Source organism: Thiohalomonas denitrificans (assembly GCF_016841685.1).
GTDB lineage: Bacteria > Pseudomonadota > Gammaproteobacteria > Thiohalomonadales > Thiohalomonadaceae > Thiohalomonas > Thiohalomonas denitrificans_A.
Window position 1 is genome coordinate 1 of sequence record NZ_JAENYR010000009.1, and the last position, 57,038, is coordinate 57,038.

57 protein-coding genes and 1 other RNA gene (1 of these 58 running past the window's edge) are annotated in these 57,038 nt (G+C 60.9%); 18 read left to right on the forward strand and 40 right to left on the reverse strand.

Going from position 1 to position 57,038, the window contains the following annotated elements; genetic code table 11:
• Nucleotides 1-355: 355 nt before the first annotated feature.
• From Q7L05_RS03040 to Q7L05_RS03055, 4 genes are all read right to left on the reverse strand, one after another.
• On the reverse strand, nt 356-1,327 hold the full coding sequence (locus Q7L05_RS03040; RefSeq protein ID WP_303901741.1) for a Nudix family hydrolase: 972 nt from the start codon (nt 1,325-1,327) through the stop codon (nt 356-358).
• Between the two features lie 140 nt (nt 1,328-1,467).
• Complete coding sequence (gene argJ, locus Q7L05_RS03045) at nt 1,468-2,682, reverse strand: bifunctional glutamate N-acetyltransferase/amino-acid acetyltransferase ArgJ (RefSeq protein ID WP_303901744.1); 1,215 nt, start codon at nt 2,680-2,682, stop codon at nt 1,468-1,470.
• A 111-nt stretch (nt 2,683-2,793) separates the two neighbouring features.
• Nucleotides 2,794-5,505 (reverse strand): preprotein translocase subunit SecA, encoded by a 2,712-nt coding sequence (secA, locus tag Q7L05_RS03050; protein ID WP_303901748.1) that lies wholly within the window; start codon nt 5,503-5,505, stop codon nt 2,794-2,796.
• 413 nt (nt 5,506-5,918) lie between these two features.
• Nucleotides 5,919-6,839 carry a M23 family metallopeptidase gene (locus Q7L05_RS03055; RefSeq protein WP_303901751.1) on the reverse strand — a complete coding sequence of 307 codons (921 nt, stop codon included), beginning with the start codon at nt 6,837-6,839 and terminating at the stop codon, nt 5,919-5,921.
• Between the two features lie 73 nt (nt 6,840-6,912).
• On the opposite strand from Q7L05_RS03055, the gene Q7L05_RS03060 reads away from it, so the two are divergent.
• Entirely contained in the window at nt 6,913-7,359 is a 447-nt protein-coding gene (locus Q7L05_RS03060) for a DUF721 domain-containing protein (protein ID WP_303901754.1), read from the forward strand.
• 51 nt (nt 7,360-7,410) lie between these two features.
• Here Q7L05_RS03060 and lpxC read toward each other — a convergent pair whose 3' ends face one another.
• The 19 genes from lpxC to rsmI all read right to left on the reverse strand — a co-directional run bounded on the left by lpxC (nt 7,411) and on the right by rsmI (nt 28,060).
• Nucleotides 7,411-8,322, reverse strand: coding sequence for a UDP-3-O-acyl-N-acetylglucosamine deacetylase (lpxC, locus tag Q7L05_RS03065; RefSeq protein ID WP_303901758.1), 912 nt, complete (start codon nt 8,320-8,322; stop codon nt 7,411-7,413).
• 98 nt (nt 8,323-8,420) lie between these two features.
• Nucleotides 8,421-9,563 carry a cell division protein FtsZ gene (gene ftsZ, locus Q7L05_RS03070; protein ID WP_303901761.1) on the reverse strand — a complete coding sequence of 381 codons (1,143 nt, stop codon included), beginning with the start codon at nt 9,561-9,563 and terminating at the stop codon, nt 8,421-8,423.
• Between the two features lie 58 nt (nt 9,564-9,621).
• Nucleotides 9,622-10,851: a cell division protein FtsA gene (gene ftsA, locus Q7L05_RS03075; RefSeq protein ID WP_303901764.1), complete on the reverse strand. Its 1,230-nt coding sequence runs from the start codon at nt 10,849-10,851 to the stop codon at nt 9,622-9,624.
• A gap of 17 nt (nt 10,852-10,868) precedes the next feature.
• On the reverse strand, nt 10,869-11,561 hold the full coding sequence (locus tag Q7L05_RS03080) for a cell division protein FtsQ/DivIB (protein WP_303901767.1): 693 nt from the start codon (nt 11,559-11,561) through the stop codon (nt 10,869-10,871).
• A 53-nt stretch (nt 11,562-11,614) separates the two neighbouring features.
• Nucleotides 11,615-12,547, reverse strand: coding sequence for a D-alanine--D-alanine ligase (locus tag Q7L05_RS03085; protein WP_303901772.1), 933 nt, complete (start codon nt 12,545-12,547; stop codon nt 11,615-11,617).
• On the reverse strand, nt 12,544-13,449 hold the full coding sequence (murB, locus tag Q7L05_RS03090; RefSeq protein WP_303901774.1) for a UDP-N-acetylmuramate dehydrogenase: 906 nt from the start codon (nt 13,447-13,449) through the stop codon (nt 12,544-12,546). The genes Q7L05_RS03085 and murB overlap by 4 nt, the downstream gene beginning before the upstream one ends.
• A complete protein-coding gene (murC, locus tag Q7L05_RS03095) occupies nt 13,446-14,840 on the reverse strand; it encodes a UDP-N-acetylmuramate--L-alanine ligase (RefSeq protein ID WP_303901939.1) in 1,395 nt (464 codons plus the stop codon). The genes murB and murC overlap by 4 nt, the downstream gene beginning before the upstream one ends.
• A 71-nt stretch (nt 14,841-14,911) precedes the next feature.
• Entirely contained in the window at nt 14,912-16,009 is a 1,098-nt protein-coding gene (gene murG / locus Q7L05_RS03100) for an undecaprenyldiphospho-muramoylpentapeptide beta-N-acetylglucosaminyltransferase (RefSeq protein ID WP_303901777.1), read from the reverse strand.
• On the reverse strand, nt 16,006-17,151 hold the full coding sequence (gene ftsW, locus Q7L05_RS03105) for a putative lipid II flippase FtsW (protein ID WP_317623083.1): 1,146 nt from the start codon (nt 17,149-17,151) through the stop codon (nt 16,006-16,008). The genes murG and ftsW overlap by 4 nt, the downstream gene beginning before the upstream one ends.
• A gap of 29 nt (nt 17,152-17,180) precedes the next feature.
• Nucleotides 17,181-18,566 (reverse strand): UDP-N-acetylmuramoyl-L-alanine--D-glutamate ligase, encoded by a 1,386-nt coding sequence (gene murD / locus Q7L05_RS03110; RefSeq protein WP_303901780.1) that lies wholly within the window; start codon nt 18,564-18,566, stop codon nt 17,181-17,183.
• Between the two features lie 14 nt (nt 18,567-18,580).
• Nucleotides 18,581-19,663, reverse strand: a complete 1,083-nt coding sequence (gene mraY / locus Q7L05_RS03115; protein WP_303901783.1) for a phospho-N-acetylmuramoyl-pentapeptide-transferase — start codon at nt 19,661-19,663, stop codon at nt 18,581-18,583.
• Nucleotides 19,663-21,036: a UDP-N-acetylmuramoyl-tripeptide--D-alanyl-D-alanine ligase gene (locus Q7L05_RS03120; protein WP_303901786.1), complete on the reverse strand. Its 1,374-nt coding sequence runs from the start codon at nt 21,034-21,036 to the stop codon at nt 19,663-19,665. The genes mraY and Q7L05_RS03120 overlap by 1 nt, the downstream gene beginning before the upstream one ends.
• Nucleotides 21,029-22,543 carry a UDP-N-acetylmuramoyl-L-alanyl-D-glutamate--2,6-diaminopimelate ligase gene (locus tag Q7L05_RS03125; protein ID WP_303901789.1) on the reverse strand — a complete coding sequence of 505 codons (1,515 nt, stop codon included), beginning with the start codon at nt 22,541-22,543 and terminating at the stop codon, nt 21,029-21,031. The genes Q7L05_RS03120 and Q7L05_RS03125 overlap by 8 nt, the downstream gene beginning before the upstream one ends.
• Entirely contained in the window at nt 22,540-24,252 is a 1,713-nt protein-coding gene (locus Q7L05_RS03130) for a peptidoglycan D,D-transpeptidase FtsI family protein (protein WP_303901794.1), read from the reverse strand. The genes Q7L05_RS03125 and Q7L05_RS03130 overlap by 4 nt, the downstream gene beginning before the upstream one ends.
• Nucleotides 24,249-24,515: a cell division protein FtsL gene (ftsL, locus tag Q7L05_RS03135; RefSeq protein ID WP_303901797.1), complete on the reverse strand. Its 267-nt coding sequence runs from the start codon at nt 24,513-24,515 to the stop codon at nt 24,249-24,251. Before ftsL ends, Q7L05_RS03130 begins: the two co-directional genes overlap by 4 nt.
• Nucleotides 24,512-25,453: a 16S rRNA (cytosine(1402)-N(4))-methyltransferase RsmH gene (gene rsmH / locus Q7L05_RS03140; protein WP_303901800.1), complete on the reverse strand. Its 942-nt coding sequence runs from the start codon at nt 25,451-25,453 to the stop codon at nt 24,512-24,514. Before rsmH ends, ftsL begins: the two co-directional genes overlap by 4 nt.
• A gap of 3 nt (nt 25,454-25,456) precedes the next feature.
• Complete coding sequence (gene mraZ / locus Q7L05_RS03145; protein ID WP_303901942.1) at nt 25,457-25,915, reverse strand: division/cell wall cluster transcriptional repressor MraZ; 459 nt, start codon at nt 25,913-25,915, stop codon at nt 25,457-25,459.
• Between the two features lie 632 nt (nt 25,916-26,547).
• An RNA gene (rnpB, locus tag Q7L05_RS03150) (RNase P RNA component class A) lies at nt 26,548-26,915 on the reverse strand.
• A 305-nt stretch (nt 26,916-27,220) separates the two neighbouring features.
• Complete coding sequence (gene rsmI / locus Q7L05_RS03155) at nt 27,221-28,060, reverse strand: 16S rRNA (cytidine(1402)-2'-O)-methyltransferase (protein ID WP_317623084.1); 840 nt, start codon at nt 28,058-28,060, stop codon at nt 27,221-27,223.
• Nucleotides 28,061-28,224: 164 nt separating this feature from the next.
• Here rsmI and Q7L05_RS03160 point away from each other — a divergent pair, with 164 nt between their 5' ends.
• The 5 genes from Q7L05_RS03160 to Q7L05_RS03180 are packed head-to-tail and all read left to right on the forward strand — an operon-like array spanning nt 28,225 to nt 32,992.
• The gene (locus tag Q7L05_RS03160) at nt 28,225-30,033 is read left to right on the forward strand and encodes a penicillin-binding protein activator (RefSeq protein WP_303901806.1); all 1,809 of its coding nucleotides are present in this window, start codon (nt 28,225-28,227) and stop codon (nt 30,031-30,033) included.
• The gene (locus tag Q7L05_RS03165; protein ID WP_303901809.1) at nt 30,020-30,391 is read left to right on the forward strand and encodes a YraN family protein; all 372 of its coding nucleotides are present in this window, start codon (nt 30,020-30,022) and stop codon (nt 30,389-30,391) included. Before Q7L05_RS03160 ends, Q7L05_RS03165 begins: the two co-directional genes overlap by 14 nt.
• Before the next feature lie 11 nt (nt 30,392-30,402).
• Entirely contained in the window at nt 30,403-30,996 is a 594-nt protein-coding gene (locus Q7L05_RS03170) for a phosphoheptose isomerase (RefSeq protein WP_303901811.1), read from the forward strand.
• Nucleotides 30,997-30,998: 2 nt separating this feature from the next.
• A complete protein-coding gene (locus tag Q7L05_RS03175; RefSeq protein WP_303901814.1) occupies nt 30,999-31,583 on the forward strand; it encodes a BON domain-containing protein in 585 nt (194 codons plus the stop codon).
• Nucleotides 31,584-31,594: 11 nt separating this feature from the next.
• Entirely contained in the window at nt 31,595-32,992 is a 1,398-nt protein-coding gene (locus tag Q7L05_RS03180) for an FAD-binding oxidoreductase (protein WP_303901817.1), read from the forward strand.
• A gap of 116 nt (nt 32,993-33,108) precedes the next feature.
• Here Q7L05_RS03180 and Q7L05_RS03185 read toward each other — a convergent pair whose 3' ends face one another.
• The 6 genes from Q7L05_RS03185 to Q7L05_RS03210 form a co-directional block, all read right to left on the reverse strand.
• On the reverse strand, nt 33,109-33,504 hold the full coding sequence (locus Q7L05_RS03185; RefSeq protein WP_303901820.1) for a ClpXP protease specificity-enhancing factor: 396 nt from the start codon (nt 33,502-33,504) through the stop codon (nt 33,109-33,111).
• Nucleotides 33,505-33,579: 75 nt separating this feature from the next.
• Nucleotides 33,580-34,206: a stringent starvation protein SspA gene (gene sspA / locus Q7L05_RS03190; RefSeq protein WP_303901823.1), complete on the reverse strand. Its 627-nt coding sequence runs from the start codon at nt 34,204-34,206 to the stop codon at nt 33,580-33,582.
• A 141-nt stretch (nt 34,207-34,347) separates the two neighbouring features.
• Nucleotides 34,348-35,082 carry a cytochrome c1 gene (locus Q7L05_RS03195; protein WP_303901826.1) on the reverse strand — a complete coding sequence of 245 codons (735 nt, stop codon included), beginning with the start codon at nt 35,080-35,082 and terminating at the stop codon, nt 34,348-34,350.
• On the reverse strand, nt 35,079-36,290 hold the full coding sequence (locus tag Q7L05_RS03200) for a cytochrome b (protein ID WP_317623085.1): 1,212 nt from the start codon (nt 36,288-36,290) through the stop codon (nt 35,079-35,081). The genes Q7L05_RS03195 and Q7L05_RS03200 overlap by 4 nt, the downstream gene beginning before the upstream one ends.
• Before the next feature lie 8 nt (nt 36,291-36,298).
• The gene (gene petA, locus Q7L05_RS03205; protein ID WP_303901833.1) at nt 36,299-36,892 is read right to left on the reverse strand and encodes a ubiquinol-cytochrome c reductase iron-sulfur subunit; all 594 of its coding nucleotides are present in this window, start codon (nt 36,890-36,892) and stop codon (nt 36,299-36,301) included.
• 203 nt (nt 36,893-37,095) lie between these two features.
• Nucleotides 37,096-37,845 (reverse strand): Nif3-like dinuclear metal center hexameric protein, encoded by a 750-nt coding sequence (locus Q7L05_RS03210; protein WP_303901836.1) that lies wholly within the window; start codon nt 37,843-37,845, stop codon nt 37,096-37,098.
• Nucleotides 37,846-37,966: 121 nt separating this feature from the next.
• Here Q7L05_RS03210 and Q7L05_RS03215 point away from each other — a divergent pair, with 121 nt between their 5' ends.
• Entirely contained in the window at nt 37,967-39,133 is a 1,167-nt protein-coding gene (locus Q7L05_RS03215) for a S1C family serine protease (protein WP_303901839.1), read from the forward strand.
• A 97-nt stretch (nt 39,134-39,230) separates the two neighbouring features.
• On the opposite strand, the gene hisC is transcribed toward Q7L05_RS03215, so the two are convergent.
• From hisC to Q7L05_RS03270, 11 genes are all read right to left on the reverse strand, one after another.
• A complete protein-coding gene (hisC, locus tag Q7L05_RS03220) occupies nt 39,231-40,310 on the reverse strand; it encodes a histidinol-phosphate transaminase (RefSeq protein WP_303901842.1) in 1,080 nt (359 codons plus the stop codon).
• 169 nt (nt 40,311-40,479) lie between these two features.
• Nucleotides 40,480-41,784, reverse strand: a complete 1,305-nt coding sequence (hisD, locus tag Q7L05_RS03225) for a histidinol dehydrogenase (protein WP_303901845.1) — start codon at nt 41,782-41,784, stop codon at nt 40,480-40,482.
• A gap of 376 nt (nt 41,785-42,160) precedes the next feature.
• The gene (gene hisG / locus Q7L05_RS03230; RefSeq protein WP_303901848.1) at nt 42,161-42,799 is read right to left on the reverse strand and encodes an ATP phosphoribosyltransferase; all 639 of its coding nucleotides are present in this window, start codon (nt 42,797-42,799) and stop codon (nt 42,161-42,163) included.
• The gene (gene murA / locus Q7L05_RS03235; protein WP_303901852.1) at nt 42,796-44,097 is read right to left on the reverse strand and encodes a UDP-N-acetylglucosamine 1-carboxyvinyltransferase; all 1,302 of its coding nucleotides are present in this window, start codon (nt 44,095-44,097) and stop codon (nt 42,796-42,798) included. Before murA ends, hisG begins: the two co-directional genes overlap by 4 nt.
• A 22-nt stretch (nt 44,098-44,119) precedes the next feature.
• Nucleotides 44,120-44,374, reverse strand: coding sequence for a BolA family protein (locus Q7L05_RS03240; protein ID WP_303901855.1), 255 nt, complete (start codon nt 44,372-44,374; stop codon nt 44,120-44,122).
• 177 nt (nt 44,375-44,551) lie between these two features.
• Nucleotides 44,552-44,896 carry an STAS domain-containing protein gene (locus Q7L05_RS03245; RefSeq protein WP_303901858.1) on the reverse strand — a complete coding sequence of 115 codons (345 nt, stop codon included), beginning with the start codon at nt 44,894-44,896 and terminating at the stop codon, nt 44,552-44,554.
• A complete protein-coding gene (locus Q7L05_RS03250; RefSeq protein WP_303901861.1) occupies nt 44,893-45,522 on the reverse strand; it encodes an MlaC/ttg2D family ABC transporter substrate-binding protein in 630 nt (209 codons plus the stop codon). The genes Q7L05_RS03245 and Q7L05_RS03250 overlap by 4 nt, the downstream gene beginning before the upstream one ends.
• The gene (gene mlaD / locus Q7L05_RS03255) at nt 45,519-45,995 is read right to left on the reverse strand and encodes an outer membrane lipid asymmetry maintenance protein MlaD (protein WP_303901864.1); all 477 of its coding nucleotides are present in this window, start codon (nt 45,993-45,995) and stop codon (nt 45,519-45,521) included. Before mlaD ends, Q7L05_RS03250 begins: the two co-directional genes overlap by 4 nt.
• Nucleotides 45,995-46,792, reverse strand: coding sequence for a lipid asymmetry maintenance ABC transporter permease subunit MlaE (mlaE, locus tag Q7L05_RS03260; protein ID WP_303901867.1), 798 nt, complete (start codon nt 46,790-46,792; stop codon nt 45,995-45,997). The genes mlaD and mlaE overlap by 1 nt, the downstream gene beginning before the upstream one ends.
• Nucleotides 46,783-47,613: an ABC transporter ATP-binding protein gene (locus tag Q7L05_RS03265; protein ID WP_303901870.1), complete on the reverse strand. Its 831-nt coding sequence runs from the start codon at nt 47,611-47,613 to the stop codon at nt 46,783-46,785. Before Q7L05_RS03265 ends, mlaE begins: the two co-directional genes overlap by 10 nt.
• A gap of 398 nt (nt 47,614-48,011) precedes the next feature.
• Complete coding sequence (locus Q7L05_RS03270; RefSeq protein ID WP_303901873.1) at nt 48,012-48,632, reverse strand: hypothetical protein; 621 nt, start codon at nt 48,630-48,632, stop codon at nt 48,012-48,014.
• A gap of 483 nt (nt 48,633-49,115) precedes the next feature.
• On the opposite strand from Q7L05_RS03270, the gene Q7L05_RS03275 reads away from it, so the two are divergent.
• The 11 genes from Q7L05_RS03275 to ptsN all read left to right on the forward strand — a co-directional run.
• Nucleotides 49,116-49,895, forward strand: a complete 780-nt coding sequence (locus tag Q7L05_RS03275) for an MlaA family lipoprotein (RefSeq protein ID WP_303901876.1) — start codon at nt 49,116-49,118, stop codon at nt 49,893-49,895.
• 20 nt (nt 49,896-49,915) lie between these two features.
• Nucleotides 49,916-50,902 (forward strand): calcium/sodium antiporter, encoded by a 987-nt coding sequence (locus Q7L05_RS03280; RefSeq protein WP_317623082.1) that lies wholly within the window; start codon nt 49,916-49,918, stop codon nt 50,900-50,902.
• A gap of 32 nt (nt 50,903-50,934) precedes the next feature.
• Nucleotides 50,935-51,141, forward strand: coding sequence for a heavy-metal-associated domain-containing protein (locus Q7L05_RS03285; RefSeq protein ID WP_303901878.1), 207 nt, complete (start codon nt 50,935-50,937; stop codon nt 51,139-51,141).
• Between the two features lie 14 nt (nt 51,142-51,155).
• On the forward strand, nt 51,156-52,160 hold the full coding sequence (locus Q7L05_RS03290) for a KpsF/GutQ family sugar-phosphate isomerase (protein WP_303901881.1): 1,005 nt from the start codon (nt 51,156-51,158) through the stop codon (nt 52,158-52,160).
• Nucleotides 52,161-52,222: 62 nt separating this feature from the next.
• The gene (kdsC, locus tag Q7L05_RS03295; RefSeq protein ID WP_303901884.1) at nt 52,223-52,747 is read left to right on the forward strand and encodes a 3-deoxy-manno-octulosonate-8-phosphatase KdsC; all 525 of its coding nucleotides are present in this window, start codon (nt 52,223-52,225) and stop codon (nt 52,745-52,747) included.
• Nucleotides 52,744-53,313, forward strand: coding sequence for an LPS export ABC transporter periplasmic protein LptC (gene lptC / locus Q7L05_RS03300; protein WP_303901887.1), 570 nt, complete (start codon nt 52,744-52,746; stop codon nt 53,311-53,313). Before kdsC ends, lptC begins: the two co-directional genes overlap by 4 nt.
• Nucleotides 53,294-53,803, forward strand: a complete 510-nt coding sequence (lptA, locus tag Q7L05_RS03305) for a lipopolysaccharide transport periplasmic protein LptA (protein WP_303901889.1) — start codon at nt 53,294-53,296, stop codon at nt 53,801-53,803. The genes lptC and lptA overlap by 20 nt, the downstream gene beginning before the upstream one ends.
• Nucleotides 53,800-54,546 (forward strand): LPS export ABC transporter ATP-binding protein, encoded by a 747-nt coding sequence (gene lptB / locus Q7L05_RS03310; protein WP_303901892.1) that lies wholly within the window; start codon nt 53,800-53,802, stop codon nt 54,544-54,546. Before lptA ends, lptB begins: the two co-directional genes overlap by 4 nt.
• 267 nt (nt 54,547-54,813) lie before the next feature.
• Nucleotides 54,814-56,283: an RNA polymerase factor sigma-54 gene (locus Q7L05_RS03315; RefSeq protein WP_303901895.1), complete on the forward strand. Its 1,470-nt coding sequence runs from the start codon at nt 54,814-54,816 to the stop codon at nt 56,281-56,283.
• Nucleotides 56,284-56,314: 31 nt separating this feature from the next.
• Entirely contained in the window at nt 56,315-56,629 is a 315-nt protein-coding gene (gene hpf / locus Q7L05_RS03320; protein WP_303901898.1) for a ribosome hibernation-promoting factor, HPF/YfiA family, read from the forward strand.
• A 26-nt stretch (nt 56,630-56,655) separates the two neighbouring features.
• Nucleotides 56,656-57,038 carry the 5' portion of a PTS IIA-like nitrogen regulatory protein PtsN gene (gene ptsN, locus Q7L05_RS03325; RefSeq protein ID WP_303901901.1) on the forward strand. Its footprint extends 73 nt past the window's final position, so 383 of the gene's 456 nt are visible here — the first part of the coding sequence; it begins with the start codon at nt 56,656-56,658; its stop codon lies off the right edge, out of view.

A 57,038-nucleotide genomic window follows, 5' to 3' on the forward strand; every position in this document is an offset into this window, starting at 1 on the left:
TTCGGGCCTGCGCAGCAGGGGGTACGGCTCGCAATGACGGCTAAGAGTTCGTCACCGATTCGGGCCTGCGCAGCAGGGGGTACGGCTCGCAATGACGGCTAAGAGTTCCTCATCGATTCGGGGCTGCGGAGCGGCGGGTGGGGCTCGCAATGACGGGTTCGTCTTTGATTCGAGCCTGCGCAGCAAGGGGCACGGCTCCTGAAAAACTTAACGAATCAGCGTTGAGTTTCGAACCACGGAGAACACGGGGCGCACGGGAGAAATAACCCCAGCCACCTGTTTGGCCCCCGTGGTCCCCGTGTACCCCTTGGTTATCGTTCGCCGTTGAGCGGAAGCAAACCTCCACCAAGAGATCTCAAGGAATGGGATTCCAAAGCGACCGGATGGCGGCGATTCCCTGTGCGCCGGACTGCCAGGCACGCAGGCGGTCGGCTGGTCCGAGTCCTCCCAGTGCATAAACCGGAATAGGGCTTCTTTCGCAGAGTGCCCTGAGGCCATTCCAGCCCAGAGTCGGTGCCCCGGGATGGCTCTCGGTGGGCAGGACCGGCGACGCGAATACGAAATCCACTCCGATCGAGAGCGCCCGCTCCAGTTCCTCTTCACCGTGACAGGCCGCGGATACCCAACGCTCCGACCCCAGAGGCCGCTCCGTAAGCTCTCGCAGTCTGGTGCCGGTCAGATGCACACCCGCCCCGGGAATGGCCTCAGCCATACTCACCGGACCATTGAGGCCCAAGTGAGCGCCGAACTGGCGACACAGAGTGGCAACCTGCTCCGAAAGGACCACAAGTTCACTTGGCGGTAGCGATTTTGCCCGCAGCTGAACCAGCCGAATCCCTTTTTTTAAGCGGCTTTCCAATCCGCCGAGGAAAGCGTCCCATTCAGCGGGCCGACCGGGGTCCGGCGTAATCAGTCCCCGATCGGGGAGCCGTGCCGCGTTCACGATGGGGCGGTTGGCAGCCGGAAATGCGTAATCGCTGAGCGCCTCCGGTCGAACCCAGGCGATCGGCTGACCTTCCCGGCCGTAGGCGACTCCGTCAAAGGCGTCGACTCGCCGGACGTTCAGCAGGACTTGCCGGCCACCGTAGTCGTGGGGGATTCGGATGAGCGGTCGACTCTGCGTCGGGACAATACCCAGCTCCTCATCCAGCTCCCGCCCCAGGGCGTGCTCCACCGTTTCACCGGGTTCTATTTTACCGCCCGGGAATTCCCACAGTCCGCCCTGGTGACGATGGTCGGCCCGACGGGCGATCAGAATCTGGCCCGCAGGATCGTGGATAACCGCTGCGGCGACCTGAAGGTATCGGGAGTAGTCAGGTGTGTGCATTCAGGTAGTATTCGCCCGTGAAGGGGGGCTCCGATACGGTTTTTGCCCCCGCTGTTTGGGCAAGTAGGCCACTTGGCACAACAGAGCTGGTAGCGGAATCCCCGCGGGTGCCCATCCCCAATCCGAACTCCGGCGCCCAGTCAAGTCCGGTATTCGGCATTGATGCGGACGTAGTCATAGGAGAAGTCGCAGGTCCAGACCGTCGCCTCGGCCGAGCCACGGGAGAGATCGACGCGAATGGTGATCTCCTCCTGATCCATGACCAGCTGGCCCTTGGCTTCTTCATAGTCCGCTGCGCGGCCGCCATCGCGAACGATACAGACCTCGTTCAGGTGAATGGTAACGCTCTCCAGGTCCAGGTCCGGGACTCCGGCCCGGCCGACGGCAGCCAGGATTCGGCCCCAGTTCGGGTCGGAGGCAAAGAAGGCGGTTTTCACCAGTGGCGAATGGGCGATGGTATAGGCCACATCCGTGCACTCTTTCTGGTCGCGACCCTTCACCACCTCGATGGCGATGAACTTGGTGGCGCCCTCACCATCTCGCACGATGAGCTGCGCCAGCTCCCGGCAGACCCCGGTCACCGCCGCTTCGAGGGTCGAAAAGTCGTCGCTTCCCGGTTCTGGTTCTACACCGCTGGCGCCGGTGGCCATCAGCACGCAGGCGTCATTGGTAGAGGTGTCGCCATCGACGCTGATGCGATTGAAGGAGAGGTCGGCGACTCGCTTCAGCAAGCCTTCGAGAGCGCCTCGTTCGACGACCGCATCGGTGGCGATGAAAGCCAGCATGGTCGCCATATCCGGCCGGATCATCCCGGCGCCCTTGGAGATCCCGGTTACTGTCACCATTCGACCACCGATCTCGACCTGCCGTGAGGCCCCTTTCGGGACCGTATCAGTGGTCAGGATACCGTCGGCGGCGCTCGCCCAGCCCTCCGTGTTGAGGGCGGCAAACGCAGCGGGGATGGCGTCGGCAAGGGTCGCTACCGGTAGCGGTTCGCCGATCACGCCGGTGGAAAACGGCAGGATGTCGGCCGCTTCACAGCCCCCTCGGGCGGCGACAGCTTCACAGCAGGTATGGGCGTCGATAAAGCCCTGTCGCCCAGTCCCGGCATTGGCATTACCGGTGTTGATTAGCAGGTAGGCGGGGGCGCGGGCCGACAGGTGCTCGCGGGCAACGATGACGGGAGCCGCACAGAAGGCGTTGCGCGTAAAGACCGCCGATGCCGTCGTGCCCCGAGCCAATTCGATCAGGACCAGATCCGGACGGCCCGGCTTTTTGATGCCGGCAGCGGTTGTGCCAAGGCGCACGCCCCCCACTGGATATAGCTTTGGCAGCCCTTGGTAACCGACGGCCATTGTCTCTCCTTAACCCAAAAACCATTTCACTGCAAAGATGTAAGAAACGTTTGCAGCCACAGCGGACACCAACGTGAGATTGCTGGCGCTCCTGTGGCACCTTTTAATGGTCTAGCTCAACTGCCCGTGGCACTGTTTGTATTTCTTTCCGGAGCCGCACGGGCACGGTTCGTTGCGCCCGACTTTCCGGCCTTCACGAACGAAGGGGCGGTGCTCCTCTTCGGTATCGCGCGGCTCGGAAGCGCCGGTGCCGGCGATGGCCGAGGCCGCGGCGTGCTTGAACTCCATCTTTGCAGCCGCGCGCCGCTGCTCCTCGACCGCCGCCACATCCTCCTCGGCCTTCACCTGAACCTTGGAGAGCACGCCGATGGTTTCCCGCTTGATGCGTCCGAGCATCTCGTCGAACAGCGTGAAGGCCTCGCGCTTGTATTCCTGCTTGGGATTTTTCTGCGCATAACCACGCAGGTGAATGCCCTGGCGCAGGTAATCCATTGCCGCGAGGTGCTCCTTCCAGTGGGTATCGAGCACTTGCAACATGACCGCCTTTTCGAAGTGGCGCAGAACTGTGGTCCCCGCCTGCTCCTCCTTCTCCTCGTAGCGGTTCACCATCTCTTCAAGGATGCGCCGGCGCAGATTCTCCTCATGCAGGTCGTCATCTTCATCCAGCCGCTGGCGAATCGGCAGTTTTAACCCGAATTCGTACTCCAGTGCCTCTTCCAAACCGGGTACATCCCACTGCTCCTCGATGCTCCGGGGCGGGATAAAACCATCGACGACGTCGTTGAGCACATCCACCCGAATCGTTTCGATAGCCTCGGAGATGTCATCCTGCGCCATGAGATCGTTGCGCTGCTCATAGATAACCTTGCGTTGGTCGTTAGCCACATCGTCATATTCCAGCAGCTGCTTGCGGATGTCGAAGTTATGACCTTCCACCTTGCGCTGGGCGTTCTCGATGGCGCGCGACACCCAGGGGTGCTCAATGGCCTCACCCTCCTCCATGCCGAGCTTCTGCATGATCCCCGCCACCCGGTCGGAGGCGAAGATCCGCATCAGATTGTCCTCGAGAGACAGATAAAAACGGGTTGAACCCGGATCGCCCTGACGCCCGGAACGACCACGCAGTTGGTTGTCGATACGCCGCGATTCATGGCGCTCCGTCCCAATGATATGGAGGCCCCCGGCTTCGAGCACGGATTGATTTCGCTTTTTCCAATCCTCGCGAATCCTGGCCTGCTGCTCTTTAGTCGCTTCTTCGCCCAATGTATCCAATTCAGCAGCGAGATTACCGCCAAGCACGATGTCGGTACCACGGCCCGCCATGTTGGTGGCAATGGTGACCGCACCGGGCATACCGGCGGCAATGACGATCTCCGCCTCACGTTCATGCTGCTTGGCGTTCAGCACCTCATGCCTGATCTTTTCCTTGTCCAGGAGCCGCGACAGGTACTCCGAAATCTCGATAGAGGTGGTACCCACCAGGACCGGCTGCTGACGCCCGTGGCAATCTTTGATGTCTTCGGTAACGGCGTCGAATTTCTCCTGCTGAGTGAGATAGATCAGGTCACCCATATCCATGCGGACCATGGGATGATGGGTGGGAATCACCGCCACCTCCAGACCATAGATCTGCTGGAACTCGTAGGCTTCCGTATCGGCAGTACCGGTCATGCCGGAGAGCTTGTCGTAAAGTCGGAAGTAGTTCTGGAAAGTGATCGAGGCGAGGGTCTGGTTCTCACTCTGTACCGGAACTCCCTCTTTGGCCTCAACCGCCTGATGCAGACCATCGGACCAACGCCGCCCGGCCATGCTGCGGCCGGTGAACTCGTCGACGATCACCACCTGATTGTCCTTAACGAGATAGTGAACATCCTTCTGGAACAGGACATGGGCGCGCAGAGCGGCATTGAGGTGGTGCATCAGGCCGATATTGGCCGCATCGTAGAGGGTGTCGCCCTCCTGCAGCAGCCCGGCCTCTGTCAACAGGCTCTCTACGTGTTCGTGCCCTTCCTCGGTCAGATGGACTTGGCGTCCCTTTTCGTCGAGGCTGTAATCGCCCGGACCCTCCTCTTCTTCCTGTCGGGTCAGTTCGGGGACCAGCCCGTTCATGCGATAGTACAGTTCAGAACTGTTCTCGGCCTGCCCCGAGATAATCAGGGGTGTACGCGCCTCATCGATAAGAATCGAGTCCACCTCATCCACAATCGCGAAAGGGCGCTCCCGCTGAACCCGCTCTTCGGGCTTGAACGCCATATTATCGCGGAGGTAGTCGAAGCCGTATTCATTGTTAGTGCCATAGGTGATGTCAGCAAAATAGGCGAGGCGTTTGGAGTCGTGGTCCATGCCCGGTACGACCACCCCGGTCTCCATACCCAGGAAGCCGTAGAGCTTGCCCATCCAGGCGGCATCACGCCGGGCCAGATAGTCATTAACGGTGATGACGTGTACGCCCTTTCCCGGCAGCGCATTGAGATAGGCAGCGAGAGTGGCAACCAGGGTCTTGCCCTCGCCGGTCTTCATCTCGGCGATCTTGCCCTGGTGCAGTACCATGCCCCCAATCAGCTGCACATCGTAGTGGCGCATGCCGAGAACCCGCTTGGCCCCCTCGCGCACCACCGCGAACGCCTCCGCCAGCAGATCGTCGAGACTGACACCCTCCTCGATGCGCTGCCGAAATTCGAGCGTCTTTCCCTGAAGCGCCTCATCGGAGAGCGCCTCGAGTTCCGCTTCGAGGTCGTTGATACGCGCGACGTCCTTACGCAGGCGTTTAAGCAGCCGCTCGTTTCGGCTGCCGAAAATCTTGCTCAACATGTTGGTGACCATAAACTTCCCGGATTGCCCCGAATTGAATTCCTTGCACTCAGCCGTGTATCGACCGGGCAAAAGCAAACATTTTAACGAACGCGGATGGGTTTGCGCGGTTTGACGCACACACTTTAGATACCCTGATGGGAGCAAAATTCCCTGGGCTGTCGACGATCGAGCGGATCCGCACCATACCTTCCGGCTTTAGGGTAAGCAGAACTAGGAGCCTGTCCGAGAATAGCGACCGTCACGAGGGCAAGACGGATTGAGTCGGATTTTTCGGTCATTTGAGGCGAATAGTGGTTCTATTTAACGAAAATGAGCGGGAAATCCGGCCAAGCAGGCTTGGCCGCACGACTCCACGGATGGAGGAGTTAAGAGCGAAGCAGGATGCCAGAGCCGAGTAGGTCAGTCTATTCTCGGACAGGCTCCTAGCCGGCCACCTTCAGGTATTTGGATGGATTAACGGTTTTGCCATCGAGAATGACCTCGAAGTGCACATGGGGCCCGGTGGAGCGGCCGGTGCTTCCCATCGTGGCGATCAATTGGCCCTTTTTCACCGTGTCCCCGACTTCAACCGTGACTTCGTTACAATGACCGTAACGGGTCACATAGCCATTACCGTGAGTAACCTCGACCAGATTGCCGTACCCGTAGCGATCCCCGGCCCAGGTCACCACTCCGGAACCAACCGCCATCACGTCAGAGCCTTCCTTACCGGCAAAATCGATGCCTTTGTGGTAGTCCTTTTTCCCGGTAAAGGGATCATTACGCCATCCGAAATGCGATGACAGCCATCCCCCCTTGATGGGCTTTCCCCTCGGGTGCACCTGGGCCTGGAGGTTGCGATTCATCAGCAGGCTTTCAAGCACGGAGAGTTGACGATCGCGGCTTTCCAACTGTTGCGACAACTCATCGAGTTGGTTCATAAAGTCCGGAACCGCCAGTGCCGGCTGATTGAGCTCACTACTTTCGGGGCCACCCTGAGCCGGCAGGGTGCTGAAATCGAACTCTCCGTTATCCAGGCCCCCGATCCGGGTGAGACGTTGTCCCAGTGCATCCAGACGTATTACGTGGGCTTGCATCTGCCCCAAGCGCAGCGTAAGGGCATTGAGATTCTCCTCGGCGGTACGGGTAGCCTCGGCCACCTCGGCTCGCTGTTCCGCCATCTCCTGTTCGAGGCCTTGGGCAAGAACCTCGCTGGTGCCATGCTCTATCCCGAGCCGATAGCCCGCATAGAGGCCCGTTACGGGAAGCGCAATAGTTAGAACCACAACGGCGATGAAGGCATGACCGCCCAGTTCGAGGCATTTGGAGCGTCCGGATTGTTTGGAAACCAGCAGGATATTCATATTGTGCTGTCTCGGTAACCCTTGTGCGTTTATTATTGGTTATTATGCTTGATTTGGCGCCCGGATCCTAAAAGTGTTTCGACCCCGAAATCTCAAATCGCTGCTTGCCGGTGGCCTGGGCCGGACTATCGACCACGCCAGGGTGCTGATTCGACTGGAACAGCAGGTAATCGGCTGCCTGGACGCTAAGCTGGCCTCCCACTGCCGGGTCGCCAACGTCAAAAACGGTATTCTGGTCCTGCAGGTCGACACGCCCGCCTGGGCCGGTCGCCTCCGCCAGCAAGCCCCCAAACTGGTCGCTCAGCTGCGGGAAACCGGGGAATTCGCCTCTATCGAACAGATCCGCGTTACGGTGCGTCCGGTTGAACACCGAAGCGTTCCCTCTCGGCCAATGGCCCGGCTATCGGCCGAAAGCGCCCAAGGAATCGAAGCGGCGGCCGAAACAATCGGTGACGAGGCGCTCAGCGCCGCCCTCAGACGGCTGGCCAAGCACCGGAATTCATCCGACCGCGACTCTTGACAACCCGTCGACTTGATAACACTAATCCACTACGGAAAAGCGCTACGGCTGCTAGCCGACCGGCAGCGGCTGGACGTAGGAAATCGGTGCGCTCTCGGGCTCATCGAAGGTCACGACTTCCCAAGCCTCCTCGTCGGCCAACAACGCCAGCAGCAGCAGGTTGTTCAGGGCATGGCCCGACTTGTAACCGTCGAACGCCCCGATAAGACTGTGGCCGAGCAGATAGAGATCTCCGATGGCATCGAGGATCTTGTGCTTCACGAACTCGTTCTCGTAACGCAAGCCGTCTTCGTTCAGAATACGGTAATCGTCGACTACCACAGCGTTATCCAGACTACCGCCCAACGCCAAATTCTGCGCCCGTAGCGCCTCGACCTGGCTCATGAAGCCGAATGTTCGCGCCCGACTGACTTCTTTAACAAAGGAGGTGGTTGAGAAGTCGATTTCTGAATGCTGGATATCACTGTTGAAGGCCGGGTGATCGAAATCGATAGCCATTCCGACCTTGAAACCGTCGAACGGCTCGAAACGGACCCATTTGTCATCTTCCCGGACCTCGACCGCCTGCTTGATGCGGATAAATCGCTTGGCCGCCTCCTGTTCCTGAATGCCCGCTGACTGAATCAGAAACACGAATGGACCGGCGCTGCCATCCATAATGGGAACTTCTGGGGCGGAGAGATCAATATACGCATTATCGATACCCATCCCCGCCAGGGCGGAGAGCAGATGCTCGACGGTAGAAATGCGTACGTCTCCCTTTACCAGGGTGGAAGACAGTGTGGTCTCTCCCACATTTTGCGCCTTGGCCTCCACTTCCACCGGGACCTCGTAATCCACCCGACGGAATATAATACCGGAGTCTACCGGCGCCGGCCGTAGCGTGAGATAGACCTTCTCTCCCGTATGCAGGCCGACCCCCGTGGCCCGAATGACGTTCTTTAGCGTGCGTTGCCGGATCACCGTAACTTCCTGATTTTTGTTGTTAAGTCGAAATCATACCATGGAGCAAATCCCGTGCCTAGTGGGGGTTTTCACAGTAAAACCCGTGAGCCGTGCCGTCAGTCGGCCTGGCGGCGCAGGAAGGCCGGGATATCCAGGTAATCCATATCCCCCTCTTTCGCCTTTGCCTTGGTGGTTTCGGCAGCACGCTGGCGAAGCACCGTGGGACGATCGTAATCGACACCATCTGTGCCGGTCGCCTGCTGGTTAACCACCAGTTTGACCGATTCCCCCTGTTTGGCCCCGTCCGGTCCCAGACCGGTGGCGACAACAGTGACCCGCAGTTCATCCGACATCTCGGGATCGATCACGGTACCGACGACGACAGTGGCGTTTTCAGAGGCGAATTCGGCGATAGTGTCACCCACATCCTGGAACTCGCCCATCGACATGTCCATACCGGCCGTCACGTTGACGAGGATACCGCGCGCACCGGAGAGGTTGACATCCTCCAGCAACGGACTGGACACCGCAGCTTCCGCCGCTTGACGGGCGCGAGTATCACCCGACGCCGAACCGGTCCCCATCATGGCCATGCCCATCTCGCTCATGACCGTACGCACGTCGGCAAAATCGACATTGATGAGGCCGGGACGGGTGATCAGATCGGCAATACCCTGGACCGCGCCCAGCAGTACGTCATTGGCCGCTTTGAAGGCGTCTAGCAGTGTGGCGCTTTTCCCCATCACCGATAACAGCTTGTCATTGGGAATGGTGATCAGGGAGTCCACATGCTTCTTCAGCTCCTCCATGCCTTCAACGGCCTGGGCCATGCGTTTTTTGCCCTCGAAAGGGAACGGCTTGGTGACCACCGCCACGGTGAGGATACCCAACTCTTTCGCTACCTGGGCCACCACGGGTGCGCCGCCCGTACCGGTGCCTCCGCCCATTCCGGCGGTAATGAAGATCATATCCGCGCCGGCCAACACCTCCTGGATTCGATCCCGATCCTCCATGGCGGCCTGCCGGCCAATCTCGGGATTGGCCCCCGCCCCGAGACCTTTGGTGATGTTGCTGCCGATCTGCAGTACCGTCTGGTTGGAAAGCTTCATCAACGCCTGGGCATCGGTGTTGGCGCAGATGAAATCCACACCCTCGATGTTCTGCATCACCATATGCTCCACGGCGTTTCCTCCGCCGCCACCCACACCAACGACCTTGATAACCGCGTTCTGGGCCTGTGCATCCATCAGTTCGAACATGTCATCACCTCCTGATTATGGTTATAGGGCAACGCCCCTTCCCACTAATTCTCATTGGTCAGAAATTCCCCTGGAACCAGCTTTTCATACGCTGGTAGACACTGCGCAGCCCGGCCCCGGCAAAGTCCGGTGCGTGGCCACGGTTATGCTTGCCGAACAGCAACAGCCCGACGCCGGTGGAATAGATGGGATTCCGCACCACGTCGGACAGACCGGCAACGCCGTGGGGCAGCCCCAGGCGCACCGGCATGTGAAAGATCTCTTCCGCCAGCTCGACCCCGCCCTCCATCTTGGCGGTACCGCCGGTGAGCACCACGCCCGCGGCGCACAGATCCTCATAACCGCTGCGACGCAACTCCGCCTGCACCAGTGTGAACAGTTCGTCATAGCGGGGTTCGACCACCTCCGCCAGGGTCTGCCGTTCCAGGCGCCGAGCCGGCCGATCCCCCACGCTCGGCACCTCGATAGTGTCGTCGGGGCTCGCCAGCTGGGTGAGAGCACAGGCGTACTTGATTTTGATATCCTCCGCGTGCTGTGTCGGCGTGCGCAGGGCCACGGCGATATCGTTGGTCACCTGGTCGCCGGCGATGGGTATCACCGCCGTGTGACGAATGGCCCCTTCGGTAAACACCGCGATGTCGGTAGTGCCGCCTCCGACGTCGACCAGACACACCCCGAGTTCCTTTTCATCCTCGGAAAGGACCGCATAACTCGAGGCCAGCTGTTCGAGGATGATGTCGTCGACTTCCAGCCCGCAGCGGCGCACGCATTTGATAATATTTTGAGCGGCACTCACCGCACCGGTCACCAGATGGACCTTGGCTTCCAGGCGCACCCCGGACATGCCGACCGGTTCGCGAATGCCCTCCTGGTTGTCGATAATGAATTCCTGTGGCAACACGTGCAGGATCTTTTGATCAGCGGGAATCGCTACGGCCCGGGCGGCGTCGATCACCCGCTCCACGTCGCTCTGGTGCACCTCTTTGTCCTTGATAGCAACGATGCCGTGGGAATTGAGGCTTCGGACGTGGCTACCCGCGATCCCGGTGAACACCGAATGGATCTGACAGCCGGCCATGAGCTCCGCCTCTTCCACGGCGCGCTGAATGGACTGGACCGTGGATTCGATATTGACCACTACTCCTTTTTTGAGACCCCGCGACGGATGCGATCCGATCCCGATGATCTCGATCTCCTGCCCGGCGGTAATCTCGCCAACGATGGCACTCACCTTGGAGGTGCCGATGTCCAGGGCGACGATCAGGTTCTTGTCCAATTTTTTCGACATACCTCCACTCCCCTGCCTCAAGCGGCCTTCTTCCACTGCACGGCAAATCCGTTGGTGTAACGCAGGTCGACGTTTTCAATCGTTTCCAGACGCGGCGCAATCGCTACGTCATAGGTGCGCACGAAGCGCAGCAGACGATCAGTGATTTCCCGTCGACCCAGGAGCAGTGCCAGACCGCTGTTCAATTGCAGTCGCCAGGCCCGACGCGCATCCATTTCCAGATGGGTGATCGAGGCGCCGAGTGCCACCAGCATGTCCTGCATTTCGCGCAAACGGGTCATCACCTTTCTCTCGGTCCCTTCCGGACCCGCCAGCACCGGCAGCTCCCCATCCGCCATGGCGTGTTTTTCGGGGATAAAGCGTTCGCCCCTTTCGTTGATCAGGCCGCCTTCGGCCCATACGGCGGCGGCCCGCTGCTCTTCGATGGAGACCGCCAGGGCCGCCGGCCAGATCCGCCGTACCGATGCCTGGCGCACCCAGGCCAGCTCCTCCACCGAACGGCGAATGCCGTTCATATCCAGCCCCAGAAACCCGGCGTTGACGAACGGCTCCAACACCTGGCGCAGCTCTTCCCGATCCACATGGACAAAGGTGCCGCGAATGTGAACCGACGCTACCGGCAGGGTTGACGACTGCATCAACCAGCGACCCGTAAAACCGATGACGGCAATGCCGGCAACCAGTGCCAGCGATTGGCCCGTCCTCTTCAACCAACGACGGTTCCGCTGGATTTGTTCGTTTTTGCGTGCTGCCTGCCGTTTTCTCATCCGGCCGCCCCTACGCTGGTCTCGAGAATCCGCCAGACCAACTCGTCGAAATCGATGCCGGCAGCCTGCGCGGCCATCGGCACCAGACTGTGGTCCGTCATGCCCGGAATGGTATTGACCTCGATCGGCCACAGACGGCCTTCGGCATCGGCCATGATGTCCACCCGGCCCCAGCCCGAGGCGCCGACACCCCGGAAGGCGTCCAGTGCCAGCCGCCCGAGCTCCGCTTCGCGTTCTGCATGCAACCCGCACGGCACGTGATAGCGGGTGGTGTTCGCCCGGTACTTGGCCTCGTAATCATAAAAACTGTGCGGCGTTTCCAGGCGGATGGCCGGCAGGGGCTCACCGCTCAGTATGGCCACGGTGTACTCGGCACCGGTGACCCAGGCCTCGGCAAACACCTCACGGTCATAGCGGGCCGCTTCGGCGTAGGCGGCGGCCAGGTGTTCGGGCGATTCCACCCGGGACATCCCGATACTCGAACCCTCGCGGGCCGGTTTGACCATGAGCGGCAAGCCGAGGCGTGCGGCAACCGACGCAAAATCGCTATCCGCGGTCAGCACCTCAAAAGCCGGTGTGGGCAGGCCGCCGCCCATCCAGACCTGCTTCGTACGCAACTTGTCCATGCCCAGCGCCGAGGCGAGCACGCCGCTACCGGTGTAGGGCAGGCCCATTGTCTCCAGCGCCCCCTGGATGGCACCGTCTTCCCCGCCACGGCCGTGCAGTGCGATGAACACGCGGTCAAAACCGCCGGTTCCCAACCGATCGAGGACATCACGGCCGGCATCGATACCATGCACATCCACACCGCGGCGCTCCAGTGCAGCCAGGCAGGCAGCCCCACTTTTCAGCGACACCTCGCGCTCAGCCGACAAACCGCCCATCAGCAGTGCGACGCGGCCAAATGCCTTGGGATCGCTGACGCTCATCCCTTCACCTTCGGTTCACCGACGATGCGCACCTCGGGCTCCAGCACCACCCCGGAGTGTTCACGCACACGATCGACCACTCGCAGGATCAGCTGTTCGAGCTCCCCGGCACTGGCCTCGCCCTTATTGATGATGAAATTGGCGTGTTTGTCCGACACGCAGGCCCCGCCGATGCAGGTACCCTTGAGGCCGCTCGCCTCGATCAACCGGGCCGCGTGATCACCCTCCGGGTTGCGGAACACTGAACCGGCGCTGGGTTGTCCAATCGGCTGGTTGGCAGCACGCCGGTCCAGGTAGCTGCGCATCTGCCGGGTTGCTTCTTCCGTATCACCCGCCGCAAACGCCAATTCTGCCGCAACGAACCATTCACCGGCCGGCCCCTGCACGCTGCGGTAGCCGATACGATAGTCAGCAGGCGACCGGGTACGGCGGTGACCGAACCGGTCGATGGTCTCCACTTCCACCACCCGCTCCCAGATCTCACTGCCGAAGCAGCCCGCATTCATCGCCAGTGCTCCGCCAATCGTTCCCGGAATCCCGGCCAGGAATTCGGCCCCCGCCAGGTCGGCCCGTGCGCAAAAACGTGCCGTCTTGGCGCAGGCGGTACCCGCCTCGATGCGGACTCGGCCCCGGCCCCGCTTTTCAAGCCGGCCGAGCGTTCCAGCTGTGCTGATCACCGTGCCGCGGATACCGCCGTCACGGACCAGCAGATTGCTTCCCAGCCCTACCCAATAGAGCGGTTCATCGGCGGCCATGGAGCCGAGGAAGAGAGTCAGGTCGTCGATATCGGCCGGCCGGTACCAGCGTTCGGCCGGACCACCCGCCCGCCAAGTGGTGTGACGAGCCATCGTCTCGTTCTCGCGCAGTTCCCCGCGCAATTCGAGCCGCTCCGCCGTCATCATGTATCCACCTCCAGCTGCTTTGGCAAGGCGGCTGCAATGCCGCCGATGTCGCCGGCTCCCAGCGTCAGCACCACATCGCCATCCCGCAGCACACCCAGCAGGGTCTCCGGCAGGTCTTCCCGACCGTGGACAAACACCGGGTCCACCTGGCCGCGGGCGCGGATAGCCCGACAGAGGGTGCGGCTGTCCGCACCCGCCACCGGTGTCTCGCCGGCGGCGTAGACCTCGAGCACCAGCAGGGCGTCCGCGTCGGTCAGCACTTCGGTGAAATCCTCGAACAGGTCCCGGGTGCGGGAGTAGCGGTGCGGCTGAAAGACCACTACCAGGCGACGCTCCGGCCATGCAGCACGGGCGGCCTTCAGGGTGGCCTCCACCTCTCTTGGATGGTGTCCGTAATCATCCACCAGCAGAACCTGGCCCTTGGGTGTTTGCACTTCGCCGTGGACCTGGAAGCGGCGGCCGATACCCTCGAATTTATCCAGGGCGCTTTCGATGGCCGCATCGCTGACGCCAACCTCGTGGGCAACCGCTACCGCAGCGAGGGCATTGAGGACATTGTGTTCTCCCGGCATATTGAGGGTGACGTGCAGCCACTCCTCGGCGCCGGGCCGGGCGATACGAAAGCGGGTGCGCAGGCCATCCTGCACCATATCCACGGCACGCACGTCGGCATCGGCGCTGAAACCGTAGGTGGTTACGGGACGAGACATTTCCGGAATCAGCTCACGCACTACCGGGTCATCCAGGCAGACCACCGCCAATCCGTAAAAAGGCAGGTGGTGAACGAATTCCACGAAGGTTTCACGCAGCTTGCCGAAGTCGCCGCCATAGGTGCCCATATGGTCCATATCGATATTGGTGACCACCGCCGTCATGGGCTGCAGATAGAGGAAAGACGCGTCGCTCTCGTCGGCTTCGGCCACCAGAAAATGGCTCGCACCCAGTCGTGCATGACTGCCTGCGCTATTCAGGCGCCCGCCGATCACGAAGGTGGGATCGAGGCCCCCCTCGGCGAGGATGCTGGCGATCAGGCTGGTGGTGGTGGTCTTGCCATGGGTGCCGGCAACAGCGATGCCGTGACGGAAACGCATCAGTTCGGCCAGCATTTCCGCGCGGCGAACCACCGGGATGCGACGCGCCTTGGCCGCTTTCACCTCGGGGTTGGCGTCATTGACCGCCGAGGAGATCACCACCGCATCACAACCCTCGATCTGTTTGGCCTCATGACCGAGAAACAGCGTTGCGCCCAGTGCCTCCAGATGGCGGGTGACGGCGTTCTCCCGCAGGTCGGAACCGACGATCCGGTAACCGAGATTGAGCAGCACTTCGGCAATTCCACCCATTCCGGAACCGCCGATCCCGACCATGTAGATCGAGCGAATGCGGCCCATCACCGTCTGGTTCGCGGAGTAATTGGCCCTGTTGTTGGTCCCGGAGACCAGGTCGGTTTCGCTCTCAATGCTCATACATCACTCCCGGGACGCGCCAGTTGCAGGCACGCCCTTGTCACTTCATCTGTTGCCGCCGGCCGGGCCCCCGCCCGGGCCGACCGCGCCATTGTCAAAAGCCGCTCGCGCCCGCTGGCGGCATCGGTGGCAAATTCCTCGATCCGGGCCGACAGCCCTTCGGCCGTCAGTTCCGCCTGTGGCACCAGCAAGGCGGCGCCGGCATCCGTCAGATAGCGGGCGTTGCGCGTCTGGTGGTCATCGACTGCATAGGGAAACGGGACCAGGATCGCCGGTGCACCGGCAGCGGCCAGCTCGCTGACGGTCAGCGCCCCGGCCCGGCAAATCACCAGATCGGCCCAGCCGTAGGCTTCGGCCATGTCCTCCAGGAAGGGGCGGACATCGGCCGTGATTCCGACGGCCGTATAGCTCTCCCGCGCCGAGGCCAGTTTCTTCTCGCCGGCCTGATGCAGAATCAGGGGCTGCCGATCGGGCGCTATCCGACCCAACGCCTCCGGAACGATGCGATTGAGGGCTTCCGCACCCTGGCTGCCGCCGATCACCAGTACCCGCAGAGAACCCGTACGGCCCGCAAAGCGATCATCCGGGCTGGGCAGCGCGGCGATCTCTTCGCGTACCGGATTGCCCACCGCCTCACCCCGTGTCAGTACATCGGGGAATGCGGTCAACACCCGATGGGCCCAGCGGGCCAGCAGCCGATTGGTGAGCCCCGCCGCGGCATTCTGCTCATGAATCAGCAAAGGAAACCCGAGCAGCTTGGCGCCCAGTCCCCCCGGGCCGGCGACAAATCCGCCCATGCCCAATACAACGCCCGGGCGGAATCGCCGCAGTACCGCTAGCGACTGTGCCAGCGCACGCACCAGCCTGACGGGGGCCGTCAGCCAGCCCAGTGCGCCCTTACCTCGGAGCCCGGCAATGCTGATGAAATCAATCGGGAAGCCCGCTGCAGTGACCACCCGCGCCTCCATGCCGGCGCGGGTCCCCAGCCAGCGGACCTCAACGCCCTGCTCGGCGAGGGCACGCGCCACGGCAAGAGCCGGGAACACATGGCCGCCCGTACCACCGGCCATGATCAGAATGCGCGGGGCACTCATCGGCGACCTCCCCCGGACATGCCGGCCAGCTGCGTCTCCAGTCCCACCCGCAGTACCAGTGCGATCGCCATACAGCTGATCAGCATGCTGCTGCCGCCGTAGCTCATCAACGGCAGGGTGAGCCCCTTGGTGGGCAGCACGCCCATGTTGACGCCGATATTGACGACCACCTGCAGCGCAATCCACATACCGACCCCGAAGGCCAGATAGCTGCCGAACGGCTGTCCCGCTTCGGCTGCACGGCGGCCAATCCGGAATACCCGCCAGAGAAGAAGGGAAAACAGGGCCATGACGCCCAGGGTACCCATCAGCCCGAGCTCCTCGGCCAATACCGCCAGCAGAAAATCGGTATGTGCCTCGGGGAGGTAGAAGAGCTTTTGCACGCTGCCGCCGAGACCTACCCCCAACCAGTCACCCCGCCCAAAGGCGATCAGGGCCTGGGTGAGCTGAAAGCCGCTGTTGAAAGGGTCTTCCCATGGGTTGAGAAAAGTGGTCAGTCGCTCTAGCCGATAGGGTGAAGAGACCGCCAGGACCGACAGTACCGCGCCGGCCAGTCCCACCAGCAGCGCGAACAGCCACAGACGCACACCACCCAGGAACATCATGCCGAGCGCCGTTGCCATGAGCACGGCAGCGGCGCCAAAATCGGGTTCGACAAGGAGCAATACGGCGATCAGCGTGACCAGGGACATGGGGATCAGGAAGCCGGCCACCGTCGTGCGCACCGCTCCGCCGTGACGCACCAGGTAACCGGACATATAGATCACCACTGCAAGTTTCACGAATTCCGACACCTGAAAGTTGAATGGTCCCACCATCAGCCAGCGGGTACTGCCGTTTACCGTTCGTCCCAATCCCGGAATGAAGAGCACCGCCAGCAGCACTAGCCCACCAACCAGAAGTGCCGGACCGATTTTTTCCCAGACGGAAAGCGGAACGCGCAGGACCCCGAGGGCCAGAGTGAGGCCCAGCCCGGCATAGGCGAACTGCCGCCACAGGTAATAAAAGGGCTCACCGGTTTGCCGATCGGCAATGGCTACCGAGGCCGACCCGATCATCACCAACCCCAAGGCCAGCAGCGTCACGGCAGCGCCGGCCAACGGGGTATCCATCAGCGGGCGGCCACGGCGCCGCGGCGGCATCTTCAGATCGGCTGTCAGTGCCTGAGCGGTCATGCCGGCAGCCTCCCGACCGCTTCCACGAAGGCCTCGCCCCTCTCGGCATAGCCGCCGTACATATCGAAACTCGCACAAGCGGGAGAGAGCAATACCGCATCCCCTGATCGAGCCAGACCGGAGGCCTTGCTGACCGCCTCATCCATCGACGCGGCCCACACGATCGGCACGATCCCATCGAGCACCCGCGCAATCAGTGCGGCATCCCGCCCCAGCAGTACCGCCGCCCGTCCGCGCCGGGCGAGGATCGGAGCCAGCTCCTGGAAATCGGCACCCTTGCCGAGACCACCCGCAATCAACACCACCCGTTTTCCGGGCATTCCGGCCACCGCAGCCAGGGTGGCGCCCACATTGGTACCCTTGGAATCATTGAAAAAACGTACGCCGGCCTTTTCCGCCACCTGCTGACAACGGTGCGGCAATCCCGGGAACCTCTTGAGGGCCATCAGCATGGCATTTATCGGCAGATCGACAGCTTCACCCAGGGCCAGGGCGGCCAATGCATTGAGCCAGTTGTGCCGGCCGGCAATACGGAGTCCGGACACGTCCATCAGGGGTTCACCCCGGCGGGCCAGAGAGACAGAACCATCGCGATCGATGAGATGGTAATCAGCCCCTTCGCTCTCCCCGAAACTGATCACGCGACGTTTGGGATCGGCCATGGCGGCCACCAGCGGATCGTCACGATTGATGACCATCACCCCGCCACTATTAGGGCCGCTATCACCGCCGTTATTGAAGACCCGCTGTTTGATGGCAGCGTAAGTCGCAATATCGCCGTGGCGGTCGAGGTGATCGTCACTGACATTCAGAACCGTTGCCGCCGCCGTCTCGAGGGATTCAGTCGTCTCCAGTTGAAAGCTCGACAGTTCGAGCACGTAAAGATCGGGTTCGCTGTCGACGAGCTCGAGCGCCGGAGTTCCTATATTCCCACCCACACCAATCGTACGCCCCGCCTCCCGGCCCATTTCGGCGAGGAGGGTCGTCACCGTGCTTTTACCATTGGAGCCGGTGATCACCGCCACCGGAGCACTGGCAGCGCGGGCAAACAGTTCGATATCGCCCAATACCGGCACCCCGGCCCTGCGGGCAGCAACGATTGCCGGCGCGTCCAGTGAGACCCCGGGGCTGACGATCAACTTGCCGGCCTTTACGAACATCGCGGGGTCAAAGGCCCCCAGGCATATTTCGGTATTCGGCTGCTCCCTCTGCAACTCCTCTCTTCCCGGCGGCGCTTGCCGGCTGTCGGCCACCATGAAAGCCTCGCCCCGGGTAGCCAGGAAGCGCGCACAGGACAGACCGGTCCGGCCAAGTCCGACGATGATCGTCGGTCCCTGTACGGCCCTGACGGTTTGCCTTGCGATGTCCTGTTGCGCAATCAATTCTTCACACTCCGTTATCGAATCTTCAACGAGGAAAGCCCGATGAGCACAAGGACCACCGTGATGATCCAGAAACGCACGATGACCCGCGGTTCGGGCCAGCCCTTCAATTCGAAATGGTGGTGCAGCGGGGCCATACGAAAGATCCGCCGTCCGGTGAGCTTGAAGGAAGCCACCTGCAGGATCACCGAAACGGTCTCCATCACGAACACCCCGCCCATCACCAGCAGTACCAGCTCCTGTCGCACCACGACCGCCATGGCCCCCAGCGCCGCACCCAACCCGAGGGCACCGACATCGCCCATGAACACCTGGGCCGGATAGGTGTTGAACCAGAGGAAGCCGAGGCCGGCCCCCACCAGCGCGCCGGCGATCACCACCACTTCACCCACACCCGGCACATAGGGAATACTCAGGTAGGAGGCAAAATTGACGTTGCCGGTGACATAGGCGAACAGGCCCAGTGCCCCGCCGACCATTACCGTCGGCAGGATCGCCAGCCCGTCCAGTCCGTCGGTCAGGTTCACCGCGTTGCTGGTGCCGACGATGACGAAGTAGCTGAGGACGACAAAGCCGGCTCCCAGCGGGATGGCGATGTCCTTGAAAAAGGGCACGATGAGCTGGGTCTCGACCGGCGCCTCCGCCGTATAGAAGAGGAACAGCGCCGCACCGAGTCCCGCCACCGACTGATAAAAGTACTTCTCGCGCGCCTTGAGCCCCTCGGAACGGCGGTTCATCAGCTTGCGCCAGTCATCCACCCATCCGATGCCCCCGAACAGGAGGATGACCCCGACCACCACCCATACATGACGATTGGAAAGGTCCGCCCACAGCAAGGTGGATAAAACCACCGCAAGAATAATTAGGGCGCCGCCCATGGTGGGTGTGCCCGCCTTGGCGAGGTGGGTCTGCGGACCATCGTCCCGTACATGCTGACCGATCTGCAGTTCGGTCAGGCGCCGGATCAGTACCGGCCCCAGCACCAGGGAAAACACCAGGGCGGTCAGAGCGCCAAGAATGGCGCGCAGCGTCAGATACTGAAAAACACTGAAGCCGGTCTGAAATTGTTCAAGATATTCGGCCAGATAAAGCAGCATCAGGCATCTCCTCCCGCCAGTGCATCGACCACCCGCTCCATGCGGGCCGCCCGCGACCCCTTGACCAGGACGGTCACTTCGGGTGACAACTCCGGCCTGAGTGCCGCTACCAGCGCTTCAATAGTGTCAAAATGTCGCCCCCGTGGTCCGAACGCCTCGGCGGCAAAACGGGCCAATGGTCCGGTGGCATAGAGTGCATCGATGTGCTTCAGGCGAGCCTCATGCCCCGCTTGGGCATGCAGTGCCGGCGCATCGTCGCCCAACTCCCCCATATCACCGAGCGCGAGCACGCGTCGTCCGGAAAGGGCGGCCAGCACCTCGATTCCCGCCCTTAGCGAGGCTGGATTGGCGTTATAGCTGTCGTCCATGAGCCGGGCTCCATTCAGTGCCGCACGCGGCACCAGCCGTCCCTTTACCGGTTCCAGTGAACCGAGGCCGGCGGCGATATCGTCACCCGAAAGACCCATCGACGTGGCGAGTGCGGCGGCGGCCAGGGCGTTCACGACATTGTGGCGACCCAGCAGCGCCAGCCGGCATTCGAATTCGCCGTCGGGTAGCTGGAGCACCAGTCGGCTGCCGTCCGCTTTGGTACTCCAGCTGGCGGTCAGCTCTGCCTCGTGGTCAAGCCCGAAGCGCAGCACCCGCCGGTCGCCGGCGAGCTCAATCCAGAGCCGCGCAAAGTCATCATCGGCGTTAATCACCGCCGTCCCACTCTCGCCCAGGCCGGAGAAAACTTCCCCCTTCGCACGGGCCACGCCCTCCAGTGATCCGAAACCGGCGAGGTGGGCCGCCGCGGCGTTGGTAATGACCGACGCATCGGGACGGGCCAGTTCGCTCAGATAAGCGATTTCGCCGGCATGGTTCGCGCCCATTTCCACGACCGCAAAACGGTGTTCGGGGGTAAGCCGCAGCAGTGTCAGCGGCACGCCGATATCGTTGTTGAGATTGCCGTGGGTCGCCAGCACGGCGCCCTTTCGGGAGAGGATCGCGGCAGTCATCTCCTTGACGGTGGTCTTGCCGTTGGAGCCGGTGATGGCGACCAGCGGCGTCGCCAGTTCCCGCCGCCAGCCCGCGGCCAACCGTCCAAGTGCGGCCAGCGTGGAGGAAACGCGAATCTGCGGCACCTGGATCTCAGCGGGAAGAACGACCGGCTTCTCGACGAGAGCGGCGACGGCGCCTTTTTCGATCGCTGCACGGACATGGTCATGGCCGTCGTGATTAGGGCCATGCAGGGCGATAAAGAGGCTGCCCGGAATCACCCGGCGTGAATCGGTGGTCACGCCATGGAAGACCCGGCTCTCTCCCTCGATACGGCCTTCGCACCACTCGGCGGCCCGGGCAAGAGCTGTGTGGATACCGGTCGGCTCAATCACTCGGCACCTCCTCCCCCAGCAGCCGCGCGGCGGTCTCCCGGTCGCTGAACGGCAGCGAGCGTCCGCCCATTACCTGCTCGCTTTCATGGCCCTTGCCGGCGATCACGACCACATCTCCCGGCACCGCTGCTTGCAGTGCACAGGCCATTGCCTCGCCGCGATCGCGGATCACCTGAACGGCGTCCGGATCCGCCATACCTTGCCGGATCTGCTCGATAATTAAATACGGGTCCTCATTGCGGGGATTGTCATCGGTCATTACCACGAAATCGGCATAGCGCTCGGCAATGCGGCCCATGAGCGGACGCTTGTCCCGGTCGCGATCCCCGCCACAGCCGAACACACACCAGAGATTCCCCCGGCAGTGCTCACCGGCGGCGCGCAGCACGTGCTCCAACGCATCGGGTGTATGGGCATAATCGACCACCACCAGCGGTCGGTGTCCGCCGCCGCCAAAGCTTTCCATCCGACCGGGCACCGTTTGTACCCGGCTCAGACGTTCAAGGGCGTCATCGAATTCGAGGCCGGCGGCCAACAAGGCGCCGAGCGCGGCCAGAAGATTGTGGGCGTTGAAGCGGCCGAGCAGCCCGGTGGCCAATGTCCCGCTGCCCCAGGGGGAGCGGATCACAAGGCTCAACCCCCTCGGCCCGAGGCGCACATCCGTACCCAAAAGCCGCGGCGAGCGGCCGTGGCGCTCAGCCAGGCCGTAATCGATGACATTCAGGTCCACATCCAGACGGGCGAGCCAGTCGCTACCCACCGGGTCATCGGCATTGATAACGGCAGTCTTGAGGCCCGGCTGTTCAAACAGCTGCCGTTTGGCGGCGGCATAGGCCTCCATATTGCCGTGGTAGTCCAGGTGCTCATGAGTGAGGTTGGTGAACACGGCAGTATCAAACGCCACCCCGGCTACACGCTCCTGCACCAGGGCGTGGGAGGAGACCTCCATCACCAGGCGGTTGACCCCGGCGCTGTACACGGAGTTCAGCAGCGCCTGCAGTGTCACCGGGTCCGGGGTCGTGTGTCCGGTGCTGTGCAGCGCACCGAAAACACCCGCCCCCAGCGTCCCCATCACTCCGCAGGGGGCCGAATCCTGGAGCGACGAGGCGATGAAATGACTCACCGACGTCTTGCCGTTGGTGCCGGTGACGCCGATCACATGCATCTGCCGCGACGGCTCTCCATAGAAGCGTCCGGCAATCCGTCCCGCCCGCGAAGTCAGCTGCCGAACCTTTATCAAGGGAACCCCCTGGTAAAGGCTTGCCGGCTCGTCATCCGCCGATTCCGTGAGAATGGCAGCGGCGCCTCTGGCAACGGCACTCTCCACGTATTCGAGGCCATGCCGGGAGTGGCCGGACAGGGCCAGGAATAGCCCGCCCTCGACCACCCGCCGGCTGTCGAGGGCGATACCGGACACCATGACCGAGGCGAACCGGCCGGGATCGGCCAGCTCCGTCAGCAATTCGCCGAGGCGGATTCCGGGCGTCTGAATCGACGCGGCCATCATTGTGACGCCTCCGCCACGGTCACACCCAGCGAATCGATATCGTCGGGAGGGATATCGAGCAGCCGCAGGGCTCCCTCCATTACCCGCGCAAACACCGGCGCCGCCACCTGGCCGCCGAAATACTCGCCGGCACTGGGTTCATCAATCATCACCATCATCACCAATCGCGGACGGCTCACCGGCGCCATGCCGGCAAATACCGCACTGTAGCGATCTTCGCTGTATCCGCCGACAATGGCTTTGTGCACCGTCCCAGTTTTGCCAGCCACTCGATAACCCGGGACCCGTGCGGCTTCTCCGGTTCCTCCCGGGCTGACCACCGCTTCGAGCATCCCGCGGACCTGCCGCACGGTTTTTGGGCTGAGGGCAACTCGACCGGCGGGGGCATCCCCGGCGTCCAGAGAGAGAAAACTGACCGGCCTCAGACGCCCGTCACCAGCGATCACCGAATAGGCATTCGCCAGTTGCAACGGTGTTACGGAGAGCCCGTAACCATAGGAAACGGTGGCACGGGTCACGTTGCGCCACTCATTCCAGCCACTCAGGGTGCCGGTCGCTTCCCCGGGGAACCCGCTGCCGCTGTCGATTCCCAGCCCTACACGGCTGAAAGTCTGCCACAGCTGTCGCGGCTGGAGGTCCAGGGCGATGCGGCTCGCCCCGACATTACTTGATTTCTTGATCACGGTGGCGACATCGATTTCGCCGTAATTTTGATGGTCGCTGACGGTAAAACCTGCCAGCTGATAGTAACCCGGCGAGGTATCCACCGAGGTTTCCGGCTCATACCGGCCGGTTTCGAGAGCAGCCGACACGGTAAAGGGCTTGACCGTCGAACCGGGTTCAAAGACGTCGGTAACCGCCCGGTTACGGTAGCGCCAGCTCACCAGGTCATTTCGGTTGTTGGGGTTGTAGGCGGGCTGATTGACCATTGCCAGCACCTCCCCGGTACGGGCATCGAGCACCACGGCTGATCCGGCCTTGGCCTTGTGGCGGCTGACCGCCGCTTTCAGTTCGCGATAGGCCAGATACTGAATGCGACGGTCGAGGCTAAGGGCAATGTCACGGCCCGGACGGGGCTCCTCGATACTCTCCACATTGGCTATGGTCTGGCCGAGTCGATCCCTGATCACCCGTTTGCTGCCATTGTGGCCGCGCAGATAACGCTCGAACTGCAATTCGAGCCCCTCCTGGCCTTCATCATCGATGTTGGTGAACCCCACCACGTGAGCGGAGACCTCGCCGGTTGGATAGTAGCGGCGATACTCCTTTTGAATCGAAACCCCGGGAATCCCCAATACCAGTACTTCTTGAGCGTCGGAAGGATTCATGTGCCGCCGCAGATAGACAAACTCGCGACTGCGGCGTGACTCGACCTGTTGCGCCAACCGTTCCGGTGCCATCTCCAGAGCGCGCGCCAATTCCGGCCAGCGGTCGCGGGCAGTCATCAGTTTGGCGGGATTCACCCAGACGGACTGGACCGGTGTGCTCATCGCGAGCGGTTCCCCATGCCGATCGGTGATCATGCCCCGATGGGCGGGGACCGAGACCACCCGCAGGTGACGGGCATCCCCCTGATCCTGCAGGAACTGGCGATCCACCACCTGCAGATCCACCGCGCGCCAGACGAGTCCGGCCGTGACCAGACACAAGGTGCCCAACACCACCGCATAACGTCCTCTATAAAAGCGCACCGGATTGCTTTCGCTCATGGTTCGACAATCACCACCGCACCTATCTGCGGCATTTGCATGCTCAAGTCCTCCCGGGCGACGCGCTCGATGCGACCATCCGTCGCCCAGGTACTCTGCTCCAACTGCAGCTGCCCCCACTCCACGTTGAGCTGGTCCCGCACCTCGACAATGTCCTGCAGTTCCACGAACTGTTTGCGGGCTTCGTGAGTGGAGAACACCACCCCCAGAGCCGACGCGAACACGGCGGCAGCGAGCACCAGCAGGGAGAGCCGCGCCGTCATGCCATCCGCTCCGCTACCCGCAACACGGCACTGCGTGCCCGCGGATTGCGATCCAGTTCCCCTTTGCCCGCACGTACCGGTTTGCCGATCACCTTTAACTGCGGCTGGAAATGGCTGGCCTGCACCGGAAAATCCGGAGGCAATTCATCACGGCCACTCGCCTCATCCCGCATGAAACGCTTGACCCGCCGATCTTCCAGCGAGTGGAAACTGATCACCGCCAGTCGGCCGCCGGATGCCAGCAGCTCCACCGTCTGCCCGAGCACCGCCTCCAGTTCCTCCAACTCGCGATTGATGTGAATCCGGATGGCCTGGAACGACCGGGTCGCCGGATGGCGGTCCCGCTCCCAGCGGGGATGCGCCTTGGCGATCACATCCGCCAGATGCGCCGTGGTCTTGATCGGACCCTCTTTCTCACGGGTGCGCACAATGGCACGGGCAATGCGCTTGGCGTAGCGCTCATCGCCGTAGTGTTTGAGTACGTCGGCAATTTCCCGATCGGAAGCCCTTGCCAGCCAGTCGGCGGCACTCTCTCCCGACGCCGGGTCCATGCGCATATCGAGGGGGCCGTCGGCGCGGAAGCTGAAACCCCGGAGGGCATCATCAAGCTGGGGCGAGGAGACGCCCAGGTCCAGCAAAATGCCCTGGACCTTGCCGCTCCAACCCCGCTTCGCCGCTTCCTCGGCCAGCATGGTGTAGCTTCCTCTTACAATGGTGAATCGATCGTCGCCCCCGAACCGCTGCCGGGCCGCCTCGACCGCTTCCGGATCTTTGTCGGTCGCCAGCAGGCGCCCTTCCGGTCCCAACCGCTCCAGGATTGCAGCCGCATGGCCGCCGCGCCCGAAAGTCCCGTCAAGGTAGATCCCGTCGGGACGGATATTCAGTGCAACCAGTACTTCCTCGAGAAGTACCGGCGCGTGTCGATTCATCTCAGCCATTGTTCAAAGGGACAGTGATTCGAGTTCCGCGGGCAACTCGCCGTCGGCGACCGTCTCCTCGGCCAGCCACTCGTCCCGTTTCTGCTGCCACTGGTCTTCATCCCAAATCTCGAACTTCTTGCCCTGCCCAATCAGCACGATGCGCTTTTCGAGACCCGCATACTGTCGCAAAGGCGGCGGCAGCAGCAGACGACCATTGCCGTCCATATCCACATCGGAAGCGTGCCCCATCAGAAGCCGCTGAATACGGCGGGCCTGGGCATTGAAGGTGGGTAGAGCGTCGAGCTTACGTTCGATGACTTCCCATTCGGGCAAGGGGTAAAGAAGCAGGCAGCGCTCGCCCGTATCGATGGTCGCGACCAATTGGCCGCTGCACCGTTCGGACAGACGCTCCCGGTAGCGGCTTGGTATTGCCATCCGCCCCTTGGCGTCGAGATTAAGTTCTGCCACTCCCCTGAACAGCACCGGCATCGCCCTCGGGGACTCTTCCCCACTTTGATCCACTTTACACCACGCAACCACACTATAGGTAGGCCCTAACCGGGGTGTCAAGGAAAAGCCGGCAGCAAAAACTCAAATTCCTACTTATTTCACAGTTACTTACGTGAAGTGGGAAGTGGTGGAGGATAGGTGGGAACTAATTCCAAACAATGTACGTTTGGCAATCAGCCGCTTGGTGATCAAACCTAAAGTAAATTATAAGGTTTGCCAGAAGAGCGGCAGGGGCTAGTCGGTCCATGCGGGAAATAGTGCGGCACTCAGAGCCCCGCTAATGGGCCAAGGCAAGGCGCGCCGGGCGGGGAATGGCGCGCCCTTTGATGTGCAGGGATGCACGAAGGCCGCGAGCGCATGGATGCGCAGGAGCGGCCCAGGCAGCGCCCGGGATTGGCCCATTAACGGGGCTCCCTTCGGGCCGGCTCACAAGCCCCCTCGGCTGCACTGCAGTCGCTTGAATTGGCTATACGGCCAGTCCGGCGCTCCTGCGCCTTGTCGAAGGCGCTTGTGAGACCGGCTAAGTATTACACGATGTTTTCGCATGGAACACGAGTGGCTGGTGGCAAGGAGTCGGAGTCCTGTAACCGGCCACAAAATAAGGAGGAAGCCGGCCTGTAAGCCGGGTTCTGTCGGGGACAGTCATTCATCTGGGCCACACGTCACCATGCGCCTCAAGCGACCTACCCGGGAACCGTGCGGGCCGCACGCGGCGACCAAAATCGCCTGTTCCCCTATTTGGTCTTGCTCCGGGTGGGGTTTACCTTGCCGCGGCGTGTTACCACCCGCGCGGTGCGCTCTTACCACACCTTTTCACCCTTACCTGTGCGCCTCCCGTGGAGGGCCATCGGCGGTAGTTTTCTGCGGCACTTTCCGTCGGCTCTCGCCGCCCAGGCGTTACCTGGCACCCTGCCCTGCGGAGCCCGGACTTTCCTCCACACCGAAGTGCAGCGACTGCCCGGCCGGCTTCCGATGGGTTAGTCTCCGGATCCAGGGGAAAGTTGCAAGGAGTTTCAGTGGCGAAGGGCTAGTGGCTAGTGGCGAGTGGCGAGGCAGAGATGAGAGACGAGAGATGAGAGATGAGAGATGAGAGATGAGAGATGAGAGATGAGAGATGAGAGACGAGAGATGAGAGATGAGAGATGAGAGATGAGAGAGCCCATTTAGTTGGCAGAGAGTCATTCGAAGTTCAACGGGCCAAAGCCCGACTTTATGTATTTTGTACCTCGTACCTCGCCACTCGCTACTCGCCACTAGCGACTAGCCACTCGCCACTCATCCCTCGCCACTAGCCAGTAAAAACTGATAGATCGCGTTCTTCTTCGCCCCGGTGATCCTGGCGGTCAGCGCGGCGGCCTGTTTCACCGGCAGGTCGTCAACCAGGATGGTCGCGACTCGCTCTGCCTCGTCGTCGAGTTCTCCGGATTTGGCCGGCGCGCCTTCGACTACCAGCACAAATTCACCTCTTCTCTGGTTGGGATCGGCAGCGACGAAGTCGCACACTCCGGCCAGAGTGTCGTGGTGGACGGTTTCAAAGGTCTTGGTCAGCTCCCGGCACAGCGTGGCCCGCCTTTCACTACCGAGTACCTGGGCCATATCCACCAATGCCGCCTCGATTCGATGGGGCGCCTCGAAAAACACCAGCGTGACTGTCAATTCGCGCAACCGTTCCAGCTCCTTCCTCCGCTGGCCCGGCTTCGGGGGCAGAAAACCGACGAACAGGAAACGATCGGTAGGCAGCCCCGCCACCGAGAGGCCGGCGATGGGGGCACTGGGCCCGGGAATCGGGACTACACGCAGACCGGCCTCGAGGGCAGCACGGGTCAGATGGTAGCCGGGATCGCTTACCAGGGGTGTCCCGGCATCGGAAATCAAGGCAATGGACTCTCCGGATGCGATTTTCCCGATCAGCTCCGGACCGATACGCCGTTCGTTGTGCTCGTGAAAAGGAATAAGCGGCGTATCGATCCCGAAATCACGCAGTAGTGGCTTGCTGCGCCGAGTATCCTCGGCCGCGATCCGGTCGACCCCCTTGAGAGTTTCAATGGCGCGCGGCGACATATCGGCCCGATTGCCGATGGGGGTCGCCACGACATAGAGAATTCCCGCTTCAATTGACACCATCTCACCCCATTAACATACTGTGTCTTTCCGCACGGCGTACGATTTCCCGCCGCCTTATGATCGACCCCGCAAACTACTAACTATACATATCTATGCGCGCGATTTTCAGGGTAGTGCCAATACTGATCCTTCTAGCCGGCTGTGCCGGAGCCCCGGTGACGCCAGAGCCAGCCTCAGACAAAGCAGCCGCTGAGCAAGCCTTAGAGTCGGGTGACTATCACGCCGCCGCCCGCCTTTATGAAGGCCTTGCCGAACGTGCCCGGTTCCCCCGGCGCGAGGAGTACCGTCTGAAGTCCGTACAGGCCCTGATTCAGGCTGGACTTGCAGGTCCGGCAATGCGCCTTTTGCAGTCAGTCGACAGCAGCGGACTCCCGGCCGATCTGGCAATGCAGCACCAGCTGCTCCAGGCCACCGTGGTGCTCTCGGACGACCCGGATCTGGCACTTTCTCTACTTGCCGAGCCAGCCGCACCGGAGAGCGAGACCGCCCTGCACGCCCAGTTCCACCAACTCCGCGCGCGCGCCTTCGGTAAACTCGGCAATCACCTCGAAGCAGCCCGCGAATCGATCGAACGTGAACTTTTTCTCACCGAGATAAGGGACATCGAAGCCAACCAGCTGGTCATTTGGGAGGCACTTTCAAACCTGTCCAATCAGGCACTCGAGCAGCTACGCGTGCGCCCGCCACCCAGTGTGCTGAGCGGCTGGATGGAGCTGGCAAGCATCGCCAAGGATACCCGGCAGCCATCCGTTCACATTGCCGAGCGCATTGAACTGTGGCGGCAGCGCTACCCCGGCCACCCCGTCCTCGAGCCGATGCTGAAAGCCATCGAGGTCAAGAGTAAGGCACTGGCGGTACGGCCGAATCACATCGCCGTCCTGTTGCCCCTTGACGGCCGCTTCGCGCAGGCGGGGGAAGCAATTCGCGACGGCATCCTGGCGGCCCATTATGACAGCGCTCAACGCCACGACGTCACCCTGCGCTTCTACGATGAAGGCTCCGCCGACGAGGTCCTTGCACAATATGATGCGGCGGTTAATCAAGGCGCCGAATTCGTCATCGGTCCGCTGGGAAAAGAGGCGGTCCGGGTTCTCGCCCGGGAGGAGCAATTACCGGTGCCGACGATCGCCCTCAATCGCGCCGAACCGGCTGCCTCCGACTCCCTGTTCCAGTTCAGCCTGGCACCGGAGACAGAAGCGCGTCAGATCGCCGAACTGGCGTGGCTCGAGGGCCATAACAACGCAGCGATTCTGGCACCCGCGGGAGCCTGGGGCGAGCGAGTGCACGCCTCATTCCTTGAACGCTGGGAGGAGCTGGGCGGAAAAACCGCCTCGACCTCCAAGTATGATGCGGAGGAAAGCGATTTTTCCGGCCCCATCAAGAGAATGCTGAGCATTGATGCCAGTGAAAGGCGAAGTATCGCAGTGCGGGATGCCATCGGCCGGCAAGTCGAATTCGAGGCGTATCGACGTCAAGACATCGATTTTGTGTTCCTCGCCGCTTTTCCCCGCCAGGCGCGTCTGATTCGTCCACAACTCCGCTACCATCGTGCGATCGGGCTCCCGATCTATGCCACTTCACATCTCTATACGGGCCACATCAATGCAGCCCAGGACCGGGACATGGAAGGCATCATATTCGGCGATACCCCCTGGACACTGAATGCCGAAACGCCCCACGCCCCCTTGCGCCGGGAAGTCCGCAAGGTATTGAAACAACACACCGGTTCGCTGCAGCGGCTAGTGGCACTGGGTTTGGATGCCTACCTTCTGGTCCCGCGCCTGAGGCTGCTGGATCGCTATCCCAACGACCGTTTCCAGGGTGAAACGGGCAATCTTCATGTCGCCCCTGACAACCGCATCCAGCGGCAACTGGTCTGGGCACGATTTCAACGTGGCGAACCCCAGGTGCTGCCACGCACCCTGTTCGCCGAGCCGATCGAAATCGACGATGGCCAAGAGTGAAACTACACACGCCCGGGGACAACACGCGGAAGAACTGGCGCTCCGGTATCTCACCGCTCAGGGGCTTCGACTGCTGGAACAGAACTACCGCTGCCGCTGTGGAGAAATCGATCTGGTCATGCAAGACCGCCACACCCTGGTGTTCGTAGAGGTGCGCTTTCGCAGCCACCGAAGCTTCGGCGGAGCCGCTGCCAGCGTCGATGCACGCAAGCAGAGGCGCCTCATCAACACCGCACACCATTACCTGCAACGGCACCGCCAGACGGAAAGTCTTTGCCGTTTCGATGTGATGGCAATGGGAGCCGCGGGCGACAATGATATCGAATGGCTACGAAATGCCATTACCGTAACGGGATAGAGATCGCATCAATGGACACGGCTGAACGAGTAAAAAGACTATTCGCGGACAGCATTCGCACCAAGCAGGAGGCGGCGGAGCCGTTGGCACCGGTTATCGCCCAAGCGGCCAGGAAGATTGGCGAACGACTGCTGGCAGGCAATAAAGTGTTGAGTTGCGGCAATGGGGGTTCGGCGGGAGATGCACAACATTTCTCTTCGGAAATGCTCAACCGTTTCGAAAGAGAGCGGCCGGCACTGCCAGCGATGGCGCTGACCACCGACACATCGACGCTAACGTCGATTGCCAATGACTACCACTACCATGAAATCTTTGCCAAGCAGATCCGTGCTCTCGGACAGCCGGGCGACGTTCTGTTGGCCATTTCCACCAGCGGCAATTCGGCGAACATACTGCGTGCCGTCGAGGCGGCCCACGACAGGGAGATGAGTGTAATGGCACTCACCGGTAAGGATGGGGGAAGCCTGGCCGGAAAACTGACCGGGCATGATGCCGAGATCCGCGTACCCGAGAACTCCACGGCCCGGATCCAGGAGGTACACCTGCTGATCATCCACTGCCTTTGTGACCTAATCGATACACAGCTCTTCGGAGAGGAAAACTGAACATGACCGCTATCAGAATGGCACTCATCGCCCTGCTTGGTAGCCTGTTGTACGGCTGTGCCACTCCGGTGCTGTTGGCGGGTGCCACCGGCAGCGGAGCCATGGCGGCCCACGACCGGCGCACAGCAGGTAGTCAGATCGATGATCAGGCCATCGAAATGAAAGCGTTCGCCCGAATGACACGGGACGCCGAGCTGGCCGAGCCGGAAAACGCCCACATCAACACCGTCAGCTTTAATGGCGTGCTTCTCCTGAGCGGCGAGACACGCACCGCGGAATTGCGTCGCCGCGCCGAAGAATACGTGTCCGACATTCCCGGGGTCCGCAAAGTCCACAACGAAATCGAGGTGAGGGAACTGGCCAGGATAGGCGCGCGCACCAGGGACAGCTGGATCACCACCAAGGTGAAGACCAAACTGCTGGCCAACGAGGCCGTCGACGGTACCCGTATCAAGGTCTTTACCGAGAGCGGGACGGTCTACCTGATGGGGATCGTCACCCGCGGCGAATCCAATCTCGCCACATCCATCGCCAGCGACACCAATGGCGTCAAGCGCATCGTCCGCGCCTTTGAATATCTCGATTGATTTTGCCGCACTTGAATGACGCTCGGCTAGCCGAAGCCCAACGCCAGCGGTTCCTGGAAATCCTCGGAACCGACGGGCTGCTACTGGAGACCGCGGATCGCTGGACCTACGGCTACGACAACAGCCGCCGGCATTGCACTCCTCTCGCCGTCGCTTTGCCCGCAAATGCCGTTGAAGTCGCCGCCGTCGTGGCCCTGTGTAATGAATCAAACCTGTCTCTGGTGGTGCGCGGTCGCGGCACCGGCACCGCCGGAGCCGCTGTTCCCATCGCAGGAGGGCTGGTGCTCTCCACCGAACGGCTCGATCGGATTATCCAAGTGGACCCGGACAACCGGGTCCTGGTGACGCAACCGGGGGCGACCAATCAGGCCGTCCAGCAAGCCGCCGCTGAGTATGGATTTTTCTGGCCCCCCGATCCCACCAGCGCCGCCGTCTGCACGATCGGCGGCAATCTCTCCTGCAACGCCGCCGGCCCCCGGGCCGTCAAGTACGGCACCCCGCGCGAGAATACCCTGGGTTTACGCGGCGTGACGGGGGATGGCCGGCCCCTGCGTACCGGCGTCTACACCACCAAGGGGGTGGTCGGATACGACCTTACCCGGCTGCTGCTGGGCTCCGAGGGAACCCTCGGGGTGATCACCGAGGCCACCTTGAAGCTGTCACCGCTTCCTGAAGCGCGCCGGACGCTGAGGGCCCTTTACCGGAGTACCCGAACCGCAGCCGAAGCCGTTGCCCGCATCATGGCCCAGCCGGTCACCCCCTGCGCCCTGGAGTTCATGGACGAGGGCGCCATCGGCATGATCCGCAACTACTCCAAAATCACCATTCCCGAAGAGGTCGGCGCCCTGCTGATGATCGAAGTGGACGGCCCCGCGGCTTGTATCGACCACGCCGCCGATGCGGTGGCGGAGGCTGCCCGCAACGTGGACTGTCTGGAGCTGATCGAAGCGCGTAACGCCGGGGAGATTCAGGCACTCTGGCAAATGCGTAAGGCCCTTTCACCGGCCCTGCGGAATGTAGCCCCGAAGAAGATCAATGAAGATGTGGTGGTACCCGTCTCCCGAATGCCGGACCTGATTGACGGCTTGAACGACCTGGGCCGCCACTACGGCATCACTATCGTCAATTTCGGCCACGCGGGCAATGGCAATATCCATGTCAATCTTCTGGTCGATCCCGATGATCCGAGTCAGATGGGCGCCGCAGCCGAGTGCCTCTCCGACATCTTCGATATGGTACTGGGCCTTGATGGCACCCTGTCGGGGGAACATGGCATCGGCCTCGACAAACGCGACTATGTTGTGCGTGAGACCGACCCCGTAGCCCTCGACCTCATGCATCGCATCAAGGCCCAGTTCGACCCGCGCGGCATCCTCAATCCCGGCAAGAAACTCCCGCCACTCGAATAGACGCAAGCCAGGAAGGCACCGCAGAGACGCAGAGTGCGCAGAGGTTCAGAGTTTTTATTGGATTCACTCCGCGTACTCCGCGCCTCTGCGGTGCAAAGCTCTTCTTCCTTTAGCCCCTATTTCACCACCTTGAGGCTCGGCCGTTTCGGCTTGTCACCGTCATCCCCTCCCCCGGGAGGTGATGGCGGCGGCTGATCGCCGCCCTCCTCATCCGTGAAAACCATGCCTTTGCCGTTTTCGCGGGCATAGATCGCAAGTACGGCCATAATCGGCACATTGACCTGCATCGGGCTACCGGAGAAACGGGCATCCAGCAAGACCCAATCATTGCCCAGCTCCAGGTTTCGGACGGCCGAGGGGCTTACATTGAAAACGATCTTGCCATTTTCCACGAACTGTTTGGGGACTTCGACATTCTCCTGCTCGGCATCGATTAATAGATACGGCGTCATGCCGTTGTCGAGAATCCACTCATAGAGGGCACGCAGCAGATAGGGACGACTTGGAGTCATGGCAACTCTGGATTGGGATTGGAACGAAGGATGGCGATGCGAGTGCGGGGCCGTTTGCCCCGCACCGGTCGGACTTCAGCTTCGAAGCTCACGCTCCGCTTCGCTGAGACTAGCCTGGAATGAATCACGCCCAAATAGCCGCTCGGCATACGCCACCAGCGGTGCCGCCTGTTTTGGCAGGCTGATGTTGTAGGCCGGCAGACGCCACAGCAGCGGTGCGAGACTGCAATCAACCAACGAAAAGTCATCCGCCATGAAAAAGGGCTTTTGCTCGAAAACGGGACTGACCACCACGAGACTGTCCCTAATTTCCTTGCGTGCCTTGACGGCCGACTTTTCGGGACCGTTTTCCAGCACATCGATGTAGCTGTAAAGATCCTTCTCGATTCGATAGAGCATCATCCGATTGTTGGCCCTGGATACCGGGTCCACAGGCATCAGTGGCGGATGAGGAAAACGCTCGTCCAGATACTCCATAATGATCTGGGAATGGTAAAGCACCAGATCACGGTCCACCAGCGTGGGAACCGAGTTGTAAGGATTCAGGTCGATCAGGTCTTCTGGAAGGTTATTGAGATCAACGTTGACGATATCGACATTGATCCCCTTCTCCGCGAGGACGATTCTCACCCGATGACTGTAAATGTCATTGTCACCGGAAAAAAGCGTCATAACGGAACGTCGGTTGGCGACCACCCCCATGGGAAGTTCTCCTTGCTATCAAACGAACGGGGGTTTGGGCTATGGGCCCAAACCCCTGGGTCAACCAATATATGCGGCGCGCCGCTTTCAAGAAAACCACGGGCCGGTCAGGCAGTATAGCACACCGGCCCCCACCCGGCGTCAGTGGATGTCGCGCCAGTACTCCTTCTTCAACAGATAAGCGAAAACGAAGAACACGCCCAGGAAGCCCAATACCCACCAGCCGAGACGTTCACGCTCGGTACGGATCGGTTCCGCTATGTAGACCATGAAGTTCGTCAGGTCAGCGGCGGCACGGTCGTACTCGGCCTCGGTCATGCTGCCCTCGGTAACCTGTTGGTAGCCGGTGATTACCTGGGTCTCCTGATCGCCGTGAACCACCGTCTCCAGGACGGGTTTCTTCAGACCCTCCAACTCCCACAGCGCATGCGGCATGCCGACATCCGGAAAAACGGCATTATTGACGCCAAACGGCCGCGAATCATCGACATAAAAGCTACGGAAATAGGTGTAGAGGTAGTCCGCACCCCGGGCCCGGGCCAGCACCGAGAGGTCCGGCGGTGCCGTGCCGAACCAGGTTTCGGCCTGGTCCTCAGGCATAGCCACGTTCATGGTTTCGCCCACCTTGTCAGTGGTGAACATCAGATTCTCCCGGACCTGCTCGTCACTCATTTCCAGGTCCCGAGCCATGCGGTTAAAACGCATGTACTGGGCCGAGTGGCAGCTCAGACAGTAGTTGGCGAACAACTGGGCACCCCGCTGCAGGGAGGCCTTGTCATGCAAGTCGACGGGGGCCTTGTCCAACTGGACACCACCGGCTGCGATGGTCAGTCCGGGCAGCGCCGCGATCAGTAGTGCATAGATAAACTTTTTCATTGCGTCACCCTTTCCGGAACCGGCTTGTTCTTTTCCATCTTCGTGTAGATGGGCATCAGCAGGAAGAACGCGAAGTAGATAGCCGTCGCAACCTGGGCGATAAACGTTTTGACCGGCGATGGCGCCTCCATACCCAGGTAACCCAGCACGACGAAGGCAATCACAAACAGGGTCAGCATCACCTTGTACTGCCAGCCACGATAGCGGATGGACTTGACCGGGTTGCGATCGAGCCATGGCAGGAAGAACAGTATGACCACTGCGGCACCCATGGTGACCACACCCAGGAACTTGTCGGGAATGGCGCGCAGGATGGCGTAGAACGGCGTGAAGTACCAGACCGGCGCGATATGCAGCGGAGTCTTCAGCGGGTCGGCCGGCTCGAAGTTGGCGTGCTCAAGGAAATAACCGCCCATCTCCGGCACGAAGAACACCACAATGGAGAAGAACATCAGGAAAACGACGACGCCGACAATGTCCTTGACCGTGTAGTAAGGGTGGAACGGAATGCCATCTTTCGGGATGCCGTTCTCGTCCTTGTTCTTCTTGATTTCCACGCCGTCGGGGTTGTTGGAGCCGACTTCGTGCAGGGCAAGGACATGGGCCACGACCAAGGCAACCAGTACGAACGGCACTGCGATGACATGGAAAGCAAAGAAGCGGTTCAGGGTAACGTCGGAAATCACGAAGTCACCACGAATCCACAGCGACAGCTCATCGCCTACCACCGGAATCGCCCCGAACAGGGAGACGATCACCTGGGCGCCCCAATAGGACATCTGTCCCCAAGGCAGCAGATAACCGAAGAAGGCCTCGGCCATCAGCGCCAGGTAGATCAGCATGCCGAAGATCCACAGCAGTTCCCGTGGCTGCTTGTATGAGCCGTAAATCAGCCCGCGGAACATGTGCAGATAGACAACAATGAAGAAGGCCGAGGCACCGGTGGAGTGCATGTAGCGGATCAACCAACCCCAGTTCACGTCGCGCATGATGTACTCGACAGAACTGAAGGCAAAAGCTGCGTCCGGCTTGTAACTCATGGTCAGAAAGATGCCGGTGACAATCTGGAGCACCAGCACCAGCAGGGCGAGAGAGCCGAAGAAGTACCAGAAGTTGAAATTCTTCGGTGCATAGTATTCGGAAAGGTGCTCTTTCCACATTTTGGAGGCCGGGAAGCGGTCATCGACCCAGCCCATTACGCTGTTCATGACGCTCATCAGGCGGCTCCTTTATCTTCACCCACCAGGATTCGGGTGTCGCTCAGGTATTTGTGCGGCGGCACCTCGAGGTTCAACGGCGCCGGCACACCCGAGTACACGCGACCAGCCAGGTCAAACTTGGAACCGTGGCAGGGACAGAAAAAGCCACCCCTCCAGTCGCTCCCCAAATCGGCCGGTGCGATCTCCGGACGGTAGCTGGGCGCACAACCGAGGTGCGTGCAAATGCCGATCAGGACCAGGTACTCCGGCTTAATGGAGCGCTGCGGATTCTGGGCATACTCCGGCTGCTGCGGCTGCTCGGATGCCGGGTCACGCAGCTTCTCGTCCATGGACGGCAGGTCGTCGAGGTTGCGCTCGCTCCGGCGAACGATCCAGACCGGCTTGCCGCGCCACTCGTACGTCACCATTTGACCCGGCTCGAGCTTGCTTATATCGGCTTCAACCGGGGCACCGGCCGCCTGGGCACGCGCGCTCGGCTGCATGGAAATTACAAAAGGGGCAGCTACAAAACCTACACCCACTGCACCCGCGCCTGCGGTAACAGTGGTGAGGAACCGGCGCCGACCCCTGTCTACACCTTCAGTGCTCATCAAGCCTCTCCCACTCGCTGGAAAGTTCAGTTAATCAACTCAACGCAAAAAACCACCCACCTTAGGCGAGCGGTCAAGAAAATAGTAATATTCTGTAATTGAGCAAAACCAACACGCATTTTCCCCCATCGTCTAAATAAAGGTCAAGCTGGGAGGTACCTCCATGGGGGGGGAGTCCGTGGGTGGTCGGCTTTCCAGCGCACTCAGACCGGATTCGGTACCTCGATAAAGTGGTGCTCAATCCGGAATTGTTCTGCCAGATGGCCGCCAAGGGCCTGGACCCCGTAGCGTTCGGTGGCATGGTGCCCGGCAGCGAAATAATCGATGCCGAGTTCACGCGCAGTATGCACCGTCGGTTCCGAAATCTCACCGCTTATGAATGCATCCAGCCCCAGAGCGGCAGCGTCGGCCAAAAAACCTTGAGCCGCACCGGAACACCAACCAATGCGTTCAAGCGGCCGTTCCGCGCCCCGGATATGCAAGGGAGCGCGCTCCAGGGTGCTTTCCAGCCGCCGGGCCAGTTCAATGGAGGAAACGGCCTTTTCCAGAACGGCGAAACGGGCCAAATTGTCACGCCCGAAATATCCGGTGGTCTCCAGCCCCAATAACGCTCCCAGGCGGGCGTTGTTCCCGAGTTCCGGATGTCCGTCGAGGGGAAGATGGTAACCGATAAGGCTGATTCCGGCATCGATCAGGCATCGAAGTCGTTCGTATTTCATGCCGATCACCCGCGGGTCTTCGCCTTTCCAGAAGTAGCCGTGATGGACAAGCAGGGCGTCCGCCCCCACGTGTGCAGCCCGCTCCACCAATTCGCGGCTGGCGGTGACGCCGGAAACCAGGGTGTTAACCTCCTCCCGGCCCTGGACTTGCAGCCCGTTGGGGCAGTAGTCCTGGTACTCATCGATCGCCAGCAGATCATCGGTATAGGTGACAATATCGCTGAGTCGGGCCATGGTTAACTCCTCCCTCCAGGTTTTCACCCTGTCTTGGGGTCAAAACGGGGTTGTCGAATGCAGTGGTTATTTGCCGAAGAGGCGTTAGACTGTGGAGCTCACGTCCCAATGGGAGCCGCTCATGAAGGGCTATAAACCGCTGTTATTCCTGTTCCAGTCGATTACCGTGGGGCTGGCTGCCGCCTTTGTGGTCCTGCTCTGGCGTCCGGAGCTACTGGAAAACGGTATGGTGGTGGAGATCGTCGAAAGCACCACTTCGGCCGCCGTTTCTCCCGCAAGCGGCCCGGTTTCCTATGCGGACGCCGTCGCCCGCGCTGCCCCCGCTGTAGTCAACATCTATACGCGCAAGATCGCAACGGACGATGCCCATGGCATGTTCGACGATCCCATATTCCGTCACTTTTTCGGTGACAGTCTCCAGTTCCCGCCTCAGGAACGCCGGGAGTCGTCGCTCGGCTCCGGCGTCATCGTCAACGCGCGTGGCTATGTGCTGACGAACAATCATGTCATCGAGGACGCTGATACCATTCGTGTAGCCCTGCGGGACGGGCGCAAGGCGGAAGCCGAAGTGGTCGGCGCCGATCCGGAAGCGGACCTGGCCGTACTCAAAATTGCCCTTGAAGACCTGCCGACCATAACACTGGGGCGCTCCGAGGAGCTTCAAGTGGGCGATGTCGTACTGGCCATTGGTAATCCGTTTGGTGTGGGTCAGACCGTCACGCTCGGAATCGCCAGTGCTACCGGACGCAACCAACTGGGCATCAATACCTTCGAAAATTTCATTCAGACAGACGCGGCCATTAACCCGGGCAACTCCGGCGGCGCCCTCATAACCGCCACCGGCGAATTGGTCGGTATCAATACCGCCATCTTCTCCCGGACCGGCGGCTCCCAGGGGATCGGCTTCGCCATTCCCATGACGCTCGCCAAGGGCAGTATGACTCAGATCATCGAGACCGGCCACGTCTCTCGCGGCTGGTTGGGAATCGAGATCCAGGAGATCACGGCCGAACTGGCGGAATCCTTCGGGCTGGAGAGTGAAGAGGGTGTCATTATTGCCGGCGTGCTACGCGACGGACCGGCCTATCGCTCCGGTCTGAGGCCGGGGGATGTGGTGACCCGGATCGGGGGCGAGTCGGTCGCCGATCTGCGCGACGCACTGAACACCATCACCCGGGCACGTCCGGGCGATAATCTTCTCGTCCGGGGAACTCGGGATGGTCAGCCCTTCGAGTTAGAAACGGAAGTCGCCGAACGGCCCGTACAGAGCGCGTCCCCGAAGGGGTAAGCCACAAAAGCCACAGCATTTCGCCGCAAAGGCGACCGCAAAGCATCCGAGGGCTCAACTCTGTATCCTCCGCACCTCTGCGGTGCATCATCGTCGTTTACCCGAGGCTCTCCCGCAGGGCTGTCAGGAAAGCGTTGTTTTCCTCCGGTGTACCGATGGTCACCCGCAGGCAGCCGGCGAGCGCCCCGCCGGCACGGTTCAGGTTTTTGATGAGAACGCCCCGCGCCTGCAAACCCGCGAATACCGCATCGGCATCCCCTGCCACACGCAAGAGGATAAAGTTGGCCGCTGAGGGATAGGGTGTGACGCCCCCGATATCACCCAGCGTCGAGGCCAGCCGGTCCCGCTCCTGGCGAATACGGGCGGTTTGTTCATCCAGCACCGCTACATGACGGAGCGCGAATTCGCCACTGGCCTGGGTCAGAACATTGATATTGTAGGGCAGGCGAACCTTGTCGAGTTCACTGATCCACTCCCGCGGGCCCGCCAGGAATCCCAGACGAAGGCCCGCCAGTCCCAGCTTGGAGACGGTGCGCATCACCAGCAGGTTGTCATACTGTCCGAGGCGGCCCATGAAGCTCTGTTCGGCAAAGGCGTGATAGGCCTCATCGACCACCACCAGTCCGGGCGCGGCCCTGATAATCGCAACCATATCCTCTTCAGCGAAAAGATTGCCCGTCGGGTTATTCGGGTAAGCCAGATAGACGATGGCGGGCTGATGTTCATCGATGGCCTTCAGCATCGCGTCCCGATCGAGGCCAAAATCCTTCTCCCGCAGCGGCACTCCCACATAATCCATTCCGGTGAAGGTGGCGATCATCCGGTACATCACGAACCCGGGTTCGGGGGCCAGTACGGTCCGCCCCGGTCCGCCCAGCGCCAGAGCCAGCATCTGGATGATCTCATCCGAGCCATTGCCGAGCAGCAGGTCCATCCCCGCCGGCACATCCATCGTGGCCCGCAAACGATCGGTCAGCTGGCGCGCCTTTGCATCCGGATAGCGGTTGAGCGGCACATCGCGTAACGCGTGCAGCCACTCCTCCAGGAGTTCCGGCGGCAGGGTGTAGGGGTTTTCCATGGCGTCCAGCTTGATCAGCCTGCCGGGATCCGGCACCGGATAGGCATTGATTGCCCGAATCTCGGGCCGCACCCACTTTTCGATGAGTTCTTTTTTCATAACGTCGGTTTTAACCACGGGGAACACGGGGACTTCTGATCTGAATTGTTCGCCGCAGAGTACGCAGAGAATGAATTTTCTTGAGCCGTTTTCTCTGTGCCCTCTGCGTCTCTGCGGTTACCCATAAAACGTTCGGATCAATTCCCCGTGTTCCCCGTGCACCCCGTGGTTAATGTTTCTTTATCCGATATTCGGCCGATCGGGCGTGGGCGGTGAGGCCTTCGCCGCGGGCGAAGGTGGAAGCGATTTTACCCATTTCCGAGGCGCCTTCGGGGGAGAACATGAGGAGACTGGAACGCTTCTGGAAGTCGTAGACGCCCAGGGGCGAGGAGAAGCGTGCGGTGCGCGAAGTGGGCAGGACGTGATTGGGCCCGGCACAGTAATCGCCCAGCGCCTCAGCCGTGTAACGGCCCATGAAGATGGCTCCGGCATGTCGAATACGAGGCGCCATCGCCTCCGGATCGGCAACCGACAACTCCAGGTGTTCGGGGGCGATGAAGTTGGCCACATCCACCGCCTCATCCATATCCTTCACCTGTATGAATGCCCCGCGCGCTTCCAGAGAGGTACGGATGATCTCCGCCCGCTCCATGGTGGGCAGGAGCCGTGCAATCGCTTCGCCGACCCGGTCGAGAAAGGCGCCGTCGGGGCAAACCAGGATCGATTGGGCATCTTCGTCGTGCTCGGCCTGGGAAAACAGGTCCATGGCGATCCAGTCCGGGTCCGTCTCCCCGTCACAGATCACCAGTATTTCCGAGGGACCCGCGATCATATCGATGCCGACTGTCCCGTAGACCATGCCTTTGGCGGTCGCCACAAAAATATTGCCCGGCCCGACGATCTTGTCCACCGCGGGCACCGTTTCGGTCCCGTAGGCCAGGGCCGCAATGGCCTGGGCGCCCCCCAGAGCAAATACCCGGTCGACTCCGACCACCGCCGCTGCGGCAAGAACCAGGTCGTTGACTTCGCCATCCGGGGTCGGCACCACCATGATCAGCTCACCAACGCCGGCCACCTTGGCCGGAATGCCATTCATCAGTACCGAGGACGGATAGGCCGCCTTGCCGCCCGGCACATAGAGGCCCGCGCGTTCCAGGGGGGAGATCTGCTGACCGAGCAGGGTGCCATCCGGCTCGGTGTAGCTCCACGATTCGCCCTTCTGATGTTCGTGATAGACACGAACGCGACTAGCGGAGAGTTCGAGAGCCTGGCGCTGCTCGGTGGAGATGGAGGCCAGCGCCCGCTCCAACCGTTCCTTGGGGATCTCCAGCTGCTGAACGCTCTTGACATCCATCCGGTCCAGCCAATTGGTCAACTCGACCAACGCCGCATCGCCCCGCTCGCGGACCGCCTTCAGGATGTCGCGAACAATGCCATTGACCTTGTCGTCAGAGACCCCCTCCCAGGAAAGCAGGGACTCCAACTCACTCCAGAAATCAGCTTGCTTCGTGTCGAACCTTCGGATATTCGGCATGGCTACTTTCAACTCGTGTTATTAACCGCAAAGGCGCAAAGACCGCAAAGAACTGCCTCAAGATGCTTTTCGATGGACGGCTTGGAGCCAAGCGGCGAGGACGCTGACGCCAGGAGCCTGTCGGACTTGACCGATCTGGCGAGGGAATGCCGGTTTGAGACAGATTTTTCGATCTTTCGAGGCGAATAGTGGGTCTATTTAACGAGAAAGATCCGAAAATATGGGCAAATCCGGCTTTTGCGCAGTAGATCAGTGTTAAGTCCGACAGGCTCCTGGCAACATCAAACCCGAATAGGCTTCCTAAACGTGGTGCGTATCACCGCTCTGCAACTGGCCTTTGCGCTCTTGGCGTCTTTGCAGTTCGAACGAATAGTTCCTAGGCGCGGCTCTCCACCGCTTGGGCAATGTCGTCGATGAATCGCTTGATGGTAGCGTGCTTGGTCTTCATCGAGGCCTTGTTCACTACCAGGCGGGAGCTGATATCGGCAATATGCTCCAGTGGCTGCAAGCCGTTCGCCTTCAAAGTATTACCGGTATCGACCAGGTCGACGATGTAATCGGCCAGGCCCACCAGCGGTGCCAATTCCATTGAGCCATAAAGCTTGATGATCTCCACCTGCTTGCCTTTGCGGGCATAGTAACGGCGGGTGCTGTTCACAAATTTGGTGGCTATCTTCAGGCGACGGCCGTGCTCCGGCTTATCCGTCGGTCCCGCTACCATCAAGCGACAACGGGCGATTTTCAGATCCAGAGGCTCGTACAATCCCTCGCCGCCATGCTCCATCAGCACGTCCTTGCCGGCCACCCCCAGGTCCGCCGCCCCGTACTCGACATAGGTGGGCACGTCCGAGGCGCGGATGATCACCAGTTTCACGTCGTCGCGATTGGTATCCAGGATCAGCTTGCGGCTCTTCTCCGGATCATCCACTGGCTCAATACCTGCATGGGCAAGCAGCGGCAACGTTTCCTTGAAGATGCGTCCCTTCGAGAGAGCTATGGTCAGCGGTTCGCTCATGGCATGACATCCAGCATTGCCGAGCGTTGATACTGGTGTTCGGGAATGCGGCGAATACAGGCACCCAGCTGCGAGAGCTTCTCCTCGATGCAGTCATAACCGCGGTCGATGTGATAGATACGATCCACCATGGTGTCACCCTCTGCCACCAGTCCGGCCAGGACCAGGCTGGCGGAGGCGCGCAAGTCGGTTGCCATCACAGGGGCGGCCGTCAGCCTTTCGACGCCGCGAATAACGGCGGTGTTACCCTCCAGCCGGATATTGGCCCCCATGCGCTGCAGCTCCTGCACATGCATGAAACGGTTTTCGAAGACCGTTTCGGTAATGGTGGCCGTCCCTTCGGCGACCGAGTTCATCGCCGTAAACTGTGCCTGCATATCCGTTGGGAAAGCCGGATAGGGGGCGGTATGCACGTCGACGGCACGCGGTCGGTTGCCCTTCATGTCCAGGCTGATCCAATCGTCGCCACACTCGATTTCGGCCCCGGCTTCAGTGAGCTTCGAAAGCACACCATCCAAAAGATCCGGCCGGGTATCCTTGAGCTTGACCCGACCGCCACTGATGGCCGCAGCCACCAGGTAGGTGCCGGTTTCAATGCGATCCGGCAGCACGCTATAACTTCCGCCACGCAAGCGCTCCACGCCCTCGATGACGATCGTGTCGGTACCCGCGCCGGAGACCCGTGCACCCAATGAATTCAGGCAGCAGGCCAGGTCCACCACTTCCGGCTCGCGTGCGGCATTCTCGATAACACTGGTGCCCTTGGCGAGGGCCGCAGCCATCATCAAGTTTTCAGTACCGGTCACCGAGACCAGTTCCATCATCAGCTTGGCGCCCTTCAGACGGCCGGGAGTGGAGGCCTTGATGTAGCCGTTTTCGACGCGGATATCGGCACCCATCTGCCGAAGTCCGTCGATGTGCAGATTGACCGGCCGCGAACCAATGGCACAGCCCCCCGGCAGCGACACCTCGGCCTTGCCGAAACGTGCCAGCATCGGCCCCAGCACCAGAATGGAGGCACGCATGGTCCGCACCAGTTCATACGGGGCGTAGAAGTTCCGAATGGTTGAGGAGCGCACCTCGATATTGAGCTTCTCATCCACCACCAGCTCGACGCCCATATTGCCGAGCAGTTCCATGGTGGTGGTGATGTCATGCAGGTGGGGGACATTGCACACCGTCACCGGCTCATCGGCCAAGAGAGTGGCGGCAAGGATGGGTAGCGCTGCGTTTTTGGCGCCGGCAATGCGGATCTCACCATTCAAAGCAGCGCCGCCGGTAATAATAAGTTTGTCCATTCGGCAGAGAGGTCCGTTCCGTTCAGTCGACCTTGAGCTTACTCGCCGTCGCCCACTGGGCCGGCGTGTAGCACTTGATATTTATCGCATGGATCTCGCCGCTGGTGATCCGATCGCCTAACGCGGCGTAGATCATCTTCTGCTGCTCCACCATCGACTTCCCGTCAAAAACCTCGCCAATGGCGGTGACGTCAAAGTGACTGCCATCGCCCTGGACGGTGACATCACACCCCGGCAGCCCGGCTTCGATGAGCTCTTTAACCGCTTCAGGTTCCATAGTGACTCCAGAATCCACAATAGCCGCCCATCTTAACGCGCGCCCGAAGGTCCTGTCATCCGTCCTGAATCCGGGATGAGGACGGCCGCATACTTTGCCTTAAAATGAGGAGCGGCGGGAGCCGGTTTCCGGGCGGAGTTGCGAAAGGGTCCCGCCTGTAAGAGGGAGTAAGAGGGATTACCGCCGCTCCTGCTGCCCTGCCGGACGCGATTTCGCGGCTGCCGCCGATGCTACTGGCAGCAGCGGTTCCATTCCACTGGTGCGGGCAATCGCCAGCATCTGTTCGGGGACCTGTCGAAAACGGAGCTCCCGGCCGGCCTGCCGCGCCCGGCGTATCCATTCCATCAGTAAGGCAACACCCGCGCTGTCGGCCCGTGTCACACCGGAAAGGTCGATGGTGAGATCGCCGCTATCAGTTTTAAACACCGACTCGCTCTGTTTCAGGACCTTCGTCACCGTCTCGAAGGTCAACTCCCCTTCCACCCGGCATGATCCGTTATCAGCATTGAAGCCGGCCGTCATGAAGGCGCCCGGCCGTTCTTCCCGGACATGCGCGCAAGCAGGGCATCCATTCCTTCCCGCCGGATTACTGTATTGTATTCATTACGGTAATTGAGCAGCAGGCTAACCCCGTCCACGCTGATGTCGTAGACCAGCCACTTGCCATTTGCCTGATGGAGCCGATATACGATGGGGATCGAGGGTCCGCCCTGGTCCGAAACGACTTCGGTGGGCACGCTGACCCGATCGGCATTCTCTCCGGCATGAACCGGCCGATAATCGATCGTCTCGCCACTGTATTCCAGAAGGGCCGTGCCGTAGGTACGCACCAGAAGACGCCGAAACTCCTCCACAAACTGCCGACGCTGCTCCTCGCTGGCGGTACGCCAGTGCCGGGCGAGAACAAGGCGCGACATGGCCTCGAAATCGAAGTGCGGCAGAACAATGTCTTCGATCAGGGCGTAGAGCTCCTCGGGATTCTGCTGCAAGGCCTCACGCTTGGACTCGAGCCGGGAGAGCACGGCATCGGTGGTCTCCCGTACCAGCGATTGCGCCTGCTCGGCCGATTGGGACTGGGCCGCCACCGGGCCCGCGCTCAAAAACCATGCCGTCAGGCCCCAGATCACTATTCGTCGAATCCGTTTCATGGCTCTGCACCCTCCTTCGAATCATCCGATCCCTGGCTGAACAGGAACTGGCCGATGAGCCTTTCCAACACCAGTGAGGACTGTGTCAGATGAATAACGTCCCCATCGGCAAGGTTGTCCAGCGCACCGCCCGGTTCCAGCCCGATATATTTCTCTCCCAGCAAGCCGGAGGTGAATACCGAGGCGCTGCTGTCCTCGGGCAACTGGTCGTACTGCGACTCGATGCGCATGCTGACCACCGCCTCGAAGGTCTTCTCATCGAAGTCGATATCGACCACCCGCCCGATACGCACACCGGCCATGGTGACCGGCGAGCGGACATTCAGCCCGCTGATGTTGTCGAAGCGGGCCTTGATCTCGTAGCCGTCCGTTTCACCAACCGACGTCAGGTTGCTCACCTGCATTGCCAGCATGAAAAGCGCCGCCAGCCCACCGGCCACGAATACTCCCACCCAAATCTCAATCGTCCGCATCAGGGTTCCCCGAACATCAAAGCCGTCAAAATGAAATCCAATCCCAGCACCGCCAGAGAGGTGTGAACCACCGTACGGGTCGTGGCCCGGCTCACCCCCTCGGAGGTCGGTACGGCGTCATAACCCTCGAAAACCGCGATCCACGAGGCCACAAAGCCGAATGCCAGACTCTTGATGACACCATTGATGATGTCATCCCAAAAGTTGACGCTGTTTTGCATCTGCGACCAGTAGGCACCCTCATCGACACCCAGCAGTTGTACCCCCACGATATAGCCGCCCATGATGCCGATGGCACTGAAAATCGCCGCCAGCAGAGGCAGGGAGAGAAAGCCCGCCAGGAAACGTGGGGCCAGCGTCCGCTTGATGGGATCCACCGCCATCATCTCCATTCCGGAGAGTTGCTCGGTCGCCTTCATCAGCCCGATCTCCGCGGTCAGGGCCGATCCGGCGCGACCGGCGAACAGCAGCGCGGCCACCACCGGTCCCAGCTCGCGCACCAGCGTCAGCGCCACGACGGTCCCCAGGGACTGCTCGGCCCCGAAATCCACCAGCGTGTAGTAACCCTGTAGACCCAGCACCATCCCGACGAAGAGGCCCGAGACCAGAATAATCAGCAGCGAGAGTACGCCGACGCTGTAGATCTGCTGCACCACCAGTCCGAAACGCGGCACCAGGGCCGGCAGGCGACCCAGGATCGAAAACAGCAGAAGATGACCGCGTCCGAGCCGCTCGAAAAAGCCCAATGCGCTGGCGCCCAGAGCCTGGAACCAGCCGGCGGGTCCCTTTATTGCCATGCACGGCCCCCTTCACTCCCGGCCAGGAGGTCTTCAGCGAAGTCGGGCGCCGGATAGTGGAATGGCACCGGCCCGTCGGGCAGGGCCTTGAGGAACTGGCGGGCCCACTCGGAATCGTAGTGTTCGAGCTCGCCCGGGCTGCCGTGGGCGACCACCTTGCCGTCCGAAAGCAGGTAGATGTCATCGGCGATGGCCGAGGTCTCCTGCACGTCATGGGAAACGATGACACTGGTCAATCCCAGGGCGTCGTTCAGCTCCCGAATGAGCTTGACCAGTACCCCCATGGAGATGGGGTCCTGCCCGGTGAACGGCTCGTCATACAGAATCATCATCGGATCCAGGGCAATCGCCCGGGCCAGTGCTACCCGCCGTGCCATCCCCCCCGAAAGCTCAGCGGTCGTGAGCCCGCGCGCGCCTCGCAGACCGACGGCCTCCAGTTTCATCAACACCAGGTCCCGAATCATCGATTCCGGCAGATCGGTGTGCTCGCGCAGGGGAAAGGCCACATTATCGAAGACGTTGAGATCGGTGAGTAGTGCCCCGCTCTGGAACAGCATGCCCATGCGCTGACGCAGCCGGTACAACTCCCGGGTACGGAGCTTCGGCACTTCCAGGCCGTCGACGCGCACGCTTCCCTTATCGGGCCGGAGCTGCCCACCAATCAGGCGCAACAGCGTCGTCTTGCCGGTGCCGCTGGGCCCCATGATCGCGGTGACCTGTCCGCGACGGATATCGATGTCCACGCCGTCAAAGATCGTCTTGCGCCCGCGCGCGAAATGCAGGTCGCGGATACTCACCAATGGCTCAATGTCCGGGGACATGCCAACCCCTTTTTCTTGTTAGCAGCACAGTGTCTAACATCGACTGCCCGAGCGTCAACTCGCCATGCCGCAGCAACAGGGCCCCGCATATTTTAGAAGCGAGCGGTGTCACTCCTTGATAGCAGGTCGTCGGCAGCACGCCGCCAGGGATGGCGGTGTTAGACAATGCAGGAGCACACTTGTCGAGGGATGCTGCCCTCGAGCGTACACGGATGAAAGATGATTGCTCCTGCATAATCTTCACTTCCTACATCCCTGTAGGTCGTATTCACAGCGTACCGGCTATCAAGGACTTGGTTCGCTCGCCGGCATCAAAAATGGGGGTATGCGCTTACCCTGGCTGCAGCAACGGTGCAACCCCGCCTTGGGACAAGCGTCACAATACGGGTAACGAGACCCTATACGCCCAGCAGATCGGCAATGACCCGTGCCTGATGCATCATCTCCAGGGCGTCGGGTTCCCGGCCGCACCACAGCAACCCCTCTCCCGCTCCGCTGGCGGCAAGCAGCTCCAGCATTTCCCGAAGTGCCCGCGACTCGACACGGCTCCCTGTGCAGCGCCGAATGGCCAGCCGCCCCGGTCCGCGGCAACTCCTTCCGTCGGACGAGCAGATATCCACCCGCTCGTCTGCATACTCCGGTGCGGCAATCAGACAAACCGGAGCAAGCTCGGCCCATCCTGCGCCAAAAGCAATCCGCGGGGGAGGCTCACACCCGGAATCGGCGACGAACCCACCCAGGCGTTCACCCACAAGCGCCGCAAGTGCGAGCAACCGGCCGGGATCGATCGATGCCGCCTCTTCGCTCGGCAACTCCAGATAGAAACGGAAGTCTTCACCGGTATCATCACGCCATTCGTCGGCCCGCTCCCGAGTCAGTCCAAGCCAATCGGGCACTGGCACCACCACCGCCGAAAATTCACCGGCGTAATAGCCAAGGCGCCAATCCCCGGGCAGATCATCCGGGTAAAAACGCCCCTGCCACCTGTCATGGTCCCAACCATAGGCCCCAATCCGCACGAAGGTTCTCCTGCTATTCTGTAAACCGCGGCAATGATAACCTGCCTGCCTCTGGCTCCCAGGGCAACCGCCTACTTTGAAGCGAGCGGTGTAAGTCCTTGATAGCAGGTCGTCGGCAGCACGCCGCCAGGGATGGCGGTGTTAGACAATGCAGGAGCACACTTGTCGAGGGATGCTGCCCTCGAGCATACACGGATGAAAGATGATTGCTCCTGCATCATCTTCACTTCCTACATCCCTGTAGGTCGTATTCACAGCGTATCGGCTATCAAGGACTTGGTTCGCTCGCCGGCATCAAAAATGGGAGTATGCGTTTACCCTGCTCTGGCTCCATAGCAAGAGGCCCTGGACGGGACAAACCTGCCCTCCCGAACACCCGGAGCTTTGCAGAGAATCACGCCAAGTCGCCATCGGCCTTGATCACCACACCCCCGCCTGCGGATAATGCGCGTCCTTAGAGTCCGGGAAAGAAGGAATAATCAGGTGCTGCCAACCCGCACAACGGCCATGGCCGGAGTACTGTTTCTGCTTGCCGGCGCTGCCGGCGCACAGGAAGCCTGGCCCGAGGAGCCCCACGATCCGCTGGAAGGCTTCAACCGAGCCGTCTACCGTTTCAATGACACCTTTGATCGGACGCTGCTCAAGCCTGTCGCCCAGACCTATCAGGATGTGCTTCCCAGGCCGGTCAACCGCGGCATTTCCAATTTCTTCGGCAATCTCGGCGACGTGGTCAACCTCGTCAACAATCTGCTTCAGTTCAAATTCAAGCAGGCGGTCTCCGACGCAGGCCGCATAACCTTCAACACCACGGTGGGGTTGGGCGGACTTATCGACGTGGCCACGCCAATGGATTTCCCCAAGCATAACGAAGACTTTGGACAGACGCTGGGTTACTGGGGTCTGGGAAGCGGCCCCTATCTGGTGCTGCCGTTCCTCGGACCCAGCACGCTGCGCGACGGCTTCGGTCGGATCCCGGATGGCTACGCCTATCCCGTGTACCGGTTGGATGACGAGACTACCCGCTGGAGCCTGATTGGCCTGGAAGCGGTGGATACGCGTGCCGGACTGCTGCGTGCCAGCCGCGTGCTTGAGGAGGCCGCACTGGATCCCTACGGATTCATGCGGGATTCCTACCTGCAGCGACGACAGAGCCTGGTCCACGACGGCAGCCCGCCGATGATGGACTCGGATCCGTTTCTGGACGATTCCTTCCTGGATGATGATTCGTTCCTGGACAGCCCCGATTCCGGCGGCGCGCCCTAACGACCCTTTCCGGAGACGTCATGCTGCTGTCATCTTCACTCGCCGTACTGGCCGGTTTCGCCCTGCTGGTGTGGGGTGCCGATCGCTTCGTGGAAGGCGCAGCCGCAATCGCCCGCAACCTGGGCATCACACCCATGGTGATCGGCCTGACCGTGGTCGGGGTAGGCACCTCCGCCCCGGAAATACTGGTATCCGCCACTGCCGCCTGGGCCGGCAGCCCGGATATGGGGGTCGGCAACGCAATCGGTTCCAATATCACCAACATTGCGCTGGTGCTGGGCGCGACGGCGGTGATTACGCCACTTGCGGTACGTTCGGAGACCTTGCGCCGCGAATTCCCGCTACTGCTGGTGGTAATGCTGATCGCTCTGGGACTGCTGCTGGACGGGCACCTGGGGCGGCTTGATGGTACGCTCCTGGTGCTGGGCATGGGCTTGGTCATCTACTGGATCGTTACCCTTGCCCTTCAGCAGCGTGCTGGCGGGGAAGCCGACCCGCTGGATGCCGAGTACAGCAACGAACTTCCTCCGGAAATGGGCACCGCCAAGGCGATATTCTGGCTGGTGGTGGGCATAATGGTGCTGGTTGGCAGTTCACGGCTGCTGGTCTGGGGCGCGGTCAATATCGCCCAGTGGCTCGAGGTGCCGGATCTGATTATCGGGCTGACCATCGTCGCCCTGGGCACCAGCCTCCCGGAACTGGCTGCCTCGATCATGAGCGCGTTGAAGGGAGAACACGACATTGCTATCGGCAACGTCTTGGGCTCCAATATGTTCAACCTGCTGGCCGTGCTGGGCATGCCCGGGTTGATTCACCCTGCCGTGCTTCAGGGAGATGTTCTCACCCGCGACTACCCGATCATGATCGGCCTTAGCATAGCGCTGTTCGCCATGGCCTACGGATTCCGTAAACCCGGCCATATCAGCCGCACCGAAGGCGGTATCCTGCTAGCCGCCTACGTCGGCTACATGTGGCTGCTGTATGAGAGCGTTCAGGGTGCCGTCTGATGACCGCACAATTCACAAATTAGAGGTTAACGATGCAGACCGAACAATTCACCGTGCAAAACGTAAAATGTGCCGGTTGCGCGAGCAATATCGAAACCGGGCTAAAAGCGTTACCCGGTGTCAGCGATGTCGAGGTGATGGTTGAGGGCGGCACGGTCACCGTAAAAGGGGATACTCTGGACCGGGGTCAGCTCAGCGCCAAACTCACCGAGCTTGGCTACCCGGAGGCATGGCTCTGAAAGTGCCATTTGACATGAAACAGCACACTGGCACACCACGAACGGCCGACGACGTCCGTCTTTGCAACCTGGGCCGCGCGGTGCTTGAGACCGAGGCCCATGCAGTAGCCTGTCTGGCGGAGCGTCTTGATGGTGAATTCGCCACTGCATGCCGACTGATGTTGGCCTGTGAAGGGCGGGTGGTAGTCACGGGCATGGGAAAATCGGGCCATATCGGGGCCAAAATTGCCGCCACCCTGGCCAGCACCGGCACTCCGGCCTTTTTCGTGCATCCCGGCGAAGCCAGCCATGGTGATCTGGGGATGATCACGCCCAAGGACCTAGTGCTGGCGCTGTCGAATTCCGGGGAAACCGACGAACTGCTGACCATCCTGCCGCTCATCAAGCGGCTGGCCGTTCCGATGATCGCCTTTACCGGAAAACCGGCTTCACGTCTTGCGCAGACCGCAACCGTGCACATCGACGTCTCGGTGGAAAAAGAGGCGTGTCCGCTGGGTCTGGCGCCGACGGCCAGTACCACTGCGACCCTGGCCATGGGCGATGCCATGGCCGTGGCCCTGCTGGAGTCACGTGGCTTTACCGCCGAGGATTTCGCCCGTTCTCATCCGGCGGGCACACTGGGCCGGCGTCTGCTGTTGCGAATCGAGGATTTGATGCATACCGGTGAAGCATCGCCGCGGGTCCATGAAAAGGCACGCCTTTCCGAGGCACTGGTGGAGATGACCCAGAAGGGCCTGGGAATGACCTCGGTCGTAGATGCCGAAGAGCGGCTGATCGGCATCTTCACCGATGGCGACCTGCGCCGCCTTTTGGACCACGGCGACTTCCATTTTTCCAACTTGCCGATTGCCGAGGTCATGCACCAGGGCGGCATCACCGCCCGCCCCGCCATGTTGGCCGCGGAGGCTTTGAAGATAATGGAGTCCGGCAAGATCAACGCGTTACCGGTGGTGGACGATGAGGGAAAGCTGCTGGGCGCGCTCAATATGCACGATCTGCTGCGGGCCGGCGTGGTATAGGCAGACGGGCACCTAAGTCCGACAGGCTGCTAGAACCTCGCGAACGAAGTGAGTAATTGATTATGCAGGATATACTGGAAAAAGCCGCCCGAATCCGCCTGGTGATCTTTGATGTCGACGGTGTGCTGACCGATGGCAGTCTGTTCATCGGCGATGATGGCCAGGAATACAAGGCCTTCTATTCGCGTGACGGTCACGGCATGAAAATCCTGCAGGCCAGCGGCGTCGAGATCGGCATCATCACCGGCCGCACCTCGGAAGTGGTCAGGCTGCGCATGGAAAGCCTCGGAATTCGGCACGTCTACCAGGGGCGTATGGAAAAACTTCCGGCCTTCGAGGACCTGCTTGCAGCCACCGGAGTGCTTGCCGAAGAGGTCGCCTATGTGGGTGACGATATCATGGACCTTCCGGTCATGCGGCGGGTCGGTCTGGCAGTGGCGGTTCAGGACGCCCATACACTGGTCAAGAAACACAGTCACTGGGTCACCCCCAATGGAGGCGGCCGGGGCGCGGGCCGGGATACTTGTGAACTCATTATGGAGGCGCAGGGCACTCTGGACGCGCAGCTTGTTCCCTATCTGCGATGAATCGTCGCGTTCTACTCTTGGTGTTATTCGCTTTGGGGGCTCTCCTGTTGAGCAACTGGCTCTCCCGGCAGGCTGAAGACAAGCGAGAGAGGCGTGAACAGGTCCGTCGCCAGATTCCCGATTACTTTCTGACGGATTTCACCGCCACCACAATGGGACCGAAAGGTCAGCCCGAGTACCGGCTCTCTGCCATGCGTATGGAGCACTATCCTGATACGGATACGGCCGTGCTAATGCAGCCGCGTATCCTGCTCTATGGGGATGGTGAGGCAAACTGGCATGCCCGCGCCGATGGCGGCCGGGTAGGCCCCGGGGGCGAAGTGGTGTACCTTAACGGCAATGTGGAAATCCATCAGCCGGGCGAAACCGGCAGCCCTCCACGCATGTTGGAAACCGAGCATATCCAGATATACCCGCAGAAGAATTATGCGGAGACCGATGCCCCGGTAACGATCACGGGACCGCAGACTCAAATCGATGGAGTGGGAATGCGGGCTTACTTTGTGCAACAGCGTCTTGAACTGCTTTCCGAGGTGACTGGAACCCATGAACCGATCCGCCGCTAATCTATTCTGGCTCCTGCTAGTGTTCGCCCCATCCATTGCATGGGCGCTCTCCAGCGATCGCGAACAGCCGATCCATATTCGTGCCGCCAGCGTCGAGATCAACGAAAAAACCGGAGTCAGTGTCTACACCGGCGATGTCAATGTAACCCAGGGCAGTATGGAACTCACCGCCGAAGAGTTGATTGTCTATCACGAAAACGGTGAGGTAAATCGCATGGAGGGTGAAGGCAAACCCGCCACCTTCCGACAGCAGCCGGACGGGGCCGCACACGAGGTGCGCGGCGAGGCACTGCGCATCGAATACGATGCCGATGCCGAGAAGGCCTATCTTGTCGGGCAAGGCCATGTCTGGCGGGGCAATGATGAATTTCTGGGCGAACGTATTGTCTTCGATACCGTAGAAAGCATCGTTCACGCCACCAGCGGCGATGATGATCGGGTGCGCGCAGTAATCCAGCCCAGAAAGGACAAGGAGAATGATTCGCCATGACCGCTCCAGCCGCGCAGCCGGCACGTCTGGCCGGACTCGGGCTGGCCAAACAGTATCGTTCCAAAACCGTAGTCGACGACGTTTCTGTCGAAATCTACAGCGGCGAAGTGGTCGGACTGCTCGGTCCCAACGGCGCCGGCAAAACCACCTGCTTTTACATGATCGTGGGGCTCGTTCCCTGTGATGCCGGGCATATCCTTCTCGACGAGGAGGATCTCACCCGCCATCCCATGCACCGCCGGGCACGCCGGGGTGTCGGCTACCTTCCGCAGGAGGCATCCATCTTTCGCAAGCTCACTGTTGCCGAAAACATCCTGGCGATCCTTGAAACGCGAGCGGATCTGGAACGCAGCGAGCGCGGGGACCACCTGGAATCGCTCCTGGAGGAGCTGCATATTACCCATATCCGCAACAATGTCGGCATGAGCCTGTCAGGGGGTGAGCGGCGGCGGGTCGAAATTGCCCGGGCACTCGCCACCGAACCCCGATTTATCCTTCTGGATGAGCCGTTCGCCGGCGTGGACCCGATTTCGGTAATCGATATCCAGGGCATCATCAAGCACCTTCAGGAACGCGGTATCGGCGTACTGATAACCGACCACAACGTTCGCGAAACGCTGGGAATCTGTGATCGCGGTTACATTCTCAACCAGGGCCGGGTGATCGCCCAGGGAAATCCCGACCAGCTGTTGTCCAATCAACAGGTGCGGGACGTGTACCTGGGCCAGCACTTCCGGCTCTGAGGCACGGACGGGGACAACGGCAGCGACAAGCAAAATTACTGCCAAAACCATGAAGTATCCGTTAGACTGCCTCAGTCCCGTGTCGGCCCGAATGGTTCACAAATTACACGCGCCCTCGTTTGCCTTTGTCCGCACCAGGGATGTTTCTCAGTCGGCCGTAGCTACCAATAAGCCACTCCGTCGGAAAGTCCCATGTGCGAACCATATCCTGCGCGACCATCGCGCGAATTTACAAAACATCGAGGCTAGGGATTTCGCAGTGTCGCCATGAAGCAATCGCTACAACTCCGTCTAGGCCAGAACCTCACCATGACGCCGCAATTGCAGCAGGCGATCCGCATGCTGCAATTGTCGACCCTGGAATTGCAGATAGAGGTACAGCAGGCCCTCGAATCCAACCTGATGCTCGAGGAGACTGAAGAGCCCGAGGAGGAGAGCGAAGCGCGGGATGCCGAAAGGGAGGAAGCGGATGCCGCCCGGGAGTCCGACGAAAAGACGGATGACATTCGACTCGATGAAGATGCCGGCATGCCGGACGAGCTCCCGGTGGACAGTGCCTGGGAGGACGTCTACGAGACACTCTCCACCACGCCAGCATCATCCGGCGATGACGATGATCGTCCTGTGGACTATGGCGACACCCGCTCCGAAAGCCTCCGCGAACACCTGCTCTGGCAGATGCAGATGACACCGATGTCAGAGGTCGACCAAACCATCGCCGAGGCAATTATCGATGCTGTGAGCGATGATGGCCTCCTGACGCTGCCGCTCGAAGAGATTCACGAAGGGCTGGTGCGCCAGGATGCGGAGATCGAATTCGACGAAGTGGAAGCCGTTCTGCACCGGGTGCAGAATTTTGATCCGCCCGGAGTGGCCGGCCGTGATCTGCGGGAAACCCTGCTCCTCCAGGCCCGACAGCTCGAGACACGCAACCCGCGCCTGAAAATGGCCATCCGATTGCTTGAGGATTTTTTCGAGCTGCTCGCCAAACGCGACTACAACCAGCTCAAACGGCGCCTGAAGGTGGATGAAGAAGAGCTGCTTGCCGTGATTCGTGTTATACAGTCGCTCAATCCACGGCCCGGCAGTACCATTGGTGCAGCGAATTCGGAATACGTGATACCGGACGTGATTGTCCGTAAACTCAAGGGGCACTGGCGAGTGGAGCTGAATCCCGAAACGGCACCCCGGCTGCGCGTCAACGCCCAGTATGCGGCCCTGATCAAGAAGATGGAAAACAGAAGCGATTCCACGACCCTGAAAAACCACCTTCAGGAGGCGCGCTGGTTTATCAAGAGCCTCCAGAGCCGCAACGAGACTCTGCTACGGGTTGCGACCGCAATCGTAAAGCATCAACAAGAGTTCCTGGAACGGGGCGAGGTTGGCATGAAAGCCATGGTGCTGCACGATATCGCCGAGGAGCTCGCGCTGCACGAATCCACCATTTCGCGCGTCACCACCCGCAAATACATGCATACCCCACGGGGTATCTTCGAACTCAAGTACTTCTTTTCCAGCCATGTCGGCACAGCCGACGGTGGCGAGGCTTCCTCCACCGCAATTCGAGCCTTGATCAAACAGCTGGTTGCCGATGAAAATGCGGCAAAACCACTGAGTGACAGTAAAATTACCACCCTTCTCGGAGAGAAGGGGATTAAAGTGGCCCGCCGCACGGTGGCGAAATACCGGGAGGCGATGGCCATCCCCCCATCCAACGAACGCAAACGCCTGGCCTGATCGGCCAGGCTCAATACGAAAGGAGCGTACCATGCAACTCAACGTTACCGGTCACCACGTGGACATCACCCCGGCCCTTCGGGACTATGTTTCTTCCAAGCTTGAACGCCTGGAGCGTCACTTCGATCATGTAACCAATGTCCACGTTATCCTTACGGTCGAGAAACTGTCTCAAAAAGCGGAGGCGACCATCAATATCACCGGTAACCAGCTGTTTGCAGATGCCGAGGACGAGGACATGTATGCCGCCATCGATGCACTGGTGGACAAGCTGGACCGGCAGATCCGACGCCACAAGGACAAGGTCACCGATCACCACCGTAACGAAGGCGCCGCCTTTAAATAGTCCCCTGAGGAGCTTCAATAGACATCATGGAACTAGCCGATTTGTTATCTCCCAGTCGCGTCAGCACCGGCCTGCCGGCTGCCAGCAAAAAACGCGCCTTAGAGGAACTGAGTGGCCTGATGGCTGCCGAGGATCCTGCGTTGACGCAGAAGGATATCTTCGACAGCCTGCTCTCACGGGAGCGACTTGGCAGTACCGGCCTGGGCCATGGAGTGGCCATTCCCCACGGGCGGCTGAAGAAGAGCCAGCGGGTGCTTGCCGCCTTTGTACGGCTTGAAAATGCCGTCGACTACGACGCCGTGGATCACGAGCCGGTGGATCTGATGTTTGCTCTTCTCGTACCCGAAGAATCGACTGATGAGCACCTGCAATTGCTGTCGCAATTGGCCCAGATGTTCAGCGATCCTGA

Bases quoted from the DNA above. Each gene is read 5' to 3' on its own strand.
- Q7L05_RS03250 (WP_303901861.1), bottom strand. From the start codon at position 45,522: ATGAAACGGATTCGACGAATAGTGATCTGGGGCCTGACGGCATGGTTT.
- Q7L05_RS03170 (WP_303901811.1), top strand. From the start codon at position 30,403: ATGGACACGGCTGAACGAGTAAAAAGACTATTCGCGGACAGCATTCGC.
- rsmH (WP_303901800.1), bottom strand. From the start codon at position 25,453: ATGGCTGAGATGAATCGACACGCGCCGGTACTTCTCGAGGAAGTACTG.
- Q7L05_RS03315 (WP_303901895.1), top strand. From the start codon at position 54,814: ATGAAGCAATCGCTACAACTCCGTCTAGGCCAGAACCTCACCATGACG.
- mlaE (WP_303901867.1), bottom strand. From the start codon at position 46,792: ATGGCAATAAAGGGACCCGCCGGCTGGTTCCAGGCTCTGGGCGCCAGC.
- Q7L05_RS03165 (WP_303901809.1), top strand. From the start codon at position 30,020: ATGGCCAAGAGTGAAACTACACACGCCCGGGGACAACACGCGGAAGAA.
- hpf (WP_303901898.1), top strand. From the start codon at position 56,315: ATGCAACTCAACGTTACCGGTCACCACGTGGACATCACCCCGGCCCTT.
- ftsA (WP_303901764.1), bottom strand. From the start codon at position 10,851: ATGTCGAAAAAATTGGACAAGAACCTGATCGTCGCCCTGGACATCGGC.
- petA (WP_303901833.1), bottom strand. From the start codon at position 36,892: ATGAGCACTGAAGGTGTAGACAGGGGTCGGCGCCGGTTCCTCACCACT.
- lptA (WP_303901889.1), top strand. From the start codon at position 53,294: ATGAACCGATCCGCCGCTAATCTATTCTGGCTCCTGCTAGTGTTCGCC.
- Q7L05_RS03125 (WP_303901789.1), bottom strand. From the start codon at position 22,543: ATGATGGCCGCGTCGATTCAGACGCCCGGAATCCGCCTCGGCGAATTG.
- Q7L05_RS03195 (WP_303901826.1), bottom strand. From the start codon at position 35,082: ATGAAAAAGTTTATCTATGCACTACTGATCGCGGCGCTGCCCGGACTG.
- murA (WP_303901852.1), bottom strand. From the start codon at position 44,097: ATGGACAAACTTATTATTACCGGCGGCGCTGCTTTGAATGGTGAGATC.
- Q7L05_RS03200 (WP_317623085.1), bottom strand. From the start codon at position 36,290: ATGAACAGCGTAATGGGCTGGGTCGATGACCGCTTCCCGGCCTCCAAA.
- Q7L05_RS03210 (WP_303901836.1), bottom strand. From the start codon at position 37,845: ATGGCCCGACTCAGCGATATTGTCACCTATACCGATGATCTGCTGGCG.
- Q7L05_RS03085 (WP_303901772.1), bottom strand. From the start codon at position 12,547: ATGAGCGTCAGCGATCCCAAGGCATTTGGCCGCGTCGCACTGCTGATG.
- lptB (WP_303901892.1), top strand. From the start codon at position 53,800: ATGACCGCTCCAGCCGCGCAGCCGGCACGTCTGGCCGGACTCGGGCTG.
- Q7L05_RS03285 (WP_303901878.1), top strand. From the start codon at position 50,935: ATGCAGACCGAACAATTCACCGTGCAAAACGTAAAATGTGCCGGTTGC.
- Q7L05_RS03240 (WP_303901855.1), bottom strand. From the start codon at position 44,374: ATGGAACCTGAAGCGGTTAAAGAGCTCATCGAAGCCGGGCTGCCGGGG.
- ftsW (WP_317623083.1), bottom strand. From the start codon at position 17,151: ATGCCGCCGCGGCGCCGTGGCCGCCCGCTGATGGATACCCCGTTGGCC.
- murG (WP_303901777.1), bottom strand. From the start codon at position 16,009: ATGAGTGCCCCGCGCATTCTGATCATGGCCGGTGGTACGGGCGGCCAT.
- ftsZ (WP_303901761.1), bottom strand. From the start codon at position 9,563: ATGTTCGAACTGATGGATGCACAGGCCCAGAACGCGGTTATCAAGGTC.
- murC (WP_303901939.1), bottom strand. From the start codon at position 14,840: ATGGGCCGCATTCGCTCGATCTACATGGTCGGGATCGGCGGTTCCGGA.
- hisG (WP_303901848.1), bottom strand. From the start codon at position 42,799: ATGAGCGAACCGCTGACCATAGCTCTCTCGAAGGGACGCATCTTCAAG.
- secA (WP_303901748.1), bottom strand. From the start codon at position 5,505: ATGGTCACCAACATGTTGAGCAAGATTTTCGGCAGCCGAAACGAGCGG.
- kdsC (WP_303901884.1), top strand. From the start codon at position 52,223: ATGCAGGATATACTGGAAAAAGCCGCCCGAATCCGCCTGGTGATCTTT.
- hisC (WP_303901842.1), bottom strand. From the start codon at position 40,310: ATGAAAAAAGAACTCATCGAAAAGTGGGTGCGGCCCGAGATTCGGGCA.
- sspA (WP_303901823.1), bottom strand. From the start codon at position 34,206: ATGGGGGTGGTCGCCAACCGACGTTCCGTTATGACGCTTTTTTCCGGT.
- Q7L05_RS03290 (WP_303901881.1), top strand. From the start codon at position 51,156: ATGAAACAGCACACTGGCACACCACGAACGGCCGACGACGTCCGTCTT.
- Q7L05_RS03245 (WP_303901858.1), bottom strand. From the start codon at position 44,896: ATGACGGCCGGCTTCAATGCTGATAACGGATCATGCCGGGTGGAAGGG.
- Q7L05_RS03130 (WP_303901794.1), bottom strand. From the start codon at position 24,252: ATGAGCGAAAGCAATCCGGTGCGCTTTTATAGAGGACGTTATGCGGTG.
- ftsL (WP_303901797.1), bottom strand. From the start codon at position 24,515: ATGACGGCGCGGCTCTCCCTGCTGGTGCTCGCTGCCGCCGTGTTCGCG.
- Q7L05_RS03175 (WP_303901814.1), top strand. From the start codon at position 30,999: ATGACCGCTATCAGAATGGCACTCATCGCCCTGCTTGGTAGCCTGTTG.
- lptC (WP_303901887.1), top strand. From the start codon at position 52,744: ATGAATCGTCGCGTTCTACTCTTGGTGTTATTCGCTTTGGGGGCTCTC.
- Q7L05_RS03055 (WP_303901751.1), bottom strand. From the start codon at position 6,839: ATGAATATCCTGCTGGTTTCCAAACAATCCGGACGCTCCAAATGCCTC.
- Q7L05_RS03185 (WP_303901820.1), bottom strand. From the start codon at position 33,504: ATGACTCCAAGTCGTCCCTATCTGCTGCGTGCCCTCTATGAGTGGATT.
- hisD (WP_303901845.1), bottom strand. From the start codon at position 41,784: ATGCCGAATATCCGAAGGTTCGACACGAAGCAAGCTGATTTCTGGAGT.
- Q7L05_RS03265 (WP_303901870.1), bottom strand. From the start codon at position 47,613: ATGTCCCCGGACATTGAGCCATTGGTGAGTATCCGCGACCTGCATTTC.
- Q7L05_RS03280 (WP_317623082.1), top strand. From the start codon at position 49,916: ATGCTGCTGTCATCTTCACTCGCCGTACTGGCCGGTTTCGCCCTGCTG.
- mraY (WP_303901783.1), bottom strand. From the start codon at position 19,663: ATGCTGCTTTATCTGGCCGAATATCTTGAACAATTTCAGACCGGCTTC.
- murB (WP_303901774.1), bottom strand. From the start codon at position 13,449: ATGATGACGGCGGAGCGGCTCGAATTGCGCGGGGAACTGCGCGAGAAC.
- argJ (WP_303901744.1), bottom strand. From the start codon at position 2,682: ATGGCCGTCGGTTACCAAGGGCTGCCAAAGCTATATCCAGTGGGGGGC.
- Q7L05_RS03215 (WP_303901839.1), top strand. From the start codon at position 37,967: ATGAAGGGCTATAAACCGCTGTTATTCCTGTTCCAGTCGATTACCGTG.
- mlaD (WP_303901864.1), bottom strand. From the start codon at position 45,995: ATGCGGACGATTGAGATTTGGGTGGGAGTATTCGTGGCCGGTGGGCTG.
- Q7L05_RS03040 (WP_303901741.1), bottom strand. From the start codon at position 1,327: ATGCACACACCTGACTACTCCCGATACCTTCAGGTCGCCGCAGCGGTT.